The 56455-nt window shown below is 51.7% G+C and carries 57 protein-coding genes and 2 tRNA genes (1 of these 59 cut by a window edge); 28 read left to right on the top strand and 31 right to left on the bottom strand.

Annotated features, from left to right (window positions below; all coding sequences use genetic code 11):
* Positions 1-677 precede the first annotated feature (677 nt).
* Positions 678-752, bottom strand: a tRNA-Val gene (locus tag ACN0IC_RS07180).
* Positions 753-1001: 249 nt separating this feature from the next.
* Between ACN0IC_RS07180 and ACN0IC_RS07185 the strand changes: the two genes are divergently transcribed.
* The gene (locus tag ACN0IC_RS07185) at positions 1002-2918 is read left to right on the top strand and encodes a hypothetical protein (RefSeq protein WP_416878090.1); all 1917 of its coding nucleotides are present in this window, start codon (positions 1002-1004) and stop codon (positions 2916-2918) included.
* Entirely contained in the window at positions 2918-3988 is a 1071-nt protein-coding gene (locus ACN0IC_RS07190; RefSeq protein WP_416878091.1) for a P-loop NTPase, read from the top strand. The genes ACN0IC_RS07185 and ACN0IC_RS07190 overlap by 1 nt, the downstream gene beginning before the upstream one ends.
* Here the strand turns inward: ACN0IC_RS07190 and ACN0IC_RS07195 are convergent.
* The 5 genes from ACN0IC_RS07195 to ACN0IC_RS07215 form a co-directional block, all read right to left on the bottom strand.
* Entirely contained in the window at positions 3981-4328 is a 348-nt protein-coding gene (locus tag ACN0IC_RS07195) for an arsenate reductase family protein (protein ID WP_416878092.1), read from the bottom strand. The two genes, ACN0IC_RS07190 and ACN0IC_RS07195, sit on opposite strands and share 8 nt — an antisense overlap.
* Position 4329: 1 nt before the next feature.
* A complete protein-coding gene (locus tag ACN0IC_RS07200) occupies positions 4330-5169 on the bottom strand; it encodes a lysophospholipase (protein WP_416878093.1) in 840 nt (279 codons plus the stop codon).
* On the bottom strand, positions 5162-5617 hold the full coding sequence (locus tag ACN0IC_RS07205; RefSeq protein ID WP_416878094.1) for a YbjQ family protein: 456 nt from the start codon (positions 5615-5617) through the stop codon (positions 5162-5164). The genes ACN0IC_RS07200 and ACN0IC_RS07205 overlap by 8 nt, the downstream gene beginning before the upstream one ends.
* Complete coding sequence (locus tag ACN0IC_RS07210) at positions 5617-5931, bottom strand: YbjQ family protein (RefSeq protein WP_416878095.1); 315 nt, start codon at positions 5929-5931, stop codon at positions 5617-5619. Before ACN0IC_RS07210 ends, ACN0IC_RS07205 begins: the two co-directional genes overlap by 1 nt.
* Before the next feature lie 119 nt (positions 5932-6050).
* Positions 6051-6725 (bottom strand): fasciclin domain-containing protein, encoded by a 675-nt coding sequence (locus ACN0IC_RS07215; RefSeq protein ID WP_416878096.1) that lies wholly within the window; start codon positions 6723-6725, stop codon positions 6051-6053.
* Between the two features lie 150 nt (positions 6726-6875).
* On the opposite strand from ACN0IC_RS07215, the gene gshB reads away from it, so the two are divergent.
* The 3 genes from gshB to ACN0IC_RS07230 are packed head-to-tail and all read left to right on the top strand — an operon-like array spanning position 6876 to position 10240.
* Positions 6876-7835 (top strand): glutathione synthase, encoded by a 960-nt coding sequence (gshB, locus tag ACN0IC_RS07220; protein WP_416878097.1) that lies wholly within the window; start codon positions 6876-6878, stop codon positions 7833-7835.
* Positions 7802-9538 carry a class I adenylate-forming enzyme family protein gene (locus ACN0IC_RS07225; RefSeq protein ID WP_416878098.1) on the top strand — a complete coding sequence of 579 codons (1737 nt, stop codon included), beginning with the start codon at positions 7802-7804 and terminating at the stop codon, positions 9536-9538. Before gshB ends, ACN0IC_RS07225 begins: the two co-directional genes overlap by 34 nt.
* 39 nt (positions 9539-9577) lie before the next feature.
* Complete coding sequence (locus ACN0IC_RS07230) at positions 9578-10240, top strand: nitroreductase (protein ID WP_416878099.1); 663 nt, start codon at positions 9578-9580, stop codon at positions 10238-10240.
* 69 nt (positions 10241-10309) lie between these two features.
* Here ACN0IC_RS07230 and msrA read toward each other — a convergent pair whose 3' ends face one another.
* Complete coding sequence (gene msrA, locus ACN0IC_RS07235; RefSeq protein WP_416878100.1) at positions 10310-10885, bottom strand: peptide-methionine (S)-S-oxide reductase MsrA; 576 nt, start codon at positions 10883-10885, stop codon at positions 10310-10312.
* 38 nt (positions 10886-10923) lie between these two features.
* Positions 10924-11682: an N-formylglutamate amidohydrolase gene (locus ACN0IC_RS07240; RefSeq protein WP_416878101.1), complete on the bottom strand. Its 759-nt coding sequence runs from the start codon at positions 11680-11682 to the stop codon at positions 10924-10926.
* A 207-nt stretch (positions 11683-11889) separates the two neighbouring features.
* Between ACN0IC_RS07240 and ACN0IC_RS07245 the strand changes: the two genes are divergently transcribed.
* The 3 genes from ACN0IC_RS07245 to ACN0IC_RS07255 all read left to right on the top strand — a co-directional run bounded on the left by ACN0IC_RS07245 (position 11890) and on the right by ACN0IC_RS07255 (position 13778).
* Positions 11890-11980 (top strand) — tRNA-Ser (locus tag ACN0IC_RS07245).
* A 52-nt stretch (positions 11981-12032) separates the two neighbouring features.
* Positions 12033-12605: an NUDIX domain-containing protein gene (locus ACN0IC_RS07250; protein WP_416878102.1), complete on the top strand. Its 573-nt coding sequence runs from the start codon at positions 12033-12035 to the stop codon at positions 12603-12605.
* 21 nt (positions 12606-12626) lie between these two features.
* The gene (locus ACN0IC_RS07255; protein WP_416878270.1) at positions 12627-13778 is read left to right on the top strand and encodes a GNAT family N-acetyltransferase; all 1152 of its coding nucleotides are present in this window, start codon (positions 12627-12629) and stop codon (positions 13776-13778) included.
* On the opposite strand, the gene ACN0IC_RS07260 is transcribed toward ACN0IC_RS07255, so the two are convergent.
* Entirely contained in the window at positions 13775-14338 is a 564-nt protein-coding gene (locus ACN0IC_RS07260) for a hypothetical protein (protein ID WP_416878103.1), read from the bottom strand. The genes ACN0IC_RS07255 and ACN0IC_RS07260 overlap by 4 nt on opposite strands.
* A 101-nt stretch (positions 14339-14439) precedes the next feature.
* Between ACN0IC_RS07260 and ACN0IC_RS07265 the strand changes: the two genes are divergently transcribed.
* From ACN0IC_RS07265 to ACN0IC_RS07275, 3 genes are all read left to right on the top strand, one after another.
* Positions 14440-15000, top strand: a complete 561-nt coding sequence (locus tag ACN0IC_RS07265; RefSeq protein ID WP_416878104.1) for a hypothetical protein — start codon at positions 14440-14442, stop codon at positions 14998-15000.
* Between the two features lie 100 nt (positions 15001-15100).
* Positions 15101-17059: a cation:proton antiporter gene (locus ACN0IC_RS07270; RefSeq protein WP_416878105.1), complete on the top strand. Its 1959-nt coding sequence runs from the start codon at positions 15101-15103 to the stop codon at positions 17057-17059.
* A gap of 103 nt (positions 17060-17162) precedes the next feature.
* Positions 17163-19103 carry a transglycosylase domain-containing protein gene (locus tag ACN0IC_RS07275; RefSeq protein ID WP_416878106.1) on the top strand — a complete coding sequence of 647 codons (1941 nt, stop codon included), beginning with the start codon at positions 17163-17165 and terminating at the stop codon, positions 19101-19103.
* Here ACN0IC_RS07275 and purU read toward each other — a convergent pair.
* From purU to ACN0IC_RS07300, 5 genes are all read right to left on the bottom strand, one after another.
* Entirely contained in the window at positions 19100-19945 is an 846-nt protein-coding gene (gene purU / locus ACN0IC_RS07280; RefSeq protein WP_416878107.1) for a formyltetrahydrofolate deformylase, read from the bottom strand. The genes ACN0IC_RS07275 and purU overlap by 4 nt on opposite strands.
* Positions 19946-19953: 8 nt before the next feature.
* Positions 19954-21621 carry a dipeptidyl-peptidase 3 family protein gene (locus tag ACN0IC_RS07285; protein WP_416878108.1) on the bottom strand — a complete coding sequence of 556 codons (1668 nt, stop codon included), beginning with the start codon at positions 21619-21621 and terminating at the stop codon, positions 19954-19956.
* A 128-nt stretch (positions 21622-21749) separates the two neighbouring features.
* Positions 21750-22181 (bottom strand): HIT family protein, encoded by a 432-nt coding sequence (locus ACN0IC_RS07290; protein WP_416878109.1) that lies wholly within the window; start codon positions 22179-22181, stop codon positions 21750-21752.
* Positions 22178-22672 carry a hypothetical protein gene (locus ACN0IC_RS07295; protein WP_416878110.1) on the bottom strand — a complete coding sequence of 165 codons (495 nt, stop codon included), beginning with the start codon at positions 22670-22672 and terminating at the stop codon, positions 22178-22180. Before ACN0IC_RS07295 ends, ACN0IC_RS07290 begins: the two co-directional genes overlap by 4 nt.
* Positions 22673-22682: 10 nt before the next feature.
* On the bottom strand, positions 22683-23585 hold the full coding sequence (locus ACN0IC_RS07300) for an SDR family oxidoreductase (protein WP_416878111.1): 903 nt from the start codon (positions 23583-23585) through the stop codon (positions 22683-22685).
* Positions 23586-23621: 36 nt separating this feature from the next.
* On the opposite strand from ACN0IC_RS07300, the gene ACN0IC_RS07305 reads away from it, so the two are divergent.
* Entirely contained in the window at positions 23622-24344 is a 723-nt protein-coding gene (locus ACN0IC_RS07305; RefSeq protein WP_416878112.1) for a hypothetical protein, read from the top strand.
* 86 nt (positions 24345-24430) lie between these two features.
* On the top strand, positions 24431-24823 hold the full coding sequence (locus ACN0IC_RS07310) for a VOC family protein (RefSeq protein WP_416878113.1): 393 nt from the start codon (positions 24431-24433) through the stop codon (positions 24821-24823).
* 65 nt (positions 24824-24888) lie between these two features.
* Here the strand turns inward: ACN0IC_RS07310 and ACN0IC_RS07315 are convergent, their stop codons facing one another.
* The gene (locus ACN0IC_RS07315) at positions 24889-27399 is read right to left on the bottom strand and encodes a DPP IV N-terminal domain-containing protein (protein WP_416878114.1); all 2511 of its coding nucleotides are present in this window, start codon (positions 27397-27399) and stop codon (positions 24889-24891) included.
* Positions 27400-27568: 169 nt separating this feature from the next.
* Here ACN0IC_RS07315 and ACN0IC_RS07320 point away from each other — a divergent pair, with 169 nt between their 5' ends.
* Entirely contained in the window at positions 27569-29035 is a 1467-nt protein-coding gene (locus tag ACN0IC_RS07320; RefSeq protein WP_416878115.1) for a TrkH family potassium uptake protein, read from the top strand.
* 8 nt (positions 29036-29043) lie between these two features.
* On the opposite strand, the gene ACN0IC_RS07325 is transcribed toward ACN0IC_RS07320, so the two are convergent.
* Entirely contained in the window at positions 29044-29985 is a 942-nt protein-coding gene (locus tag ACN0IC_RS07325; RefSeq protein WP_416878116.1) for an Hsp33 family molecular chaperone HslO, read from the bottom strand.
* Positions 29986-30132: 147 nt separating this feature from the next.
* Positions 30133-30828, bottom strand: a complete 696-nt coding sequence (gene ctrA / locus ACN0IC_RS07330; protein ID WP_416878117.1) for a response regulator transcription factor CtrA — start codon at positions 30826-30828, stop codon at positions 30133-30135.
* 359 nt (positions 30829-31187) lie between these two features.
* Between ctrA and ACN0IC_RS07335 the strand changes: the two genes are divergently transcribed.
* Positions 31188-31562, top strand: coding sequence for a flagellar export protein FliJ (locus ACN0IC_RS07335; RefSeq protein ID WP_416878118.1), 375 nt, complete (start codon positions 31188-31190; stop codon positions 31560-31562).
* Positions 31563-31960: 398 nt separating this feature from the next.
* Here ACN0IC_RS07335 and ACN0IC_RS07340 read toward each other — a convergent pair whose 3' ends face one another.
* The 4 genes from ACN0IC_RS07340 to arsC all read right to left on the bottom strand — a co-directional run bounded on the left by ACN0IC_RS07340 (position 31961) and on the right by arsC (position 36256).
* Positions 31961-32806, bottom strand: a complete 846-nt coding sequence (locus tag ACN0IC_RS07340) for a hypothetical protein (protein WP_416878119.1) — start codon at positions 32804-32806, stop codon at positions 31961-31963.
* 187 nt (positions 32807-32993) lie between these two features.
* Complete coding sequence (locus ACN0IC_RS07345; RefSeq protein ID WP_416878120.1) at positions 32994-34325, bottom strand: hypothetical protein; 1332 nt, start codon at positions 34323-34325, stop codon at positions 32994-32996.
* A 143-nt stretch (positions 34326-34468) separates the two neighbouring features.
* Positions 34469-35779: a hypothetical protein gene (locus ACN0IC_RS07350; protein WP_416878121.1), complete on the bottom strand. Its 1311-nt coding sequence runs from the start codon at positions 35777-35779 to the stop codon at positions 34469-34471.
* A gap of 129 nt (positions 35780-35908) precedes the next feature.
* Positions 35909-36256: an arsenate reductase (glutaredoxin) gene (gene arsC, locus ACN0IC_RS07355; RefSeq protein ID WP_416878122.1), complete on the bottom strand. Its 348-nt coding sequence runs from the start codon at positions 36254-36256 to the stop codon at positions 35909-35911.
* A 62-nt stretch (positions 36257-36318) separates the two neighbouring features.
* Between arsC and ACN0IC_RS07360 the strand changes: the two genes are divergently transcribed.
* From ACN0IC_RS07360 to ACN0IC_RS07375, 4 genes are read left to right on the top strand one after another with little or no spacing between them, the layout of a single operon-like run.
* A complete protein-coding gene (locus tag ACN0IC_RS07360) occupies positions 36319-37140 on the top strand; it encodes a bifunctional hydroxymethylpyrimidine kinase/phosphomethylpyrimidine kinase (RefSeq protein WP_416878123.1) in 822 nt (273 codons plus the stop codon).
* Complete coding sequence (locus tag ACN0IC_RS07365; protein WP_416878124.1) at positions 37137-38285, top strand: serine hydrolase domain-containing protein; 1149 nt, start codon at positions 37137-37139, stop codon at positions 38283-38285. Before ACN0IC_RS07360 ends, ACN0IC_RS07365 begins: the two co-directional genes overlap by 4 nt.
* The gene (locus ACN0IC_RS07370; protein ID WP_416878125.1) at positions 38282-38740 is read left to right on the top strand and encodes a PaaI family thioesterase; all 459 of its coding nucleotides are present in this window, start codon (positions 38282-38284) and stop codon (positions 38738-38740) included. The genes ACN0IC_RS07365 and ACN0IC_RS07370 overlap by 4 nt, the downstream gene beginning before the upstream one ends.
* Positions 38737-39189, top strand: coding sequence for a PaaI family thioesterase (locus tag ACN0IC_RS07375; protein WP_416878126.1), 453 nt, complete (start codon positions 38737-38739; stop codon positions 39187-39189). The genes ACN0IC_RS07370 and ACN0IC_RS07375 overlap by 4 nt, the downstream gene beginning before the upstream one ends.
* A 44-nt stretch (positions 39190-39233) precedes the next feature.
* Here ACN0IC_RS07375 and ACN0IC_RS07380 read toward each other — a convergent pair whose 3' ends face one another.
* Entirely contained in the window at positions 39234-40664 is a 1431-nt protein-coding gene (locus ACN0IC_RS07380) for a PAS domain S-box protein (RefSeq protein ID WP_416878127.1), read from the bottom strand.
* A gap of 206 nt (positions 40665-40870) precedes the next feature.
* Between ACN0IC_RS07380 and ACN0IC_RS07385 the strand changes: the two genes are divergently transcribed.
* The 5 genes from ACN0IC_RS07385 (at position 40871) to ACN0IC_RS07405 (ending at position 44507) form a co-directional block, all read left to right on the top strand.
* Complete coding sequence (locus ACN0IC_RS07385; RefSeq protein ID WP_416878128.1) at positions 40871-41500, top strand: ribonuclease D; 630 nt, start codon at positions 40871-40873, stop codon at positions 41498-41500.
* Between the two features lie 84 nt (positions 41501-41584).
* Positions 41585-42757 carry an LPS export ABC transporter periplasmic protein LptC gene (gene lptC / locus ACN0IC_RS07390; protein WP_416878129.1) on the top strand — a complete coding sequence of 391 codons (1173 nt, stop codon included), beginning with the start codon at positions 41585-41587 and terminating at the stop codon, positions 42755-42757.
* 30 nt (positions 42758-42787) lie between these two features.
* The gene (locus ACN0IC_RS07395; protein WP_416878130.1) at positions 42788-43324 is read left to right on the top strand and encodes an LptA/OstA family protein; all 537 of its coding nucleotides are present in this window, start codon (positions 42788-42790) and stop codon (positions 43322-43324) included.
* Between the two features lie 39 nt (positions 43325-43363).
* Positions 43364-44122 carry an LPS export ABC transporter ATP-binding protein gene (gene lptB / locus ACN0IC_RS07400; protein ID WP_416878131.1) on the top strand — a complete coding sequence of 253 codons (759 nt, stop codon included), beginning with the start codon at positions 43364-43366 and terminating at the stop codon, positions 44120-44122.
* Positions 44123-44138: 16 nt separating this feature from the next.
* Entirely contained in the window at positions 44139-44507 is a 369-nt protein-coding gene (locus ACN0IC_RS07405) for a response regulator (RefSeq protein ID WP_416878132.1), read from the top strand.
* Between the two features lie 76 nt (positions 44508-44583).
* On the opposite strand, the gene mscL is transcribed toward ACN0IC_RS07405, so the two are convergent.
* From mscL to ACN0IC_RS07425, 4 genes are all read right to left on the bottom strand, one after another.
* Positions 44584-45006: a large conductance mechanosensitive channel protein MscL gene (gene mscL, locus ACN0IC_RS07410; RefSeq protein WP_416878133.1), complete on the bottom strand. Its 423-nt coding sequence runs from the start codon at positions 45004-45006 to the stop codon at positions 44584-44586.
* 117 nt (positions 45007-45123) lie between these two features.
* The gene (locus ACN0IC_RS07415) at positions 45124-45414 is read right to left on the bottom strand and encodes an integration host factor subunit beta (protein ID WP_416878134.1); all 291 of its coding nucleotides are present in this window, start codon (positions 45412-45414) and stop codon (positions 45124-45126) included.
* A gap of 129 nt (positions 45415-45543) precedes the next feature.
* Positions 45544-47247 carry a 30S ribosomal protein S1 gene (gene rpsA, locus ACN0IC_RS07420; RefSeq protein WP_416878135.1) on the bottom strand — a complete coding sequence of 568 codons (1704 nt, stop codon included), beginning with the start codon at positions 47245-47247 and terminating at the stop codon, positions 45544-45546.
* Between the two features lie 217 nt (positions 47248-47464).
* A complete protein-coding gene (locus ACN0IC_RS07425) occupies positions 47465-47887 on the bottom strand; it encodes an iron-sulfur cluster assembly scaffold protein (protein WP_416878136.1) in 423 nt (140 codons plus the stop codon).
* Positions 47888-47988: 101 nt separating this feature from the next.
* Here ACN0IC_RS07425 and cysK point away from each other — a divergent pair, with 101 nt between their 5' ends.
* Both cysK and ACN0IC_RS07435 read left to right on the top strand, forming a co-directional pair.
* Positions 47989-48969, top strand: a complete 981-nt coding sequence (gene cysK, locus ACN0IC_RS07430; RefSeq protein ID WP_416878137.1) for a cysteine synthase A — start codon at positions 47989-47991, stop codon at positions 48967-48969.
* Positions 48970-48972: 3 nt separating this feature from the next.
* Positions 48973-49719: a HesA/MoeB/ThiF family protein gene (locus ACN0IC_RS07435; protein ID WP_416878138.1), complete on the top strand. Its 747-nt coding sequence runs from the start codon at positions 48973-48975 to the stop codon at positions 49717-49719.
* 14 nt (positions 49720-49733) lie between these two features.
* On the opposite strand, the gene ACN0IC_RS07440 is transcribed toward ACN0IC_RS07435, so the two are convergent.
* From ACN0IC_RS07440 to ACN0IC_RS07460, 5 genes are all read right to left on the bottom strand, one after another.
* The gene (locus ACN0IC_RS07440) at positions 49734-50153 is read right to left on the bottom strand and encodes a hypothetical protein (protein ID WP_416878139.1); all 420 of its coding nucleotides are present in this window, start codon (positions 50151-50153) and stop codon (positions 49734-49736) included.
* 95 nt (positions 50154-50248) lie between these two features.
* Complete coding sequence (locus ACN0IC_RS07445) at positions 50249-50974, bottom strand: HAD family hydrolase (protein WP_416878140.1); 726 nt, start codon at positions 50972-50974, stop codon at positions 50249-50251.
* Positions 50971-51888, bottom strand: coding sequence for an aminotransferase class IV (locus ACN0IC_RS07450; RefSeq protein ID WP_416878141.1), 918 nt, complete (start codon positions 51886-51888; stop codon positions 50971-50973). Before ACN0IC_RS07450 ends, ACN0IC_RS07445 begins: the two co-directional genes overlap by 4 nt.
* A gap of 8 nt (positions 51889-51896) precedes the next feature.
* On the bottom strand, positions 51897-52832 hold the full coding sequence (locus ACN0IC_RS07455) for an MBL fold metallo-hydrolase (RefSeq protein WP_416878142.1): 936 nt from the start codon (positions 52830-52832) through the stop codon (positions 51897-51899).
* Between the two features lie 11 nt (positions 52833-52843).
* Complete coding sequence (locus ACN0IC_RS07460) at positions 52844-53845, bottom strand: 2-hydroxyacid dehydrogenase (RefSeq protein WP_416878143.1); 1002 nt, start codon at positions 53843-53845, stop codon at positions 52844-52846.
* A 124-nt stretch (positions 53846-53969) separates the two neighbouring features.
* Here ACN0IC_RS07460 and ACN0IC_RS07465 point away from each other — a divergent pair, with 124 nt between their 5' ends.
* Together ACN0IC_RS07465 and ACN0IC_RS07470 are read left to right on the top strand one after the other, a co-directional pair.
* Positions 53970-54590, top strand: coding sequence for an SH3 domain-containing protein (locus tag ACN0IC_RS07465; protein ID WP_416878144.1), 621 nt, complete (start codon positions 53970-53972; stop codon positions 54588-54590).
* Between the two features lie 291 nt (positions 54591-54881).
* Positions 54882-56455: the 5' portion of a TonB-dependent receptor gene (locus tag ACN0IC_RS07470; protein ID WP_416878145.1), read on the top strand. 595 nt of this gene lie beyond the right edge of the window; 1574 of the gene's 2169 nt are visible here — the first part of the coding sequence; the start codon lies at positions 54882-54884; its stop codon lies off the right edge, out of view.

Consider the following 56455-nt stretch of genomic DNA (forward strand, 5'->3'; position numbering starts at 1 on the left):
GTGACGTCTTCCTGTCCATGAGCAAAAGAACAAGTTTGAATATAAGGGCAAATCGGGAAGTGGGGATCTATCTCTTCAATTTCTTATAAGAGACTGGGAGGTATGGGGTTTTTGGAAGCATAAGTGCGGACGGAGTTTTAAAAGAGTGAATTTATCCTCCCCCGTTCACGGGGGAGGTGTCGCCGAAGGTGACGGAGGGGGGAGCCGCATGTAACAAAGGGCAGCGTATTACGCTCCCCCCACCCCCTCGCATTCGCGAGGTCATTCGCGTCACGACATTTCATGTCGCTTTGGCTCAAACCCCGTAAACGGGGGAAGGAGGGACCATCGTGCCTCCACCGCGAAAGCGGGGGAGGTGTCCGGCAGGACGGAGGGGGCGCAGCGCGTCTGCGCTGCCTAAAGACTCTTTCCACTTTAACGCTTCGCCTACCCCCTCCGACCTGCATTCGCAGGCCACCTCCCCCGCCCCGGCGGGGGAGGAGTAATATGTCGCCACGCTTTAATCTTTTGGCTTATTATGCGCTATCTGAAGGCTTGCGCCACCACTTCATAACTCCCCCGAAACCGCTCTACAGTAGCCCCAGCGGCGTCCCAGCACTTTAACTTGAAAGAAAATACAGTTCCTCTAAAGAGACTATATTCACCGTCAAGCTATTGTTTTTGTTAGAAATTAAGAATGGTGGGCGATACTGGGATTGAACCAGTGACCCCTACAATGTCAATGTAGTGCTCTCCCGCTGAGCTAATCGCCCGTCCCATTCGACGTCAATGACACACAAGGTATGTCATCGGGAAGCGGGTCTATAGGCGAGGCCGCAAAGCTAATCAAGGGTGAAAACGCCTCCTTTGCAGATACGCGCCGCAGGCGGTTTCAACATCGCCCGCTTGCGATGATCGGGCCAAGAGCCTAAGCGATACTCATGTTGAGAAACGGCATAATATGTTTGGGTTTTGGGTGTGTGGCCCTCGGCTTTATATCTGAAACCAGCTCAGCCCGCCCTTTGACTTCGGCCGAAGAGACCGTCTGTAAAAATATTCGTCACTGTCTGGATATTCTAAAGCGCCACAACCCTAATGAGTTTGATTATCAAGTTTTGAAAAACGAATTCAGTGGGTTTGGTAAAACGGGAAAAAACCGACTGCTGAAAGCTATGGCGGAAAACGACTCTGATCTTTCAAAGAACGCGGCCATCCTGTTATCCCTCTCCAGCTATGAGCTTAGCGCCGCTGACCTTAAACGCCTGACGGATAAATGGCCAAACGGGGATATTGACTCTTTGGCGAATTTAATGATCCACGAATATTCACCCCCGATCCGGCAAGCGGCGATTGCGACCCTCGGGAGTCCAGATCAGGACATAGCGTTCTGGTCACGCAAAATTTTGAAATTCGGGGAAATGAAGTCTCGATTAGGCGAGTCCAAAATCACTGACTTCAAACCCTCACCTGAGCTGTTTGATCTTTTGTCTGAAGCCGCCCGTGCAAATCCCACAAAAGAGATAACTCAGTTTCTTGCTCAATTTCCGTCAGAACAATCTCAACCCATATTGAAGGATTTACTTTCCTCTCAATCTTCGGAAGTCGTTCACGCGGCCTTAAACGGTCTTTATGTTTCTGACAGAGAAAGCAGCATTGGGTTCCTGCAAGAGACTGTCTCCCAGTTGAAAACGGGGGAAGAGAATATAGCTCTGGCGATCGCGGACGCCGTACGAACGCAGCATGGCGACACGCAAGACGAAACATTTATTGCCTTCGCAAAGCAAATTCTTACTGACAGTACGTCTAGCCAACTCGAGACTATGGTCGGCGCGGACATCCTCATGGGACAAGGCCCGGATATTAAATTACCTGAAACGCAAATGACCCTAATCGGCTTGAAAGGCGCTTTGGCAGCCCACGGCACGGTCCCATTATTTTATATGAGCGGCCTGAGCCAAAAACTAGGATCAAATATTGAAACGGGACTGGACCTCTTATGGAGCGCTTTCGAGCAACAGGTTTCGCCGAATAGATCAGATTTCGTGAAGGCGCTTTCGTCAATTCCGACAAATGAAACCCTGCTGAAAATTATACAAGCGGCTTTGGAAAATGAGGCCGACTGGCAGGTCGTTGCCCACGCCGCCGAAGTGGCCAGTACAAAAAAATTATCTGCACTTGAGCCCTTCTTGAATCAGGTTGCAGAGGCGCATCCGGTTCTCATGGCCAGAGCGGCGGCCCTAGCTGCCTTGGACAGCCTTTCTGACGATAAGACAAATTATTCAGAGTCAAGACACGTTTGGGAACAGAAACTGGCGGGAGACGCGAAATGGTGTTCGGTTAAAGCTCATAATTTCAAGACCGAGTCTTCACAGCTACCCTACTTTAATTCCGTTCCAATGGCTTATGCGAGACAGACGACTCGCACCTTTTTGACGTCTGCGCTCTCCACCGGCACTGGCTGGCTCGCAGGGTATGATCTCGGCGAATTTTCGGGCGGATTAATTTACTATGACAACCGCACCGGAACGGGCAAGCTGATCTACGGTCAAGCTCATCCCGATGACACTGGCAAAGAATATTACGCCCCAAATATTGTCGGTATAACGCCAAAAATTCAACGCCCCCTTGGACAATATGGTGAGGAGTATTGGGCGTTTTCCGGTCTCAACCATTTCGGAAGTGACGGCGCTATTTTATCCGTCTCGGTCCGAAGTGAGGAGGTTGACGTTAAGAGACATTTCCAACTTCCGAAAGCGCCAAAAGCCATAAAACGCCTTGAAGACGATTCCTTCTTAATTGGGTTTGGGAAAAAGCCCGAAGGAAACGCTTCCGACTACGCACCAAGCATTTCTCATCCGCCCCTGCGCCTTATGCCCGACGGCGAAGTCGTTCCCGGATGCACAAAGCCCCCTAATTATACAATAAAGGCCACACCGTAATGCCCTATTCCGAAAGCGCCGCCCTACGGGCTTTGCAAACTCTAAACGACCCGGTGGGCGGAAAAGATCTGGTCACGGCGGGACTTCTTGGGGGATTGAATTTTGAAAAAGGAACGCTCCGGGCGGTTTTGCAGATAGACCCGGCTCAAGCTGATAAATATGAGAAAATTCAGGCAGAGGCTCAGTCGCTTTTGGAGGCCTTAGACGGCGTTGAAAAAGCCAGCGTTATTTTGTCGGCGCATAAGGCCGCACCTTCTGTCGGCGGGCGGAAACGCCCTGCCCCGCATCAGGCCCGCCGCCCGGAAGGGTATCAGGGCGACGCTAAAATCAAACGTATGGTCGCCGTCAGCTCCGCCAAAGGCGGCGTTGGCAAATCGACCATGGCCGTTAATCTGGCCGTCGCTCTCGCCAAATCCGGCAAATCTGTTGGCTTGCTCGACGCCGACATTCACGGACCCAGCGCGCCTATGCTGCTCGGCCTTTCGGGGCAGCGCGCAAAAACCGAAACTGTAGAAGAGCGCCGCCTCATTAAACCGATGCAAGCCCACGGCATCAAAACCATGTCTATCGGTTTTCTCACCGAAGATGATGGTCCCATCGTCTGGCGCGGCCCGATGGTGCAAGGCGCGATCTCTCGCATGGTCTGGGATGTGAACTGGGGTGAGCTGGACGTTCTGATTATCGACATGCCGCCGGGCACAGGAGACGCGCAATTGGGCCTCGCACAGGACATCAAACCCGCAGGTGCTATCATAGTCTCAACACCTCAGGACCTCGCCCTTTTGGACGCGCGAAAAGGCGTTCGTATGTTTGAAAAAGTCGGAATTCCCGTCTTGGGTTTAATAGAAAATATGGCTGTGTTCACCTGTCCGGATTGCGGGTCACACCATCATATATTCGGTGAAGGCGGCGCGAAACGGGACGCCGAAAAACTCGGTATTCCCTATTTGGGCGCGGCGCCTCTGGCGATGTCTATCCGGGAAAGCGGCGATGCGGGAAAACCTGTGGCTGCGGGCGACACAGCTGAGTCGAAACTGTTTTCCGGTCTAGCAGACGCCGCTTTTAATTAAGCCAAGTCTCTTTTGCGTCGTCTTTCCATCCGACGGTGATGGTCTCTCCGTCTGTGATAACCGGGCGTTTGATAAGGGTTGGGTGCTTACTTAAAAGCGCCAAAGCCTTGTCATCGTCCATTTCGGATTTTGCGCTGTCATCCAGCGCGCGCCAGGTGGTGGAACGCGTATTTAATATTTTTTCATAACCGATGGTTTTTATCCATGTGTGGAGTGTTTCCTCGGCGACACCGTCGGCGCGGACGTCTGTTAGTTCGAGTTCCGCCTGGGAGTCCTTCAATTCCTTTATCGCTTTGCGGCAAGTGTCGCAGGTTTTAAGGTGGTAAATGCGGAGTGTCATATCAGGCCCTGAATTTTATAAAGTCTATCATTTCGCCGAAAACTTTTGCCTTCGGGGTGTCGTGATGCATTTCATGCTCGGAGTTCTCATAGCTGCGGAACGTCACATTTTGCGCCGCCTTCGCAAACGCCTCGCTCGCCTCGCAAGAGGTAAGCTGGTCGCCCTTGGCATGCATCAGGAGCAAGGGCGTATTCCATTGTGAGGCGTGAGCCGCAACCCGCTCACCCGCGCGTATCGCATCAACGGCCAGACCGAAACTAATTCGGCTATGGTTGAGAGGATCGTTCTCATAAATTTTCTGTTCTTCGGGAAGTGTTGAGATTTTATCGCCGGTTAAAGGCTGCCCGAGAGTCGCGGCAGGAAAGACACGGCGAAGAAAATTTGCAATATATCCAATTATCGCCGGCGTAGGTGTCGGAAGAGCAATAAAAGGCGCTGAGGCAATAATGCCTTTAATATCTGGCGCCGGAGCCCGGCCATAATCCAGGACAAGCCCGCCGCCTAGTGAATGGCCATAAAGAAAATGCGGTAAATCCGGATAGAGGCCCCGTGACTTTTCCAATAAAGTCTCCAAATCCCCATGGAGTAATTTATACTCTGTACAGACGCCGCGCTTACCCGCGCTGTTTCCATGTCCGCGCAAGTCCAGAGCGACGACCGCTATACCTGCGCTGTTCATAGCCTCTGCCAGTTCCGCATATCGCCCTGAATGCTCTCCGAGTCCGTGAACCAGGCTCATGACGGCTATTGGCTTCGCCGGAGCCCAGTATTGACCTTGGAGGGCAAGACCATCCGCAAGGCTTTTAATCTCAAAAGGCTGACCGGATGAAGGATCAGGCATTGCGCGCTTTCACAGCCGTGCCAAAAGCCAGAATTTCGGAGCCGCCGGGATGTTGAGGGTTTTGTCCGCCAATCGTCGAAAATTCGATTCGAATATTATGCACAGCCGTTGCGCCGACGGCGTCCGCTTCTTTTAACATGCGCACAATCGCTTCGCGGCGGGCGCGCTCCAAGACCGACTCATAAGAGCGGAGCGACCCGCCAATAATTGACTTTAGCCGCGCCACAATGATTTTAAAAAAATCGAGCGCCACTACGACGTTGCCGCTAACCATAATCGCGCCCTCTTGGAGATCACTATGTGGCTCCGGAATGCGTTTTAAATTGGTTTGCAATATGTGTGACAATGCCGCTTCGTCATCTCTCAGTCTCTGGAAATGGCGGCGTTCATTTAGCGTGCCGAAAATAACGCCAATACAAAGCAACCCTATAAAAAAGAGAAATTCCATTAATCAAGTACCACCGCCGTGCCATAGGCATAAAGCTCTGACGCTCCAGCCGTGACAGAACTTGTCGAAAACCGGACATTGACCACTGCATTCGCCCCTAATGATCGGGCCTGCTCAACCATACGTTCAATGCTTTTATTTCGGGCGTCATCCAGCAATTCGGTATAGCCGCGCAGCTCTCCGCCAACGATGTTTTTGAGTCCGGCCATAATATCGCGCCCGACATGTTTGGATTGTACGGTATTGCCTTGCACAAGGCCTTTCCAGGACACGATTTCACGTCCGGGTATGGTTTCCATTGTGGATAAAATCATTTCGCGTCTTCCCGCCTTCAAAGTCTCTTTTGAAAAACATAGCCAATCACATATCAATAAGCGAATAAAAAAGCCCCACTCCGGAAAGAGTGAGGCTGAAATAGTTTATCTCTATAGATTTACTGGGGAACGAGCACGCTATTTACAACATGAACAACACCATTAGATTGCATGACGTCTGCATTTTCGATCATGGCGAGTGTGCCGTTTTCATCTGCGACGCGAATTCCGCCGTCCATATTATAAAAAGTAAGTGTATCGCCACTAACTGTTGTTGCGGAGTAGCTAGCATTACCTTCCAGGGCGGCCGCTAAATCTGCGGAGGTTACTTTCCCGGCAATGACATGGGCCGTCAGGACTTTTGTCAACATGTCCTTGTTAGCCGGATCAGTTAGAGCTGCCACAGTGTCCGCCGGTACCATTTCAAAAGCGGAATCCGTTGGCGCAAAAACTGTAAAAGGCCCCGGACTGGAAAGAGTTTCAACCAAATCGGCCATCTTTACGAGAGATACGAGCGTGGTCAGATTGTCGGCTTTGGAAGCATTTTCAACAATCGTTTTGCTCGGATACATGGCGGCTCCACCGACCATTGGTGCATCCATCATTTTCTTCTCTTTCATCATGGCTTTTTCTTCAGCCATCATTTTATCTTCTTTCATTTCGGCTTTCTCAGCCATCATGGCGTCTTCTTCCATCATCGCTTCGTCTGACGCCGTATCATCATAAGTGGACGCGCAGGCCGCAAGGGTGAGGGCAATGGCGGTAGCGGAAGCAGTTTTAATAAAATGAGTCATTCAGGTATCTCCTTAAAATAGATTATAATTAAGCTACGACTCGTTTTGAGCTGCGGTTCCTATTCTTTCCTATTCTAACTAATTCGTAATGTTCAAATTTGCCGCGCTCCCAGACTTGCGCGGTTTCTCACGCTCTGGCACGAAACAAGTATGACTCATTCTCCTTCCTTGCGCGTTGCTTTTCAGATGGATCCCATGGAGACCGTCAATATAGACGCGGATACGACCTTTGCACTGGCAGAGGTGGCCTCAAATCGAGGGATGACCTTATTTGAATATGGCCCCCAACATTTGTCTTATAATACAGGACGCGTCACCGCGAGAGCGCGCCCCATGACCGTTCGGCGGGAAAAAGGAAGCCATGTCCGGTTTGAAGAGCGCGTGACGCTTGATTTGGCGAAGGATGTCGATGTCATCTGGATGCGTCAGGATCCGCCTTTTGATATGTCCTATATTACGGCAGCGCATATCCTTGAGCGGCTCAAAGGCGATACATTGGTCGTCAACGATCCGGAATGGGTGCGCTCCGGCCCTGAAAAAATTCTGCCGCTGGATTATCCTCATCTCATGCCCGAAACGCTCATTACGCGGGATCTTCCCACGATTGATGCCTTCCGCGCAAAACACAGCGATATTATCATCAAACCGCTATTCGGAAATGGCGGGGCCGGCGTATTCAGAATTAAAGACGGTGACAGCAATTATGCTTCGCTGCTTGAGATGTTCTTCCTGTCATCGCGTGAGCCTGTTATTGTCCAGGCCTTCCTGAAAGATGTCTCCAAAGGCGATAAACGGATTATCATAATCGATGGAGAGCCCGTGGGTGCCATTAATCGCATCCCCCTGCCCGGGCAGACGCGGTCGAACATGCATGTCGGCGGTAAGGCCGTGAAATCCGATCTGACGGAAAGCGATAAAATCATTTGTGACGCCATTGGCCCCATGCTGAAGGAACGCGGACAAATTCTCGTCGGGATAGATGTCATTGGCGATAAAATGACGGAAATAAATATTACCAGTCCAACAGGCGTTCAGGAGCTCAAGCGATTCTCGGGGATTGATGCCGCGGCTTTGTCATGGGACGCAATCGAACGACGTCTAAAAACATAATGCTCCGCAAAACCGGAGACTATATCGGGAAAAATACTATGCAGGCTGAAATAGCGAAACCATGGATCGCTTTTTACGAGGAATTGGGCATAGAGACGCCCGACTTCGAAGATCTACCCGTCGGCAGCTATGTTCAGACCCATGCCAGGGTGAGACCGAACGCTCCGGCCCTGGCCTATTTTGACAAAGTCATTTCTTATTCCGAGCTCAATACAGCCGCCAACCAGCTTGCCAATGCCTTGACCGCTCTTGGGATTAAACGCGGCGATGTCATTGGCCTTCACATGCCGAATATCCCCCAATACGCCATTGCCATTATCGCGATCAGCAAGATGGGGGCTATCGGAACAGGACTTTCTCCACTGCTTGCCCCGCCAGAATTGGCGCACCAAATAAAAGACGGAAAGGTCAAGATCGTAATTTCTTTGAGCGATTTGGCCGGAGCGTTGGCGAAAATGCCGGAGGTTCCGCCCTCTCTTAAGTCGGTTATTGTCACAGGGTCGGCAGATTTTCTAACGCGCGCCCCATTTGAGTGCCCCGACATCAAGGGCGTAGACGTGCTGACCTATTTGGGCCTCACCGATCCTGCCAAAGAAACGTTTGAACAAAAAGACGTGCATTGGAACGACACGTTCATGATTCAATATACGGGCGGGACAACGGGAAAGCCAAAAGGCGCTATGTTATCCCATCGAAACGTTCTTCATAACACGGCTCAAACGACATCAATAAATGAATGGGTAGAGGGCAAAGAAACAATCATCAGCGCGTTTCCCATGTTTCACATCGCCGGTCTTTCTAATGCACTCTCCACAGCCCGCTTCGGCGGTTTATTTGTTCTCATTCCAAATCCGAGAGACACGGATTTTATCTGCCAGCAGATAAAGGCCTTCCCGCCGACGATTATGGCAGGCGTGCCAGCGCTATATGACATGATGTCTGCCAATCCCAATTTTGCAAAATCCGAATTTTCCCAGCTTAAGACGGCCTTGACCGGCGCGGCGCCTTTGACCCGAACGAGTTACGACGCGCTTTCCGAAATAATCGGCAAAGGCAAAATCTCCGATGTTTTCGGAATGACCGAGACGAGTCCCTGTTATACAGGGCATCCGCCGAAACGCTACAAACTCGGTTCTGTCGGCATCCCCATGCCGGGGGTTACCGTTCGAATCCGCGATATTGAAACAGGCGAACGGGATATGCCGATCGGGGAACCCGGCGAAATCGTCTGTTCCGGCCCGCAAGTCATGAAAGGCTACCTCAATCTGCCGGAACAAACGGCGCATGCCCTGCGCGAGATAGACGGAGAGCGATATATGTTTTCGGGTGATGTCGGATATATGGATGAGGACGGGTATATTTTCCTGTGTGACCGCGCCAAGGACATGCTGATTGTCGGCGGATATAAGGTTTTCTCGGTCGAGGTTGAGGAAAAACTCTGCGCGTTGCCTGAAATCGCAAGCTGTGCGGTTGTGGGTGCAGAAGATGCTGAACGCCCCGGAAATGACATTGTCCATCTCTTCGTCGAGCTCTCTGCAAAGCACAAGAATGACAATCCCGACTCAGTGACAGAAAAAATCATTCAGTTCTGTAGAGAGGCTATGGCGCCTTATAAGGTTCCGAAACACGTTCATATCATTGACTCTATTCCTCTGACGCCAGTCGGAAAGATCGACAAGAAGGCGCTGCGCCAGACTGTCTAAGGGCCGAATAGTTTGAACACTGAAAAACCAGGATAAAATATGACCGTGAAAACCCTTCTCGATAACCGCTACTCTGTTCGGGGGTTCAAACCTGACCCGGTTGATCCAGAGCTATTGAAATCTATTTTCACGCAGGCCCAAATGTCGCCGTCAAATTGCAATGTGCAGCCCTGGGAGCCGCTCGTTGTGAGCGGTGAGATGCGTGACAAAGTCTCCAACGCCATGCTGAAATCCGTCATGTCCGGCAATCCCCCCAATCCGAAGTTTGATTGGGTCACGCGCTATCAGGATGAACATCGGCAACGGCAATTCGGCTCCGCCAATGCACTTTATTCCGCCATGGATATCAAACGTGAGGATAAACAGGCAAGGAACATGGCCATGCTCCGCAACTGGCAGTTTTTTGACGCGCCCCATGCCGTCTTTTTCACCATGGAAACCTATATGGGAATTATGGGCGCGGTGGATGTCGGCATTTACGCGCAAACGCTGAACCTGCTCTTTGCCGAAAACGGTATTCAAAGCTGTATGCAGGGCGCGCTGGGGCAATTTCCCGATGAAGTCGAAAAGCTTCTGGATATCCCGGACTCCAAAGGCATCTTATTTGGCATGTCTTTTGGATATGAAGACCCTGACCATCCCGCCAATGCTGCCCGTACAGACCGGATCGAGCTGGGCGAAGCCGTCAAATTCTTTGACTAGACAAATTTTAGATTTGGAAAATAAAAAAGGCGCCCAGGGGCGCCTTTAATTTTGCGTGGTCACAGCCGATTAAGCCGGCGCGCGCTCCGGTATCGGACAGGTCACCCCTGTGGGGCCGTGCATGCAATAGCCTTGCGGGTTCTTGGCAAGATATTGCTGATGATAATCCTCTGCCGGATAGTATTTCGGCGCTTCGCGAATTTCAGTTGTCACAGAGCGGCCATACGCCTCTTCGTAACGTTTGGCGGCTTCTTTTGCGGCGCTCATCTGGGCGTCCGTATAAGTATAAATCGCGCTGCGATATTGGGTGCCGCGGTCATTACCTTGGCGATTGCCTTGTGTCGGATCGTGATTTTCGAAAAAGACCTTTAACAGCTCTTCGAATGAAATGACTTTCGGATCATAGACAACATGTACCATTTCGGCATGTCCGGTCGAACCGGAGCAGACAAGTCTATAATCGGGCGACGGATGCGTCCCGCCCGCATAGCCGACAGAAGTGACGTAAACGCCGTCCAGCTTCCACAAAATACGTTCTGCGCCCCAGAAACAGCCCATGCCGAACTGAACCTGCTGCATTCCGTCCGGAATGTCGCCGAACATGGAATTGCCATTTACGTGATGTTTATCGATAGTGGCGAGCATTGTAATCTCCTTAAGCCAAATATGATAAGAAAGCTTGGTTATTCAGACAGGTTCAGAACAGGTTCAAGCCGGTTCGCGAGCACTGCCCCAATATCTTTGGCCTTCTCTTCACTATCAATATGGTCCTGCCTAATCTCTATTGCAAGATGCCGCAAACCCCTCGGCCCGACATGGCGGTCCACTGTATAGTTCAGATCATAGGCGGAATAAGGTTCATTTATACCAACGGCGAAATTCCGGTCGCCTTTTCTTTTGTTCAAACGCGAAAAACTCTGAACAAGCTGATCGGCGCTTTTCTCGTCGTCTTTCACCAATAGACCGATCTCTGTGGGCCGGTAGGGGCCGTTATAGGGTTTGGGCGTAAAGCTATGTATCGATATCACAAAGGGCGTGTCCAAACTCTCGATCTTTTGTCCCAGTGCCTGATGATAGGGCTCGTAATAGCGTTCAATTCTTCGTGATTTCTCTGCATTGGACACGTTCTGATTGCCGGGCACGACAGTTGTGTCCGTCACTGCGGGAATAGCGGAGCTTGAGGCGCTGTCCCGATTAAAGTCAATGACAAGGCGCGACACGGCCGCAATATGGCCCGCACACCCGAAATGGCAGCAAAGCTCCCGAATGACCGTTTCCGTCCCGATATCCCAGGCAATATGACGGGTCAAATTTTCATTTTCGAGACCCAAATTTTTGTATTCCGCCGGAATGTGTTTTGACGCATGGTCGCCAAAGAAGAGAAGATTGTTTCGATGCGTCGCCGCAACAGATATATAGGGCTGAAAATCCGTAGAAGTCATTTGCAAAGGTTTATCAAACTGACGACGATTGGCTAGGGCGTGTGAACATGGCGTGGTTCACACACGTAAAATTCAAGCTTATTGCCACAGCTGACGAAATAAGGGGTGCGAATATCTCGCTTACGGGCTTGAGAAATCAATTTGTTCGGGATATAGGCGCGCCTTCGTCACGCTACACTCAGTGTTGACGCGTATTTTGCCTGAAAAGGTGAGGTGGCCGAGTGGTTTAAGGCGCACGCTTGGAAAGCGTGTTTAGGTTTGTAGCCTAACGTGGGTTCGAATCCCATCCTCACCTCCAGGGGGCGCACGCGGCCCCTTTACCCGCGCCGTGCATTCGCTAAACCCTCTTCATGACCCAGCCGCTTCCCCCTTCCCCGCCTAATCCTTGGGTGACAAAATCTTCCGAGACCGTTTATGAAAATCCGTGGATGCGGGTGGAGGCGAATCCCGTTGAACTGCCGGATGGATCGGAGGGCGTTTACGGGGTCGTCCGGTTCAAAAACTGCGCGGTTGGAATTATCCCCTATCAGGACGGAAAGATCTGGATGGTCGGTCAGACCCGCTACGCTCTTGACCAATATAGCTGGGAGATTCCCGAAGGCGGCGTCCCTGAAGGCGAAGACATGATCGAGGCGGCGCGGCGGGAACTGAAAGAAGAAACCGGTTTGACGGCCGATACCCTCACCCACCTTTTCGATGTGCACACGTCTAATTCCATCACGGATGAGTGGGGACAGATCTATCTCGCCACCGGCCTGAGAGAAGGAGAGACCGAACCGGAAGGATCAGAAGATATTTCGCAGCTCAAACTGACACTCGAAGATGCGATTGCCCATATCGAGGCCGGACGAATTACAGACTGTATGACGATTGCGGCTGTATACAAACTCCGTCTTCTACAGATTTCAGGTGAACTTGATTAGGGTCTGGCCGTAAGAATTATGATGGAGCCGTCTTCCAAAACATTCAACGCCCGTATTCTCACCCAAATCAATGAGGTGAATGAGGCCGAGTGGGACGCCCATCTGCCAGAAGGTTCTCATCCGTTTCTGAGTTGGCGGTTTCTGCACGCGCTAGAAGAGAGCGGATGCGCGGCAGAGGAAACGGGCTGGAGTCCGCGTCACATCTGGCTCGAGGGTGAACACGGCAAGTCACTCGGCGCGGCCCCGCTTTATGCCAAGCTCCATAGTCAGGGCGAATATGTCTTTGATCATGGCTGGGCAGACGCCCTGGCCCGCGCCGGCGGGCATTATTATCCGAAACTGCAATGTTCCGTCCCCTTTACCCCGGCGGCTGGCCCGCGGCTGCTCGCAAAATCCGCCGCCCATAAACAGGCTTTGGTCACGGCCATGGTCTCAGCCTGTCAACAATGGGAGATGTCGGGCATTCACCTGACATTCTTACAGGAAAATGACCGCAAGATTTTAAATGATATGGGCTTTTCCGCACGTGAGGACAGGCAATTTCATTTCATCAATCGCGACTATAAGGATTTTGACGACTTCCTCGCGAGCCTGACCAGTCGCAAACGAAAGAACATACGCAAAGAGCGAAAGGCCGCGCAGGACGGGGTCGTCATAAAGCGGCTGACGGGCGATAATCTGAAAGACGAGCATTGGGACGTGTTTTACCAGTGCTATTTGGATACCGGACAGCGTAAATGGGGCAGGCCCTATTTGAACCGCGAATTTTTCGCCCGGATGCAAGAGACGATGCGCGACGATATTTGTCTCGTCATGGCCTGGATGGACGGCGACCCCGTTGCGGCGGCCCTGAATTTCATTGGATCCGACGCGCTATTTGGACGCAATTGGGGGACGCTCATCGACAAACCCTTCCTGCATTTCGAACTGTGCTATTATCAAGCCATAGAAGCCGGGCTTGAAAGAGGTTTGCCGCGCGTCGAAGCCGGCGCGCAAGGCGAGCACAAGCTATCGCGGGGGTACGAACCTGTGGCAACGCATAGCGCGCATTATCTGGCCCATCCGGGTTTGCGAGCCGCAGTAGAAGATTATCTGGTTCGAGAGCGTCAAGCCGTCGAGCACGAAATCGAGATTTTAGGGGAGCATACCCCGTTCAAGAAAAGCGAGAGCTAGAGCGCGCTGTTCTCCTCTGCAATTTCGCTCTCCAGCGCATAATCCATACCGCGCATACAGCTTTCAAAGGTCGGGTCGAGCGCGTAGCCTTTGCCGTCTTCCCAATACAGATAGCCACCCGCTTTTTCTTCACAGGACAGCCAGTCCTGCATGTTCGATCCGCCTCCGACCTTGGCAAAGGAAATATCGGGAATTTTCGGAAGGGGTTCGGATTGATAATATCCCGTGCCTGTTATTTCAGCATTTTGCGCTGCTGTTCCTGCGTAAGATGGTTCAGTCGTCTCCAGATTATAGTCCTGCACCGCAATATGGCTCTGACGTGTCCATCCTTGATCCGCGACGGGTTGTTCATACATCACAACGTCATAGGCCTGCGTGTTATCAAAAACATATGTCTGTTCGGGAGTCGGGCGAAGCAGGGAGGCCACCGGCTTATAGAAGAAATTGGCGGTATTTTCCGTCGCATTCCAGGCGAAATCCCCGACAGCGCCCAATTGCGCGCAGCCTGTCATGGCCAGACCCATTACGCTTAAAACAGCAATTTTCGCAGACTGTCTCATTATTTTCTCCACAAGTGAATATAGGTGAAGACATACAATTTTTATGCCAATCCCGTAAAAATGAGTTAGGCCTACAGATTAATGCGAATGAAGGACGTGACATGACAAAAAAGACGGCACACTCCAAAGAGGCGGCGAAGGCTCCCGCAAATCCAAGCCGTCTGGAGAAACTGGCCGAGGCCGCCCAGACTTATGGAAACCGCAGCTTTCACAATTATTCACAAATTCGCAATGTGGCCGAGACCCTTCGCGATGAATTCTGCCTGTTTCTGGATGAAGACCGTATATGCGTTTTTTTGGTCCCTCCAACCGGCCCATTTGCGGCAGTAAATGCGGGATCTGCCGCTTTTTCTGTCTCAGGCAAAGGGTTTTTGCCGCTAGAGCCCATTAGCTTTGGTCTCGCCGTCGCAATCACAAAGTTCGGCGATTACATGCGTTTGGTTATTACGTGCCGAAAAGAGGGGGGTAAAATGTATATCAGCGCAGGAAAAGGCCGGGAACATACACTCAACTTACCGATTAATGATATTGAAATGGGCGCTTTGATTGAAGGGTTATATGAACATTTAATGGATTATTTCCAGGACGGCGTCGATTCCTATGACAATGGGGATTACGGAAATACGGATATCGGGTTTGATATTTTGAGAATGGGCGCGTAGTTTAGTAGCGGGCTGTTGCGTGAATCGCCGGAGTTCCGGTGGCAATGTAGGCCATGCCCGACTTGTAAATCGATACTTTCGAGTTTGATAAAGGATTAGCATGGCGGTTGATATTGCCCATCACGCGATAAGCGCGCTCCCTCTTAAAATTGCCTTGATCGGCGGTTTAGGCATAGGGGCTCAGTGGCTTGCCTGGCGTTTGCAGCGCCCGGCGATTGTCCTCATGGCGATTGCCGGACTGATTTTCGGTCCTTTGCTTGGATATTTGCTGGGCTTTAACCTGCCCGGACCTATAGAACATTTTTTCGAGCAATTGAGACTCGATCCGGTCAATGACTTTGGCGACCTCTACCGTCCCATGATTGGACTGGCGGTGGCCATCATCCTTTTTGAAGGGGGCATGAATCTCCGGTTCAAGGATTTGAGTGACGCCCGCCAAGCTGTAGGACGCATGGTTTTTGTGGCCGCCCCGATTGCCTGGGTTCTGGGGACGTTCGCCGCCCACTATATTGTCGGTTTGGCCTGGGATATCTCGATAATGGTCGGCGGATTGTTCATCGTGACAGGCCCAACGGTTATCATGCCCCTCCTTCGTCAGGCGCATCTGAAGTCCCGTCCTGCCAATGTTCTCAAATGGGAAGGGATTGTGAACGACCCGCTCGGCGCACTATTCGCCGTGGGCGGATATGAATTTATTCGCTTCTCTCTCACCGAAGCCTCCATGTTCTTCGTCTTTGGCAAGCTTGCTTTTGCCGCAATTTTCGGAACGCTCGTGGGTATCGTGTCCGGATATGGTTTGGCCTGGGCCTTCCGCCGCGGTCATATTCCCGAATATCTCAAAGCGCCTGTGGTTCTGGCCTGGGTGCTTCTTATTTATGTTATTGCCAACCGCTTGGCGGACGAAACCGGACTGCTGGCTGTGACGGCCCTCGGTATGACCATGGCCAATACCAAATTCGCCTCCATGGTTGAAATGCGCCGGTTCAAGGAGAACATCGCCATTATCCTCGTCTCCGGTGTGTTTGTGATACTGACGGCCACTTTGACGCCGGCCATTCTGACAGAGTTCGTGACAAACTGGCGCGTCCTGGCCTTTGTCTTTGCCATGATGTTCTTCGTGCGTCCGATTGCCGTGATGATCTCGACGATTTTTTCCGGCTTGAGCTGGAAAGAAAGCCTTCTCATCAGTTTCATCGCTCCGAGGGGTATTGTCGCCGTGGCCGTTGCGGGTCTTTTTGCGGCAGAATTGAACGCGCTTGGACGCGCAGATGGTACGCTTTTCGTTCCTCTCGCCTTCGCGCTTGTTTTTGCCACGGTTCTCTTTGCCGGATTTCTCATTAGTCCCATCGCGAAAATACTCGGACTGGCCGCTGGCGGCGGCCAGGGGGTCATGATCGTCGGGGCCAACCCCTGGTCTTTAGGGCTTGCCAAAGCGATCAAGGATTTGGGCGTAAATGTCACCGTTGCGGATACAAATTGGCGGCGGTTGAGAGGAGCCCGACTTGAGGGTCACCAGACATTTTACGGGGAAGTCCTGTCGGAAAATGCTGACTACTCCCTGGATCACTCTGCCTTTAACGTTCTCATCGCGGCGACTCCCAATGACGCCTATAACTCTCTTGTCTGCGTCGAGTTTGCGCCGGAGCTTGGGCGGCACCGCGTCTTTCAGGTCCCGGCACAGGAAAATGATGAAGATGATGGAGACTCCATCGCTTTCACCTCTCGCGGGCGAACCCTGACGTCTCGCGGGCGCAGTTTCGATGCTTTGACCCGGGATTGGTGGGGAGGCTGGCGTTTCCGGTCTACAAATCTGTCCGAGACCTACACGTTGGAAGACCTGTACAATGACCGCGGAAATGATGTGGACCTTATCTTGATGAGGCGTCCAGACGGGACGATTGACTTCATTCAACCCGGACAGGAATCTCGGGCCGAAGGCACTACCGTGCTCAGCTTCTCGCCGCCTCCCAAGGAAAAACAGGAAAAAGGCGCCATCCGGGGTGAAGGCGCCAAGAAATCCGGCGGGCTCGCAGGGCCGTCCAAGCCTTTGCCGTCCTAGAACCGTATAAATTTCGGCAATGGCAGACAGCGTTAAACCCGTCTTAAAGGGTTAGAGCGCAAAACAGGGCTAACGCCTTATTAACCCTGTTTCCAAGTGTGCCATGCGCAAGTTTTTAACATCATTGCGATTGCCGGACTGGCGCCCCCCGCCTTTGCCGCCCAAGGTAAAGTCCGCTTTAAAGGTAATCGCGGCAGGCTCCCTCCTGACGGGGTATCTCTGCGGTATGGCCGGACTGGGCGCTTTTGCGATCGCGGCCCATGACCTGCCCGATCCCAAACGTCTCTGGGAAAACCAAAGACCTGTCAGCGTTCAGGTCGTGGATCGGCAGGGCCGGGACATACTGGTTCGCGGCGCGACGGTTGCGCCGCGCGTCGAGGTTGAGCAGCTCCCCTTTCATATCCCGCTGGTCATGCTCGCCGTCGAAGACAAGCGTTACTTCAATCATATTGGCGTGGATCCCGAAGCCCTGATCCGCGCCGTCTTCGCCAATATAAAAGCCGGAGCCTATGTGCAGGGCGGCTCGACCCTGACGCAACAGCTTTCCAAAAATGTCTTTCTGTCGCCGGATAAAACCCTCCGCCGCAAGGCGCAGGAAATGATGATGGCGGTTTGGTTGGAACGAAGCTTCACCAAGAATGAAATTCTGGAGCTTTATCTGTCCAAAGTTTATTTTGGGAGCGGGGCCTGGGGGCTGGAAGCCGCCTCCAAACGCTATTTCGACAAGCCGGCGGCTAAACTGAACCTCCCCGAAACGGCCATGCTGGCGGGCCTTCTCAAGGCCCCTTCCGCCTATAATCCCGTGAATAATCCGAAAATTGCCTCGACCCGAACAAAAGTGGTGCTCGATATTCTGAAAGAACAGAATATTATTGACGCCCAAATGCACGGGGAAGCCCTACATCACCCTATCCGCATCCATCGGCCTCAGTCGGATAATTCCGCGCAATATTTCGTGGACTGGATTTGGCCGGAGATTGAACGCGTTTTAGGGGGACCGCCCGGTCAGGACATTATCGTTCAGACGACATTGGATCTGGAAGCGCAAAATTACGCTCAAAAGGCTGTCTCCGACCATCTTGACGCCGACCGGAAAGCCGAACAGGCTGCGCTTGTCAGTCTGGACGGCACCGGCGCGGTGATTGCCATGATCGGCGGAGCGTCCTATTCCCAAAATCAATTCAACAGGGCCGTTAAAGCCGAACGGCAGCCCGGGTCGGCTTTCAAACCGTTTGTCTACCTTACCGCGATGGAAGCCGGCATTAGTCCCTGGGATATCCGGGTCGACGCGCCGATTACGCTGAAAAGTCGTGTCGATAGCTGGTCGCCGAAAAACTTCAAAAAGGAATATGCCGGAGAGATTTTAATCGAAGACGCCTTTGCCAAATCCATTAACACGGTCGCGGTCGCCCTCGCCGAAGAAGTCGGACGGGAGAATGTCATCGCAACAGCAGAGCGGTTCGGGCTTGGTCCGTTAAAGCCTCTTCGAAGTGTCTCCCTCGGCGCGCAAACCACCACCCCGCTGCAACTGACGCGGGCTTATCTGCCCTTTTCCAATTGGGGGAAAATGGCCGAGCCTTACGGCATTCTCTCTGTCTCGACCGCCGAAGGTACGCCTCTTTATGACGCTCCCCCGGCCAGTCTGACATCAATTATGGACTTGAGCCATATGGCGCAGATGAACCGTCTGATGCTTCACACCGTCGAGGCCGGAACAGGCGGAAGAGCGCGAATTCCGGGCCGGGATATTGCAGGCAAGACAGGAACCACAAATGACTTCCGGGATGCCTGGTTTGTCGGCTACCATCCTGATCTGGTGACGGGCGTCTGGGTCGGCAATGATGAAAACGCCCCGATGAAACGCGTCACAGGCGGTACGATACCGGCTGAAATCTTCCATGACTATATGCAGGGCACGTTGCAATATTGGCCGAAAGCCGAGTTAATGGCGGCCTCTCAGCCGAGCTGGCCTTCGAGACAGCTCGACAGAAAAAACCAGTCCCTCGACACGCTGCTGTCAAATATCGAAAACACTTTGCCCTAGGGCAGGATCACAGTTTTACCGCCATTGATAAAAGATCTATGCTCTGCATGGTGTTTCACGGCTTTCGCGAGGACGCGGGATTCGACGTCCCGTCCCATAGCAATGAGTTTATCCGGGGTCATGGTATGGTTCACCCTGACGACATCCTGCTCGATAATAGGCCCTTCGTCCAAATCCGCCGTCACATAGTGAGCGGTCGCGCCGATCAGCTTGACCCCTCTTTCATAGGCGCGGTGATAAGGCCTTGCGCCTTTGAAACTCGGCAGAAAAGAGTGGTGGATATTGATAATCCGGCCGGAAAAGTCCTGACAGAATTTATCCGACAGAATTTGCATATAGCGGGCGAGAACGATGAGCTCCGTTTGTGTTTCCTTGATGAAATCTCTCAAGCGGGCTTCCGCTTCATCCTTCGTCGATGCCGTCACGGGAATATAATGATAGTCTAATCCAAGCGCTTCAATAAAATCCCGGGACTTTTCATGATTGGAAACAATTCCGGTAATATCGATAGGCAAGCTATTATTTCGCCAGCGGTAAATGAGATCGTTCAGACAATGATCGAATTTGGACACCATGATTAAAGTCGGCACTTTATAACTGGCGGGAATAATCTCAGTTGTCAGGGAAAGGCTCTGGCTCACCGCCTGAATAGCTTCTTTGAATTTTTGCAATTCGGAATCGCCTATTCGAAAGGAAATACGCGAATAAAAACGTTCGGAGGACGGCGTCCCGAATTGCGCGAGTTCTGTAATGAACCCGTCATGGTCTGATAGGCAGCGCGTGAGAGCGGCGACGATACCTGTTCGATCCTCGCTCTGCGTTGTTAAGATATAGTCCGACACATCAGAGCCTAGATTTCAGACGGATAGACCGGGCGAATATCATAAGGAATATCCTCGAGCTCTCCGAGAACAATCTTGGCGGGTTCGTCAAGTTTCACATAAGTTTGCAAGAACGTTTCTGTCGCCTCGTAACTGCCGTCGCCCTGAAGGCGCACAACCTCTCCGGTCAGATCGGAAATAGATTGCTCCAGCACGTCAAAATCAAGACGGTAGCGTTCCTGATCGGGGAGCCATTCTGCCGCGCCGGTCTGCATGTAATAATTATACTGAAACGCTGCGCCCTTGGCGTGGGCTTCGGTAATCCCGAAGCGCATGGACCGGAACAGGCCTGTGAAATAGGTCGCCAAAAACGCTTCTTTTTCAGACGCCGGTAATTCGCCGCGCTCCATCATATAAAGGATATTATAGGCGCCCATAACGTCGGCTTTGCCTTCCTCAACACCGGAATAGAGCTCTTTCAGCTGCGCGCTGACGGTTGTGTCTTCGCCGTCGACGGTAATGTTGCCGGGGCCGAGGGAGTGCGACAATTCGTGGAAGAGCGTATTATAGCTCATATATTTTTTGGTCGTCAGCTGGGCCTGGTCCCGCACCAGAACGCGCTTGCCAATCGGAGCAAGAATACGGTCATATTTCGCGCCGAGGACGTTATTCAGAATAACCTTTTTTGCGCCCTTGGCTTCGCGTACCCGCTCATCATTCGGCAGGTTGAACGCAATGGTTTGGACGCCGTTTTCATTGTCTCCGCCGCCATGGACCTGGTAAGTCACGGCAATCGGAGAGGCAAAACCACGAGAAAAATTCTTATAGCTTTCGTCCACCGGTAGGTTGGCCTCCATATCGCGGAGATAGTTTTTATATTTTGCGAGAGCGGCTGATTCTTCGGGGTTTTTGATGGTCACAAAACTCTCATAAGCTGTTTTGTAACCGAACAGACCATCATCATAGACTTCATAAGGGCCAATCGCGACTTCGATATCCCCGTCGAGATCCATCCAGGCCATTTCTGATTCAAAATAATCATCGGTCAGGAAAGCCTCCGCGCGAAGATTCAGAAACCGGGTAAGGTTTTCATTTTCCGAAAGGTCTGCGGCTTCGCGCATTAATTGTGCGGCCGGTTTCAGATATTCGGCGTATTCGACGTGGTAAGGCACAGCTTTCAGGCCGCCGTCCTCTGTGCGGCGGATGACGGTGTAGCCAGACGTAAAAGCCTCTTCGTCTTCGGGATGGGCCGCAATCCAGTCCTCGAATTCCTGGCGGGTCATGTCTCTGGGGTAGAAGCCTGCGCCTTCAGGACACTCCGCCTCGCCGTAGAATACAAAGTCGCTCTCAAGGCTGTCACAGGGCCCATAATGTAGATCGAACATGGCGAGTTGGGCATCAGAGCCATTTCGCGCAATTTCCTGTCTCAGCTCAGGGTAATTCGTTCCGCGCTGTAGAAGGTAGATTTGAGAGAGGTAATCACTGGCGTCAATGAGTTTATTGACGACCGCTTTTTGAGACGTACTCAGAAAGCTTGTATCCGGATTCATCTCGACTTCGGCAAATTTTTCATATTGCGCGGCGACGTCATATTCCGTGCCGTCTTCCATCATCATTTTCGGAGCCGTCGCGCAGGACGCAATCAAAGCGGCTGTCGAGAGGGTCAGGAGGGATGATTTGAGAAGTGAAGAGCGCATGAATTTATCCTTTATCTTACTATCCGAGACCGCCTATGGCGCAAAAATGGGGAGTTATTGGGTTTAAAACCGCCCATCCCGCCTCTTATTAAAGGCATAGTAATCACAGACAGGGAGGAGGCCAAGCTTTAAAGCTGAGCGGCAATTTCTCCGGCCAGTAACTTCAGCGCATCCATATCCCCGGATTTGGCGTCGCCATGCCCCGCAAAAGCTTCGCCTTCAAATTTCGGAATGACATGGACGTGAAGATGGAAAACCGACTGCCCGGCCGGGGCGCCGTTAAACTGCGTCACGACAATACCGTCCGGATTAAAAGCTTTGTCCACGGCCTGAGCGACGCGCTGAACCGTACCAAAAAGACGCCCAATGTCTTTTGGCGCCAGCTCCAGCAGGTTTCGGACCGGGCGCTTTGGAATAATGAGGCAGTGGCCCCGCGATTGCGGGAACGCATCCATAATTATGAGTGTGTCTTTATCTTCGTGGACTTTTGCCGACGGCACTTCACCGTCAATGATTTTAGCAAAGACATTGGTCGGATCATATTCGGCGTGGAGTGTCATAGTAAATCTGTCTGTCTAAGTTTAGGGAGGGCAACAAATTTCGCGTGAAGCAATATCAAAACGATAAATGTATGAAATGAAATGGCAACGATTGAAACAGGGCCAAACATAAAAAACAAAATTACATGCAACACAATAGTTACAAAGAGTAATATGTCTGGTTTCAAAAAGTAAATTGGAAGGAATATTGCAGGATTGCCTAATCCAAAGAAAACAGTGGCCCGTCCCCAAAGTCCAAACCGCCTAATCCTCACCGGCGGATCAGCCGGTAAAGGATGACGTTTCATCTCTTTTAAGAATAGTTGGGCCTCAGCATATTCTTGCTCTGGTATCGTCAGCAACATTCCACCAAACGCCAAAAGTGAAAGATAATCATTTATACCGTGAAAATAATTATGAAACTCAACCGAGAACCCTCCAGCCTTGAGGCAGGACTGGTCAGCCAAAGCTTCTCCAATATTATTATATCTGGCAAAAATAACTGCTCTCAAAAAGATTCTCTTAAATTTTTTCCACCGTAATAATGGCCCTTAAGCCCTCTTTATAATCTCTATACTCGGGTGCCCAATCCAATTCCTGCATGGCCCGACTGTTATCCACGCGCTTGGTTTCACGATAAAAGCTGCGGGCCATTTTAGACACGCTTTCATCGTCCAATCCGACACGCGGCGGCGTTTCAACATTGATAAGTTTCGCGGCAAAATCCAGAACATCTTGCGGCGGGGCCGGATGACCATCGGCGAGATTATAAATTCTTTGCGGGTTTGGCGCATTGATCGAGGCGATTACCGCCGAGACAATATCCTCTACATGGATACGGTTTACGATATGTCCGTCTTTGATAACGGCTCGCGCCTTGCCCTGCCGGAGCTTTTCAAAAGGCGAGCGTCCAGGGCCGTAAATCCCGGCGAGCCGGAAAATATGGACGGGCCAGAGCGACTCTATCCATTCAATTTCGGCTTCGGCCCGGGCCATACCCCGTTTCAATTGCGGCGTCGGCGACTCGCCTTCAAAAACCCATTGGCCATCCCGGTCCCCATAAACACTGGTCGCAGAAAGATAGCCCACCCATTTCGCGGCGATCCGGGAGGAGTTTAAAGCGGACAATACAGGATCATAATACCCGTTCTCATCGGTAGATTTCTTGGGCGGAATAGATGAGATTATAACGTCTGCGCTTTGAAAAACCTCTTTTAACCGGGTCTGAGATAAATCTTCAGTGACCAAAGGCAGAATCCCCAGAGTTTTGAGCGTTTCCGCCTCCTCTGGGGATCGCGTGGTCCCTATGACCTTATACCCGCTCGCGGTCAAAGCAGGCGCAAGATGACGCGCGACATAGCCTGCTCCCAATAAGAGAGCCATTTTACCCTTTTTAGCTGTCTGCGAATTAATGTGCGTCGGCATTGCTGCGCCGCCCCTCCCTTTGATAAAGGCGGTCTTATGTTTCGACGCCCTTTTATTTCTATCCCATTAGTCTTATCGGCTGTGTCCGTTGTGGCAATGACCTTTGTGACGCCTTCCGCATTCGCAGGTGACCTGACGGACGCTTTTGACAAAAAACACAAAGAATGTCTGGAGCGCATCGCCGAGGATTCCGATCTTGCTTTTGAAGAAGCGATGATCTGGCGATCAGAAGGCGGCGGGCGGCGGGCCAAACATTGCGAGGCTATGGCGCTATTCGCGCTAGGTCACGAAGATGAAGCCGCAAACCGTCTGGACGAACTTGCCAAGGCCTCTGATGGCGGCACACCGGCTATGCGAGCAGATTTTTATGCCGAAGCCGCCAATTTCTGGCTTATCGCCAATGACCCGAACAAAGCTTACGCCTCGGCGAGCGCCGGTTTAAAGCTCAAGGAAAACCATACCGATTTACGGATTGCCCGCGCCCGGGCTTACAGTTTGGAAGAGCGATATGATTACGCGGAAACAGACCTGACGTCTGCGCTCGTTTTTGATCCGGAAAGCGCCGCCGCGCTGCGATACAGAGCCGATGCGCGTATGAGGCAGGACAAGCTGAAAGGCGCGCTGGAAGATATCGAAGCTTCCCTGGAGATAAACCCTGAAAGCGTGGAAACCGCCGTTCTGCGCGGACGTATCCGGGAAGCCATTCGTAAGCAGGAAGTGTCAGAGACGAAATCCGAGTCCGTTATAAAAGCTGAATAGTTTCCATATTGATTTGGTTCTTTAAGGCCGACAAAAATATTGTCACAATCAGGTCTTAAAGTGACAGGTTCAAACAGGAGACCAGAATGTTAGCTTATACAACCGTCGGCACGAATGATTATGACGCCGCCAATGAATTTTATGCTGAATTGCTCAAGCCTCTCGGGGCCAAGCAATTATGGGCCACAGATCGATTTGCCGGATATGGCCGTAAGTCCGGAGATCCCATGTTTGCTGTCTGCAAACCCTATGATGAGAACCCCGCAACGGCCGGAAACGGCACGATGATTACGCTGGGATGTCAAAATCAGGAACAAGTCAAGGAATTGCACGACAAAGCCGTTGAGCTGGGCGGAAAAAGCGAAGGTGAACCTGGGCCGCGCGGCGAAACAGGGCAATTCTACATGGCCTATATCCGCGATCTGGACGGAAATAAAATCGCGTTTTTCGCGCCCGGAAAAGTGCAGGCAGAAGCCTAGAACACCCTTATCTTTCAAATAAACAAAGGGGGCTCTCAGCCCCCTTTGTTCTAATATTTTGGAGTCTATTGGGTTTGCTGCAAATCCAGAGTCTCCAGGAAAAATTCGAGAATTTGGCGATCCCGGTGGATACGGTTTTCGGTTTTTCGAAAACCGTGTTTTTCACCCGGATACGTCATAAGACGCAGGTTCTGTTTCCCGGCCATTTGCATCGCCTCCATGAACTTGATGGAATGGCGGAAAACAACATTATCATCGGCCATACCGTGGATCAGCAAAACCGGTTCTGTCAGGCCGTCAATATGGGCGAAAACGCTGCCATCTTCATAGGCCCCTTCCGTATAGTTTTCCGACTCCGGGTCAGGACTTCCGAGATAGCGTTCTGTGTAGGCCGTGTCATAGAGTGACCAGTCTGTGACAGGCGCGCCTGCCACGCCGCTGGCATAGATATCGGTTTGGCCAAGCATATGAAGGGTCATATATCCACCGTAAGACCATCCATACACGCCCATACGATCTTCATCGATAAAGCTCTGAGCCCTAAGAAAATCTGCCCCGGCAATTTGATCTGTGACTTCTACGGTTCCCATGGCTCTGTAAAGATCATCTTCAAATTCTTTGCCGCGATTCGTGGCTCCGCGCCCGTCAATTTGAAACACGACAAAGCCGTGATGGGCTAGCATTTGAGCAAACTGGTTACGAAAATTACGTTTGACCCGCTGAACGCCCGGCCCGCCATAAACAATGGTGATACTGGCGCGTTGTTGCCCCGGTTTGAGATCAAGTGGCTTGAAAAGCATATAATCAAGCGGCGTGCCGTCTATTCCGGTTATCTGGCCAAACTCAGGTGTAATGTGGTTTTCAAGATAAGGCGCGTAAGGGTGATCTGAATCGAGCGAATTTTCATTCAGCCAAGCCAAGGGCGTTCCGTCCGCTTCAAAAGCTCGTGTCTGAGACGGTGTGTTCACGCCTGAAAATGTCCCGATAAATCGGGAGCAATCAGAATTAAATCGGGCGGAGTGCTGTCCGGGCCGGGTCGTGATCTGAGTGACAGTTCCAGAAAAAGGGGCGGCTTGGTCTTCGTTTTCGCCGTTTTCAGTGCTCTCGTTCTCACTCGCCTCGCTTTCCGGCGTCTCGTCCTCTTCCATGTCCTTTGACGTTTCAGATCCGTCAGATTGGGAAATCCTGAAAATATGTTGCTCCAGAGGTGTGTCTTGCCAACCGGAGACATAGAGATCTCCGGTGTCGCCCGCCTTGCAGAGAAGGTTGTGAACATTCATCGTCTCCGGCGTCAGGGCTTTTATTTCGCCCTCTGTGCCGATCCGGAAAATTTGACGTAAATTATTCCGCTCGGCAGACCAGAGAAGGCTGCCGTCTTTTTCGGCTCTCAGATCCGTTCCAATGTTCAACCATGTCGGCGAAGTTTCTGTATAAATTTCCTCACTCCGACCGGTCTTGATATTATAGCGGCGGAAAGTGTGGGTTTTATTGTCACGAGATAAAATGCCCGCGACGAGGGAGTCGCCGTCTTTGTCCCAGATGACACGGGTCAGATAAATATCTTCCTCCGGTCCCAAGTCGAGCCAACGTGTCTTGCCGCCTTCGGCGCTCACGACGCCCAGTTTCACTGTCGCATTGGCTGTGCCCGCAAAAGGATAACGCTGCGAAATGTTTTCTACACCGTCCGCTCCGAAATCCAGACGGTTTTCAATGGCGATTTCAGACTCATCGATCTGTGTATAGGCAACATTTTTTGCCTGAGGCGACAGCCAGAAACCGGTATTGCGATCCAGTTCTTCCTGTACGACAAAACTCGCTGTCGCATTCCGAATGGTTTCTGTTGCCCCATCTGAAAGCTGACGCTCCAGACCGCTTTTGATATCCTTGATGTAAAGCTCATTGTCCCGGACGTAAGCGACTTTCTGGCCATTCGCGCTGACCTTCGGATCCGTCTCAAACCCTTTGGTGGCCGTGACCTGCTGGCTTTCCTGCGTTTCCAGATTATAGAGATAGATGTCTCCGCCGAGTGGGAACAACAATAAATTATCTCCGACCCAGGAATAGGTGACGATCCCTTTGCCATATTCGCGGGCGCGCTCTCGGCGATTTTTTTCCTCCTCGGACAGAACTTCCGGCTCTCCCAGAATATCCGTTGAACTCACCAGAAGACGGCCTTCGCCGGTGCTCAGATCATACGCCCAAAGGTCCTGCTGTCGGGCATCGTCTTCACGCCCTTGAAGCACTGTAATAAATTCCCCATCCGGAGAAATTTTCGGGCTGGACAAGGTTTTGCCGCTCAAGGACTCGGACGCGTTGATAATTTCTGGCGTTAAATAGCCCTCCCCTGGCTCGCGCGTAATATATCGCGTTGGTCTTTGCTGGGTTTGAGCCTGTCTTGCGGCCGCTTGAAGGCTATCCTGTGTGGCTGAGGACGGGGTCGTGTCCGGCGTCTTGGGAGCGTCAGAACTGCAAGCCGTCAAGGATAAACCTGCGGCGAGGGCAACCATCAATGTCGTTCTATGTCTTGAATTGGAATTAAACGGAAAACGTCTGGATTTTGGTCGGAAAGACGACATTACAAAGCCTTGTATCAAACGGCCCCGATGGACGCGTCATAAGTGAATTATCTCCGTTAAATATCATGCAGCGGGGTCATTCAAGTTTTTCTCGCAATCATAGCCTCTCTTTTACGCAAAATTTTGCTTACTGCTTTGCATGTCTTTCGCTTTTGGATAGGGTTTCCCAATGCCGGATTTACGACCAGTCTTTTTTGTCATTGGCCTGATGATCGCCATATTGGGTTTGACAATGTTCATTCCAATGGGCGTGGATCTCGCTTTTGAAGGCCGTTCCTGGCGCGCCTTCGCTGTTTCTGGTATTTTGACCTCTTTGTTCGGCGCGGCATTATCTCTGGCAAATTACACACCCAAGCCGGATCTTCGGGCCAGAGGTGCCTTCCTGCTGACTGTGGCAAGCTGGGTGGCCCTCTCTGCCTTCTCGTCCATCCCCTTCATTATGGAGCCGGTGGGTCTATCTGTGACGGATGCGTTTTTCGAAGCCACGTCCGGCATCACAACGACAGGGGCTACAATATTGACAGGGCTGGATGACTTACCGAAGGGCGTGTTGTTGTGGCGGGCGATTTTGCAGTGGATAGGCGGCATCGGTATCGTCGTAACGGCCATGGCGGTTCTCCCCATGCTCAAAGTCGGCGGCATGCAGCTTTTCCGTCTGGAAAGCTCTGATATGGGCGAAAAAATCCTGCCCCGTGCGGCCTCAATCGCCGCGGCAATTTCTTTGATCTACCTGACTTTGACTATAACCTGCGCGATTTTTTACATGCTTGCCGGAATGAGCGGATTTGATGCTTTTGCCCATGCCATGACGACAGTGGCGACGGGCGGATATTCGACATCAGATGCGTCCATGGGCGGATTTATGGATCAAGGCGCGGATCTGGTCGGAATAGTCTTCATGATGGCAGGCGGCATCCCCTTCGGCGTCTACCTGCTCATGACGCGGGGAGATTTCAAAGCGCCGTTCAAGGATCCTCAGGTCAGAGCGTTTATAACAGTTCTTCTCAGCCTCAGCTTGATGATCACTTTTTTTCTGTGGGCCGGAACAGAGTTCGGCTCAGCCGAGAACGAAGATTTTTGGCATGCTTTAAGGCTATCCACCTTCAATACGGTCTCGATCATCACCGGGACCGGCTATGCGACGGCGAATTATTATCTTTGGGGGCCTTTTGCCGTGGCGGCGTTTTTCTGTTTCATGTTTATTGGCGGCTGTGCGGGCTCGACGGCCTGCTCCATCAAAATCTTCAGATATCAGGTCGCTTTCGAAGGGTTGCGGGCCTATCTCTTCAAAATGCCCCGTAATCACGCTGTGGCGCCGTTGCGATATGGCGGGCGGGTATTACCGGAAGCCGTCGTCTATTCCGTTCTCGGTTATTTTTTCCTCTTCTTCCTGACTTTTACTGTCACCGCGATTTTATTGTCTCTTATCGGACTTGATCCACTAACGGCATGGTCCGGCGCCGGAAGTGCTGTTGCAAATGTCGGGCCAGGTCTCGGCGAAATTATTGGCCCGGCCGGCACTTACCAACCCCTCCCCAGCAGCGCAAAATGGGTCTTAATGACCGCCATGATTATCGGGCGCCTAGAAATCGTGACAGCTCTCGTCGTGCTCAGCCCAGGATTTTGGAGAACCTGAAAAAGCCCTCAAAGTTCGCTGAGCTTGAAAACGTAATCCGTTGCGCAAAACTCGCAATTGGCTTTTATGGTCTGGTCATCTTCGGCCATATCTTCCAGCGCGTCGCGCTCAAAGCTCTTCAAGGTGTTTTCCAGACGCTCGCGAGAGCAGCGGCAGTCCCCGGAAATTTTATGCGTTTCAACAATGCGCACGCCGTCTTCGTGAAACAAACGGAAGAGCAATCTGTTCTGGGATAAATCCGGGTCAATTAATTCAGCGTCGCTTAACGTGCCAAATAAGGAGCGCGCCGTATCCCAGGCATCCTGTGTATCGCCGCGTGCCGTATCATCGGCAATCTTCTGGATCATCATGCCGCCGCCGCGCCAGTGAGGCTTTCCGCCGCTTTCCTGCACCTGACCGACGGCCAGACGGATTTCCGTCGGGATTTGTTCGGACTGTTCGAAATAATGCTGCGCGCAGTCGGAGAGGCGCTCGCCCTGAATGGCGGCCAGTCCCTGATATTGATCCATATCCGGGCCTTGGTCGATCGTCATGGAGAACGTACCGCCGCCCAACAGCGTTTCTGCGCCGGGGTTACGGTTGTCGAGCTTGGTTTCCTTCAATTTGTCCTCGTCCCAGCGGGCATAACCGCGAATGGCTCCATTGGTTGTGCAATCCGCCATTAACAGGCTCACAGCCCCGTCATTCGTGCCGTGACACTGAACGACCAAGCGCCCCTCAAATTTCAGAGCCTGAGTCACCAAGGCGCCGAGCAACATCGCTTCGCCCAATAGGCGTGCAATTTCATCCGGGTAACGGGCCTCGCCCTTTGGCCCCGTCAAGGCGTCATCAAGGGCTTTACCCAAATGGACGGCGCGGCCCCTGACAGGCTGACCGTCCAGTTGAAAAACGGTGACTTCATTGTCGGTCAACTTATCGAGTTCGGCAGTAGGTTGGTTTGTATCGGTCATGGCGCTCATGTGGGGTTTGCGCTTCCGGCTTGCAAGGGAGACTTGCGCACAGGAACGGTCAATGGATACAAAAAAGCCCCGCTGGCAAAGCGAGGCAAAAAAGGAGGGTGGGAGGTCCCTCTATCATCTTTTTCGATGGAAACGTGTTTAAGCGCTCATCTTATCCTTGGACGGGTCCCGCAAAACATAGCCGCGGCCCCAGACAGTTTCGATATAGTGATCGCCTTGCGTGGCAGAAGCCAGTTTCTTGCGAAGCTTGCAGATAAACACGTCAATGATTTTCAGTTCAGGCTCGTCCATGCCGCCATAAAGGTGGTTCAGGAACATTTCCTTGGTCAAGGTTGTGCCCTTACGCAAGGAAAGCAGTTCGAGCATTTGGTATTCTTTGCCGGTCAAGTGAACGCGGTGATCGCCGACTTCGACTGTTTTGGCATCGAGGTTCACTTTGATGTCGCCTGTTGTGATGACAGACTGGCTGTGACCTTTGGAGCGGCGAACAACGGCGTGGATACGGGCCACCAATTCATCCTTGTGGAAAGGCTTGGTCATGTAATCGTCAGCGCCAGTTCCCAGGCCGCGGACTTTCGTATCAATGTCGGATGTACCGGACAGGATAAAGATGGGTGTATTAACTTTCGCCAGACGCAACGTCTTAAGCACGTCGAAGCCCGGCATGTCGGGCAGGTTGAGATCAAGAAGGATAATATCATAGTCATAGAGTTTGCCGAGATCGACGCCCTCTTCTCCTAGGTCCGTTGTGTAAACATTGAACCCTTCTGTCTTGAGCATCAGTTCGATGCCCTGTGCCGTTGCACTGTCATCCTCAATTAAAAGTACTCGCATATTACCCTCCCAGGCGAATCATTGTCTCTTAGCCGTCGAGACATGGTTAATGGAACTCAATCGGTAAGGGAATCCCGTAAACCAAATGTTAACAGCATTAACCAATCTGTCTGAAATGTCAGAAAAGCCCCCTTTTTATGGGCGTATGGCCGTTAATAGGTCTAAATAGACGGTAAGACCTCCTAATGTTTTTTAACCCTATCCCTTCACTGAATCGCAATTCTGTTGACTTACAACACTCCTAAAGACGGTCAGGACGACAAATCACTTGATAAGTTTTGCGGATCTGACGTCACCTTCGACGTCGAAGGGTGGTGAAGATCGGTTGCGATCAAAGAGAAATATGTTGGGAGAATAAAATGGCACATTCTATGGACAAGTCTGTCCAGAAAACGCGATTTGCAATTTCGGAGCTACAGAAACGTATTAGCGTTTTAGAAGCTACTCGAGAAGACCTGGAACGTCAGATCCGCAAGCTAAATGATAGCGTCCCGGAAGACAGTGTGGATCCAAACGCGCAAAAGGAAGGGTATGTCGCGTATGGCTCTTATGCCAGTTCAGTCATCGCCCGGAAAGAAAACCTCCGTCGTTCTCTGGATGATATCCTCGACCAGACCAGCGACCTGTCTGAAGATCTTCGCATTGCCATGGACTCGCTGGACAGCTTTGAGCGCGTGCGCGCCCGCCGCCTCGCTGAAAAAGCAGAGAAAGCGATGAAGCGCCGCGCCGGATAATGAAAATTCAACGTATCTAAGAAATAAATCACGCATTGATTTTAAACCCGCCATTTATGTGGCGGGTTTTTTTATGGGATAAAGAGACATAAGCAGGAAGTAAGAAAGCAAGTCTTCCTCTAAAATTATTAACTCTCAACTCTGTCTCCGTCTCCGTCTCCCCCAATCATTTATTTTGAGATGTTTTTATTCCTCACAACCAAGGGGCGGTTGGATAAGAAGGCCCTCTTTAGTTAGAGGTAACCACAAGAGATAGTTTTTCTCTCTTTACCGCATATGAAAAAGCCTTGGCGAAGACATCTCGTCCTCGTCAAGGCTTTAGCCCCATCATCGTCTCACCTCGTGAGATCAGCCCTTTGCCCCAAAAGGAGTGTGGGGGTTCGGTTCAAACCGCTTTCTTAGAAGCGGTAGCGGCCGCGTAGCATAACCGGGATAGTGGTCCGTCCCCGGCTGTTATTCGTGCCCGCGATCGGCGAGCTGCCAGAAAGTGCTTCGGAGCTGTCGAGCGCCTGCGTATACCGGACACCTGTTTCGATACCGATTGTTGAATAACGCGTCAGAGGCGTTTCTACACCGATGAGACCGGCGGCAGAGCCAACCCAGCCGCTGTCGTAAAAACGTGTATTATATGTCGGCGCGGCGGCGCCGTTCACTGTCGCATTCTCTACAGAGATATCATCAATGTAAGTTGCGCCGAGACGTCCCTCTACATAAGGACGGACGCTGTTGAGGATGAGACCCGGGCGCGGTTTGAAATATTGGCGCAGACCAATTTCTCCGCCATAGGATTCATAGTCAGACAATGAGGCGCGAAGATTCTGACCTGTTGAAACCTGTCCCCAATCCTGGACGCCGGCGCTGTCTGCTTTTTCAACAAAAGCCGTCGCCGTCACTTTCCGGTTTGGATTTACGGCATAAGATCCGCCCAGTTCAGCGCGGTAGCCAGTGTCGTACATATCGTTCCAGGACAGATTATTTATGTCTTTGCCGGCAATCTGATGCGCTTTACTACCTGTCACAGCGTCGCCGTCGACAGGGAATGCAGGGCCAATACCACCTTCGATATTCCAGCGGGCCAGACATTGATGGCTCTGGCAGGCTTTAGGCTGAGGTGCATAGTGGGTATTATGTCCGTAATATCCATTATGTGCCTGATAATTCGCGTGAGGGTTGTGGCCGCCAAAGCCAAGAAAGGAACAGCCTGAAAGGGCTATTGTTGCTGCGCCGAGAAGTAATATCCGCATCGTTTTCATCCCTGTGTTTCAATCTGGCACAATTGCCGGACACATCCGTGTGTTGCGTTCTGGTATTGCAACTACAATACCAGTCTGAATATTCTGCTTGGAAACATGGTTTATCAGACGTTAAGATCGGTCCCCAAAAAAAAGCCCGGTGAAAAACCGGGCTTTTAGCATTCCTGTAAAGTGTTTTTTAGAAGCTGACGCGTCCGCGCAATTTGACCGGAACCTGCCAACGATCATCAGACGGGACATTCGTGTCCAGATCATCTGTCCAGCGTATGCCGGTCTCGACACCAATCGCAGTGCGCGCGCCGACCTGATATTCTGCCCCAATCACGCCTGCCGCCGTTGGAGCCCAGCCGCCTTCGATATATTGTTGTGTTTCAGTTCCGCCGGCTCCGCCGTTAAATGCCTGAGACGTTTGCGTTAAGGTTATATCATTTGTGTGTGTAAACCCACCGCTCACGCCGAGATAAGGACGTAGTCCCGTAAGACCATTATTGAAGCCGCCGACATATTTTCGAATGCCGCCTTCAACCGTATATTGCTCCATATCCGACAGACGACCTGTTATCGGCGCTGTCACGCCGTTCTCTGTCGCGTCTCCAAGTGAGAAATCTTTTCCATCTGCTTCTGAATAACCGACCCGCGCCAGAACGGTTGTGGAGGGATTAAGGTCATATGTGGCGGCCACATCATAACTTACGCCATTTTCAAAGGCGTCTTTATAGCTGATGGCCGGAGTTGCGGAAACCATACGGTTTGGATCGGGCTGACCATTTTCGTCCAGAGCCGGTCCCGGGCCTTTTCCTCTGAAAAGGTCTCCATCAATATCGAAACGCGTCCCTATCCCGGCTTCGAGACCGAAAGGTAGGGCCGCACTGCCATGAAATTGCTCCTGATATCCACAGCAGGCGCTTTCAACGCGAACGGGCGGTTGATAGTCACAACACACGCCATTGGCTGCATAAGGCTGCGGTACATAGATTGGCGCGCCCTGAATATTCTGAACATAGGCCCCATTTACATATTGACCGTCAGATAGCTGGGTTCCGACAACGTTTTGGCCATAAGCACTGCCCTGACCATATGCCCCTTGCACCTGGGCGCCTTGTCCATAAGTCCCTTGTCCGTAGGAGCCTTGCCCGTATGCGGCTTGCCCTTGAGCGTATCCACTTTGGCCATAGCCCTGTTGAGCATATCCCCCAATGGAAGCCCCATATCCAGCTTGGGCATATTGGGTCTGGCCATAGCCTGCCTGGGCATATTGCCCTTGTCCGTAACCGGCCTGGCTATAGTTTGCTTGTCCGTATTGAGTTTGGCCATAACCCGCATACCCATTTGTGGGGACACATCCCTGCGCGGCGTAGCTGGCAGTATAGCCATATCCTTGTGATATGGGCGCGCAGTCAACGCCGTAAGCGCCGCCAGCATATCCGTAATCTACTTGATGACCGCCTGAGCCGAGCCATGAACAGCCTGATAATACTACAGCAGATAATGCGCAAATTGTGAGCCGCATGTCGGTCTCCCTCTTCCCAAAACTGGTTTTGTTCTGTCCCACTTTAAAACAGCTTATGCTTAAGAAAGGGTTTTCAAATCGGAAACAAAGTCTTAATTTTTCAATTATTTACAAGGTTAATTGCGGCCAATGACCGTATTTGGTTAGAAGTTGTAGCTGCCGCGAATTGTCAGCGGAACGGCAATATTTGTATCGCCCTTTTCATCATTTGTGTATTTCCGCGCACCTTCAAACCGAAGTCCGGTTTCAAAAGCCAGTCCGACTTTCGGGGTTACTTGCCACTCAACGCCAGCATTAAGCTGACCCGACGGCACCCACTGACTGTCATACAGTTCGACCCGCGTTTCATTGCCGTCAATGTTGTAAAACTGCGTGTCTTCTCCGTCAGGATTATTAAAGGCCTGTTCGTATGATCTCTGACGCTGATCTGTAGTGTAGGATACCGCATTGTAATGCGACGCCCCTACGGAGGCTCCCACAAAAGGTGTGACAGTATTCAGCCCGCCTGACTTGTTTAATGAGTTGAAATAATGACGCCCGCCGACTTCTAAGTCGTAACGCTTCATGTCGGAAAAATCTGCCGAGAAACGAGCAATCTCTTCGTCAGGCACGAAGGCCGCACTTCCGACAGGCGCTCCAAGAGGGGTGCCGTCATCTTCAAATTCCTGCGTCACGGTATCCTCGTAAATCGTTGCATTTACGGTTCCGACTGTTCCGGTTTTACCTTCCGAGCTGGTGTAACCAGCGCTGGCAAAAAGAGTGTTTCTCTTTGACACGATAAATTCGCCGCCGATTGCGACGCGCGTGGGGGTTGACCAAGCATCATCGAAAGAGACTGTCGGTTCATGCACGCTATCGAAAAGTGCTCCGCTACTTCTATCTCTTGGTCCTGCGGTATAGGTTGTGGTCGTGACAGATCCACCAGAGACGGAGCCCTCTATCCGGCCTTCGTTAAACTCATTCGGGTCATAACCGAAAGTCGGGTTTGTCGGATTGCCGGTTTCCGGGTTTGTCGGAAAGGTGGCATAATCCAGCACATCCCCCTGAAAGCTTTTCTCCGCGCCAAGGCTTAAAGAGCCGCGAAATTTAGGCTTGCGGAGCTGCGGAGCGCGAGCCTGATAGTTTGCGCCTTGGTGGGCCGCAGATCCGACATGGGAACCATATCCGCCCGTCGTATAACTGGGCTGTCCGAATTGCGGCTCTTGCGGAAATCCGTTTGTCGCCCCGTATTGAGAGGTCGCAACAGTCACGGCGGCCGGATCACATCCTTGGGGAACAGCTGAACGTGCCGTGTAAACCTGGCAGGGATCATAAGCGCTTTGCGCCTGATAGGCTCCATAATGACCCTTTTGGCCATATGAGCTCTGTTTATGATGAGAGCTTCCTGTCAGCCCTCCCAACCAAGAACAGCCTGACAAAGCAAGCGCTGACACTGCACATATAACAAGACGCATGAAACATCCCCCTCAAATACAGGCTCCCGAAAAAAGACGGAATCCTGACTATGGTTAATGAAGCAATGCCCTGTTTTGCTTAACAAGCCGTTTAAGAGATGGATTTTTTAGCGGTTATTTAATCAAACCTTACAGCAGGTCTTTCACATTTTCCGGTGGCCGGCCCATGATCGCTTTCTTTCCGCGGACAACGATAGGGCGTTCCAGAAGTTTGGGATTATCAACAATGGCCTGAAGCAGGGTTGCCGGGTCCGTCTCGTTTTTGAGGCCCATTTCTTTATAAACGGCTTCGCCTTTACGCATGATATCCTGTGGATCGCCAACGCCTAGCCGAGTCATGAGGGTCTGAATATCTGACGCGCTCAGCGGATCTTCGAGATATTTCACAACAGTGGGTTCATAACCGGCCTCTTCAATCAGGGCCAATGTCTGCCGAGATTTGGAACAACGCGGATTGTGGTAGATGGTAATTTCCATGGAGAGCCTCGTGATGTCAGATGCGTGTTGATTTCACCCCCTCATAACGTCATGACGGGATAATGAAAACGGTTTTGGTAATATCCTCTTTTGTGGCGAGCAGTCGAGTCGGCGCCACCGCCAGCGCCTTCTGCTTGCGGCGGCTAGGCATTGAGACCGTGGTTTTGCCAACCACGCTGATGGGGCGGCACCCCGGATGGGGGCCGCCCGGCGGCGGTCCGACACAGCTTGCCCAACTCGAAGACATGTGGGACGCCATCAAGAAACAGGGCATTAAATTCGACGGCGTCCTCTCAGGATATATGGGGCATATTGATCATGTCGGATTGAGCGCGCGTATCATCGGCGATATCAAAGCGGATAATCCAGACGCCAGAATTCTGATTGACCCGGTTCTCGGCGATAACGGCGCGCTTTATATACCCCAAGACCGCGCGCAATCAATCCGAACGAAGCTCCTCCCCCTGGCCGACATTTTGACGCCAAATGTCTGGGAATTATCTTATCTGACAGGAGAAAACCCTGACAGCGTCAAAGCGATTGCAAAGTCCGCGAAAGCCTGGACCGCCGATGTCCTTGTCACCTCTGTCCCCATCCAGGCCGAGATTGGCGCCCTATTGGTCACACCCGAAGAGATCTCACTCGTCCAGCACAGAAAGTTTGATAAAGTTCCTCATGGCGGCGGAGACGCCTTGGCTGCAACTTATCTGGCACATAATCTTCTGGGTTTATCGCCCTGCCAAGCCTTGGAACTTTCTGTTTCCTCGATATTTGATGTCATGTCTGCCGCTATTAAGCTGGAGACAGGCGAGCTTCCGCTCGTACGTAAACAAGACGCGCTCATTGAGGCGTCGCCCCTTAAGAGTAAAAAGATAGACTTATGAGCGAAACGCCTTTTGATATATTTTCCATTGAGGGTCTGCAGCCTGCAGTCGACGCTTTTAAAACCAATTTCAAGGAAACAGATGAAATTGGCGCCCAATTCTGTCTGATGAAAAACGGGGAAACCTTACTTGACCTGAAAGGCGGTTGGAGTGACCGTCAGAAAACCCTGCCGGTTCAGGACGATACTCTGTTCAGTGTTTTCTCTTCCGGGAAAGCCGTTGCCGCTCTGGTCATCGCCTGGCTCGCCGAGGAAGACCGGCTCGGATATGAACAACCTGTTTCCACGCTCTGGCCTGACTTTGCCCAACACGGCAAAGGAGACCTGACGATTGCGCAGATGATGTCCCATCAGTCCGGACTGCCAGGGATTTCCGATATGGGCTGGAGTCCGGAGGATTGGTTTGACTGGGAGAAAACGGTCAAAACACTTGCGGCGCAAAAACCGATTTTTGAGCCCGGAACGCAAACCGGATACCACCCGGTGACTTATGGTTTTCTCGCCGGAGAGATCGCCCGACTTGCAGATGAACCTCAGCGCCACCTTGGCCGGATTTTACGCGAAGAACTGGCAGAGCCTTGCGGCGCGGATGTCTGGATTGGTTTGCCCGCGAGCGAGCATGAACGGTGCGCTCAGATTGCCAAGCCGAAAGCGATGGCTGACCTCGGCGAAATGAACGCGGCAACAAAAGCCGCCTTTATGAGCAAAGCCGCCTCTCCGGGCGGCAAAGGAGCCGCCGCCTGGCGCGAGGCACAGCTGGCCGGGTCGAACTGTCATGCAACCGCCAAAGGTCTTGCCACTTTAATGCAGATCGCCGTCAATGGCCGCTGCGGAGACACAGCTGTACTCAGCGAAGATATTCTGTCCGCCTTTCGACAAAAACGTATAGGCGGAGACGATCTTGTCCTTCCGTTTGAGATTAATTTCGCCGCCGGGGTCATGCTTAATACGCCCAATTATTTTTACGGCCCCAGTGACGAGACTGTCGGGCATAGCGGCTGGGGAGGATCCTGTCTGTTTGCGGACCCCAAAACCGGACTTCACGGCGCTTATGTCATGAACCGCCAGCATAACACATTGCTCGGAGACGAGCGCCCCCGCCGTCTTATCGACGCTGCCTATGATGCTTTAGGATTATCAAAATGAGTGACAAGATATTAGAGCGCCTCTGGGAAATGGGGCCTACATTTATTTCCGGAACGCCTCACGCTGAAAAACTCGGAATGAAATTCGTTGCGGTCGATAAGGGACGGGCCACCATGTCTCTGCCCTATAATAAAGACCTGATCGGCGATACAAACACAGGCGTCCTGCATGGCGGCGCAGTTACGACTTTGTTGGACCAGGCGTCCGGACTAGCGGCGCTGGCGGGATTCGAAACCCTTGGCGCGACCGCCACTTTATCGCTTCGGATTGATTATATGCGCGCGGCCACGCCGGAAAAAACCATCATCGCCCAAGCCCATTGCTATAAAGCCACAAAACATGTCGCCTTTATTCGGGCCGTCGCCCATGACGGTGATGAAGATGACCCGGTCGCAACAGCGCAAGCCTGTTTCATGGCGACCGGCCCGCGCATCAAAGCGGAGGATATCAAATGAGCCGCCCTCAAAACGCCCCAAAGAACTCAGCTGACCCGTCCAAGTCCCACCCGGATGTTCGAGAGCTTCTGGAGTCCATTCCCTACGCCCAGACCCTGGGGGTGAGGCCTTTCTTCATGGGCGAGGAATTCACGCTAATTCTGCCTTATAAACTGGATAACATTGGCAATCCGACCCTGCCCGCCCTTCATGGGGGCGGGATTGGAGGCTTTATGGAAGTTTGCGCGATTGCGCAGCTCATAATGGGGAGTCAGGCTGAAACTTTTCCAAAACCGATAGGGATCAGTATTGATTATTTGCGCCGCGGCAAACCGATCGAAACCTATGCCCGCGCGGATATATTTAAACAGGGCAGCCGTGTTGCAAATGTCCGCGTCCGGGCCTGGCAGGAAAGCTATGATGCGCCTATTGCAACCCTCCATGGCCATTTCCTGACGGCAGCCGGATAGAATTTAAAGTCTTTACGCCAAGCTGCTCATTTACTTTAGGACTATCAATTATCTGCTTTGGACAAAGGAATCGTAAGGGTCGCCACCAGTCCCGTCTTGGACCAGTCATAGGTCATTTCACCGGACAGTTTCTTGGTCATGGTATCGATCAGCCTGCTACCGAAACCGTTCTTTTCGGGAGGGTTTGATCCTTTTTCAGACTGCTCTTTCCAGATTATCTTGAGCCTATCGTCTGGCTCAACGGACCATGACACGGACACACTGGAATGTTCGCTGGATAAGCCCCCATATTTGACAGCATTTGTCGATAATTCGTGGAATATAAGACCCAGGGCGGACATATAGGTTGAATCCAGAGCCACGGAGTCGCCAGAAAATTTAATACGGTCATCAGCAGAATAGGTCGCGAAAATGACTTCAAAAAATTTGTGCAGTGAGGTTTCCACATGCAGACCCAGACCATTGGTGAGTTCATGCGCTTTTGCCAAAGACATAATGCGTTCGCGTGTTATTTTTGCCGCTTCCTGAGCGGACTCCGTTTCGCGTCCGCCCATAGAAACCAAAGCGGAAATCACAGCAAATAGATTACCAATTCTGTGATTCAGTTCACGGGCTGTCAATTCGATCTGTTCTTTGGCCTTTACCAGACCTTCTTCATGATTTTTCTCTGTGGTGATGTCATAATTCACCCCGATGAGATGTTTCTCCCCCTTACCTTCGAACCCATCGGATGATCTTGCAATGCCAAGAAGCCATCGCACATTGCCAGAGGTTTCAATCACTCTAAATTTCTCTTTAAACTCGTAATTTGAGTCTGAAAGGGCCTGCGACATGCTTTTGGAAACGCGCTTGGCATCATCCGGATGTATACGGTTCATTATGACTTCCAGGTCTACTTCCTCCCCTGACGTCGTCTCTAGGTCGAACAGATTATTGACCTGCTCATCAATCTTGCTTTTCTGGCTTTCCGGATAATATTCCCAGACGCCTATATTGGCGAAGGCCAGGGCTTGTTTCCGGCGCATTTCATTAAAGGCGGTTTTTTCGGTAATATCCCATTGAGATCCAAAAAAGAATCTTAGCGTTCCGTCTTTGTCGAAAATAGGCCCTAGATGAAGGGCGTTTACAAACGATGATCCATCTTTGCGATAATTCAGAAGTTCAACAACAGTATTGCTTCGGTTCTTAATGGCATCTCGAATTTTTTCGACGGCCATGGTTTCAGATTTGGCGCCTTGCAGAAAACGGCAATTTCGTCCCAAAATCTCGCTTTCACTATAACCCGTTAACGCAACAAAAGCGTCATTGGCGAAAACGATGGGATTGTCCTCTTGTGCAGGATCCGTCAGGCAAACCGCAAGACGGCCTTGTGACATCGCCAAATTGAAAAGGGTTTCAGATTCGGCGTCGAATTCATATGCTGGGGCATTTCTCTGAAAGTTTTCAAAACTTTCATTCTCTATTTTTTTATCCATAGCAGGAGCGTCATATTTGTTATTAAATGCTTTGTTTTATTTTAAATGAAGCCTTCCCCGGGCATGTCAACTCTTGAATAACTCTCTGTCATTGTAAAAACAAGTGATGAGCCTCAAATTTAGAATTTCCCATTGTTTTTACATCTGCGATTGAATAGGCCCGCCCATAGACGGGTTATCGCAAATGTATGACAGGGAAAAGATGTATGAGCGTTCATTTTCATAAAGGGGATATCCCTTCTAATATTGAGTTCGGCAAGACCATTGCCGTGGATACCGAAACGCAAGGACTTTCCCTTGTGCGGGACAAACTCTGTCTTGTGCAACTCTCCAGCGGAGACGGCGAGGCCCATATCGTTCAAATGAATCGCGACACTTATGATGCACCGAATTTAAAAGCTCTGCTCTCCAACCCCGAAGTTGAAACACTTTATCACTTTGCCCGATTTGACGTCGCTATATTGAAGCGCGATCTGGGGGTAGATGTTGGCCCTGTATTTTGCACCAAAATTGCCTCTGGCTTGGTGCGGACCTATACAGATCGGCATGGCCTCAAGGACATCTGCAAAGAACTTTTAAATGTCGATTTATCAAAACAGCAACAAAGTTCCGACTGGGCCTCTGACGAGCTGTCTGAAGCTCAGCTAAGCTATGCCGCGTCTGATGTATTGTACCTGCACCAGTTAAAGACCATTTTATCAGCCAGACTCATGCGCGAAAACCGATATGATATGGCCAAAGCCTGTTTTGACTTCTTGCCCACGCGGGCTGCTCTGGATCTGGGCGGATGGCATGACGTGGATATTTTCTCCCATAGAATGCGCCGGGCCGATTAAGACCTGAGAAACTGCCTTAACAAGTCGTCATTTGCAGGATTTCCTCCTACACTTTGCATTTGCTCTGCCCTATAGCGTTAAACCATGAATGCTGTCAGTTCATCTCCGTCTTCTTCCACTCGCGATAACAGCGTCGCGGATGCGCTTGGCTTGTGGGAGCCTAAACGCACTTTAACGCTGGAGGCGGCCCGCCGTCATACGCAGCGCATTCAGACCCTTCGCAAGGTTCTTATTGGCCTGGCCGGACTTTTAGTTCTTTTTCTGATTTTTCAATTTGTCGGTAGCGGCACAAAAACCTTTGATGACCCCAATCCAACCGAATCCGTGAAAATGGTCAATCCACGTTACAGCGGACGAACCTCTGATGGCCTTCCATTTTATCTGACCGCAGACACGGCCACACGTAAAATGGCAAACCGCACGGAAGTGGCGCTTGTCAAACCCGTGCTTGAATTTATTCGCGCTGATGAGGCAGCTTCGTCTTTCGTATTGGCTGATACGGGAACTTATGACGACGTTAAAAAGATCCTGAACCTTCGCACGGATGTGAATCTGGAAACAGATGACGGTTATATTTGCGACACGACCCATGCCCGAATTTTCGCGCGTGACAAAAGACTGGAAGGCGACGAACCGATTGCCTGCGCCGGAAATTTCGGAACGGTCAATGGCCGGGCTTTCGAAATCAATGACAATTACAAGGAATTTGTTTTTAAGGACGGTATGGACGCCGTCATTAGCCAAGATCCGGCCAAAAGCCAGTCAATAAGCCAAGAGGGAAGCTCACCTGACAGTCAATCCAGTTTTGCTTTTGGCGGAGACGGCCCCATTGATATCACCGCTGATCGCGCGGTCTATATCGGCGGACAAACCGACCTGTTTGGGGATGTGGTGGTCACTCAGGATGGAGCGACGATTTATTCCGATACGATGAATATATTCAGGAGCGAGGCGACGTCCGAAGCCGATGGATCTTTGCAATTGGGTGAGGTCAATAAAATCATTGCGACGGATAACTTCAGATATAAAACTGCTGAAAATGATGTGACTGGCAATCGGGGTGTTTACGAACGGGATAAAAACCTTATCACGGTGACAGGGGACGTTCTGGTCAAACAACCCGGCGGCAATACGGCGAAAACCGATAAGCTGACCTACAACACAATAACGGAGACCATACGTTTCTCCGGGAATTGTCAGGGTCGGGACTGCGGACCGGGCGGTCGTACACGTGTCGTGATACAGAACGGGAATTAGAAAAGGCAAAAAGTGAGGATGATTATGCGAATGATGAAATCAATATCTGTCATAGCAATCGCGGTAGCGGGACTTTTTGCATTGCCCGCTCAAGCACAGTTCGCTGGAAATTCCGGAGCGCCCATCACAATCGATGCAGATGACAGTCGTCTGGAGGGCGGACTTGCTATTTTCACAGGTCAGGTTGATGCCCGTCAAGGTGACGTGCGTATACTCACTGACAAGATGACAATTACCGGACGCCAAAACGGAGGGTCTGGTATTGAGTCCGCAATGGGCGATATCGAGAAAATCGTCGCTGTCGGAAATTTTTATTATATTACCCCGACCCAAGAAGTCCGCGGAGAACAAGGCATTTACACCCAGTCAGATAATAATTTCACCGTGACGGGGGATGTTATCCTTTTGCAGGATGACAGCGTTGTGACGGGCGACAAGCTTATCTATAATCTGGATACGGAAGAAGCCCGCGTTGTCAGCGAATGCCAAGGCCGACAATGCGGACAGAAAAAGCGCGTCCGCGTTTTAATCAAAAGCTCGGGTAATGCCGAAGAGCCGGCCAGCTAGGCCGCGCAACAGGCAAATAGAGCAGATAAAAGATTTTTCATGGCTGACGAGACACCCACTTCGACGATAACGCCGCCTGCCACAGGATTGGCCGCAAATAATATCGGAAAGGCCTATCGCGGACGCGTTGTGGTCAAAGATATTACCCTGACCGTCCAGCGCGGCGAGGTCGTGGCCCTCATGGGGCCGAACGGCGCCGGGAAGACGACAAGCTTTTACATGATTATGGGCCTGATCGAGGCCGACCGCGGTATGATTACACTGGACGGTCAGGATATTACGTCCCTCCCCATGTATCAACGCGCCAGACTCGGCGTAGGCTATCTGCCGCAGGAGCAGAGCATTTTCCGCGGTCTGACGGTGGAAGAGAATATCCGCGCCGTTGTTCAGCTCACCGAAAAAGATAAATCCAAATGGGCCGACACCGTTGACGCCCTTTTGGATGAGCTCAATATCGGCCATATCAAAAACAGCCCGGCCTTAGCCCTGTCCGGCGGAGAGCGTCGCCGCGTCGAAATTGCCCGTGCTCTTGCCTCTCGCCCAAGCTTTATGCTCTTGGATGAGCCCTTTACCGGCATTGATCCTATCGCCATTGCCGATATTTCAGAATTGGTTTTGTATCTTAAAAAGCGCGGCATAGGTATTTTAATTACCGATCACCGCGTGCGCGAAACTCTGGATATCGTGGACCGCGCTTCCATTCTCTTCCAGGGAGAAGCTCTGTTCGAAGGCACGCCGGACGAGATCCGCGCGAACAAAGATGTGCGGCGCGTCTATCTCGGTGAAAAATACGCCTAGCCCCCCGTTAAGCCTTATGCCTCTGAATATCTCTCACTCTCTCCTGGTCGAAGACAATGCCATTATCGCGATGGACTGCGAAGATATGCTACGGGATCTCGGCGCCGAAACGGTAGGAGTTTGCGCGACAGTTGAAGAGGCTCTGTCCTACATATCAAACAATGCCGTGGATTTCGCTTTACTGGATTTGAATATCGGCTCGGAAACAAGTCTTCCCGTGGCCGCCCTTCTTGGTAAAAAACAGACGCCGTTTCTCTTTGCAACTGGAGAGGAGGGAGAGCAGGATATTGATTCCCTTGAGCTAAAAACGGTTATTTTGCAAAAGCCCTACACCGCAAATGGACTTCAAGAGGCCTTGGGTACTCTTGAGAAAGTCGTTCAGTAACACTTTAATATCAGTCCCTGAATTCAAAAAACCCGCCTTCTGAAAGCGGGTTTTCTTATATTCAATTTCAGGTCTTTTAGGACTTGGAGTTCTGACGCGCCAGCAGGTCACGGATTTCGGCCAATAGAACTTCATTGGCAGGCGGGGCAGCCGGAGCGGCCTCTTCCTTTTTCTTCGCGCTATTCATCGCCTTGATAATGAGAAACATCACAAAAGCGACAATGATAAAGGTGATAAGAGACGTCAGAAAGACGCCCACATTAATAACCCATCCCGGATCAGTGACCGTGCCGTCCGCTGCCACGACTGGAGCTTCAATTTCCCATCTCCATTCAGACAGGTCGATGCCGCCCATAATGGGCTGCAATAAAGGCATGAAAACGCCGTCGATAAAGTCTTTGGTCACGGTCGCAAAAGCGGTTCCCATGACAAAACCTACCGCCATATCGACGAGATTACCTTTCATGGCGAAAGCTTTAAATTCAGAAATCATTCCCATGGATGTCCCCTTTTTCGGATCAAGTTTGGCGCAACAACTGCCCAGTTATTACTGCACAAACCCTGAAAGTGGGTCAATAAGGTAATTTTAAAGGAATGGCCAAATGACCTGAGAGACTTATTTGTCTTTCGACGCATCAATACTTTCGCGCAGGTCTTTACCTGTGCGGAAGAACGGAACGTGTTTTTCCGGAACAAAAACATCCTCGCCGGTCCGGGGATTACGGCCTGCGCGGGCTTTACGGTGGCGAACGGAAAAGGCGCCAAAACCACGAAGCTCAACCCTGGCGCCGCGTTCCAAAGTCTGGGTCACGGACTCTAGGACAACGGCGACAACCCGCTCCATATCATTACGGGTCAGGTGCGGATTTTCATCGTGGAGTTTATCAATGAGTTCAGAACGAAGCATGAAAAGCTTATAGCCCGTTCGCCCCGCCTCCCGTCAAGGAGATTCACAAGAACCGTGAATTTTGAATTAAAAAAAACCCGCCCTCCGGAAGGAGAGCGGGTTTAAAGTTTTAAGTCTAGCCGAAAAGGCCTAGTTGTCGCCTTTCAAGGCCGCGCCGAGGATATCCCCGAGAGATGCGCCTGAGTCAGCGGAACCGTATTGCTGCACAGCTTCTTTCTCTTCAGCGATTTCGAGCGCTTTGATGGAAAGTGTGTAGCTACGTGTCTTACGGTCAACGCGGGTAATCAGAGCGTCAACCTTGTCACCAACAGCGAAACGCTCTGGACGTTGCTCGGAACGCTCACGGGACAAATCACCCTTACGGATAAAGGCGGTTGTTTCCGCATCGTCTTCGCCAAAGGTCACTTCGATACCACCGGAGTTCACTTCTTTTACGGTACAGGTCACAACTGCGCCGCGGTTTGCGCCGCTTGCGCCGGCTGGCATTGTGTCTTTGAGGACTTGCTTTACACCCAAAGAGATACGCTCTTTCTCAATATCGACTTCGAGGATTTTGGCTTCAACCATGTCGCCTTTTTTGTAATCCTGAAGGGCTTCTTCGCCTGACTTCTCCCAGGAGAGGTCTGACAAGTGGGCCATCCCGTCAATGTCGCCGTCGAGACCGATAAACAGGCCAAACTCTGTGACCGAGCGAACTTCGCCCTTGATCGTAGAGCCAACGGGGAAGCGGTCTGTGAAGCTGTCCCAAGGATTTTCCTGAACCTGCTTGATACCCAAGGAGATACGGCGTTTCTCTTGATCCACTTCAAGGACTTCGACTTCGATTTCCTGAGATGTAGACACAATTTTGCCCGGGTGGACGTTTTTCTTTGTCCAGGACATTTCAGAGACATGGACGAGGCCTTCAACGCCTTCTTCCAATTCAATGAATGCACCGTAGTCAGCGATATTCGTGACAGTCCCTGTATGACGGGTCCCGACGACGTATTTCGCAGACGCGGCGTTCCACGGATCTTCCTGCAATTGTTTCATGCCGAGAGAAATGCGTTGCGTCTCTGGGTTAATACGGATGATTTTGACTTTGACTGTGTCGCCCACATTCAGAACCTGGGAGGGGTGGCTGACGCGGCGCCAGCTCATGTCTGTAACATGAAGCAAACCGTCAATTCCGCCGAGATCAACGAACGCACCGTAATCGGTGATATTCTTGACAACGCCTTCACGTGTTTCGCCTTCAGCCAGCTGGCCGACAAGCTCCGCGCGTTGCTCTGCACGGCTTTCCTCGAGAATAGCGCGACGTGACACAACGATGTTTCCACGGGAGCGATCCATTTTCAGGATCATGAAAGGCTGGTCTTCATTCATCAGAGGACCCACATCGCGTACGGGGCGGATATCGACTTGGGAACCCGGCAAGAAGGCATTGATGCCGCCGAGATCAACGGTGAAGCCGCCTTTAACGCGGCCAACAATAGCGCCTTTGACAGGCTCTTCAGCCTCAAAGAATTTCGCCATTTTGATCCAGCTTTCTTCGCGGCGCGCTTTGTCGCGCGACAGAACAGCCTGGCCAAGAGCATTTTCAATACGTTCTAGATAGATGTCGACTTCGTCGCCAACAGCAAGTTTTTTATCATCGCCCGGCGTGTAAAATTCACGGAGGTCAACGCGGCCTTCAGTTTTAAGGCCGATGTCGATAATGGCCGCATCTTTTTCGATGGCGGTTACGACACCTTTGACAACTGTGCCTTCTTCCATTGAATTCGTCTCGAAAGACGCTTCAAACATAGAGGCAAAATCATCGGTGGATGGATTCATGGATTGAGCTTCGCTCATGAGTGGAACTCCAAAATAAGGTCCTGCCTACGGATCAAGCCCGCGGTCTAGCCCGGCCAATCCGGGCGTCAATGAAAACGTGAAAGGGAGGGAAAACCGCCAGTTTCGCGCTGATGTCTGTCGGCCTTTGGAAAAGCCAGAGAAATCGAGGGGCGTATAGGCGTGTGTTCTGGGAATAGCAAGGGGGTTGGTCAGGGTTGTTGTTCCGAATGCGCGGTCAGCGCGCCATAGCCATCTCCACTGCCTCGACCGCCGCTTCAAACGCCAGCAGGGTCGACGTATGACGGGCCGGATAGGCGGAGACGCCTTTGAGCAATTCTAGCCGGACAAAACGTCCTTCAGGCGTGGGACCGCCTGACTTTAAAATGGCTTTCAAGGCATCCCGCGCCTCTCTCAATTCTGGCAAGGTTGCGCCGACAATCTGCTCTTTCAGAATTGCCGCGCTGGCTTGCCCGAGAGCGCAAGCTTGCACGCGCAGAGCCGCCTCATCCACGGCGTCGCCGTTCATATTGACGTCAATTTCCAGCCAGGATCCGCAGAGTTTTGAAACTTTCCGCGAGGTGCCATCAGGCGCTTCCAAACGCTCGTTTCGAAGGGCCGAAGACAAAGTCAGAATATCACTGTTATAGAGGTCATCCATCACGTCCCCTATATAGGCAGGTCTTTCAATTTATCCATATACCTTTCACTTTGCGGCAGCTTTCCCATATAGTTGTTATAATTCAAGCAGGAGAAACTCTTATGCCTTCAGCCGCCCGTGGAAAAATTTACGACAACATTCTGGAAACGATGGGCGGAACGCCGCTCGTCCGTTTGCCGCGCATCACCGAAGGCGTGCCGGCCGATCTTGTTTTCAAACTTGAGTTTTTCAATCCGGTTGCGTCTGTCAAAGACCGTATCAGTATTGCCATGATTGAGGATTTGGAAAAATCCGGCAAGCTCAAACCCGGCGGAACGATTATCGAACCTACTTCCGGCAATACAGGTATCGCGATTGCCTTTGCCGCCGCCGCCAAGGGTTATAAAGCCATTCTTGTCATGCCCGAAAGCATGTCGATTGAGCGCCGCAAGATGATGAAACTGCTCGGCGCCGAGCTCGTCCTGACCGACGCCGCAGGCGGCATCCCCGGCGCGATAGAAAAAGCGGAGGAGCTGGTCAAGAACACGCCCGGCGCGGTGCAGGCCGGACAATTTACGAATCCCGCCAACCCGGCCATTCATTACGCCACGACTGGCCCGGAAATCTGGACGGATTGCGACGGTAAAGTTGATGTGTTTATCGCCGGGGTCGGCACAGGCGGGACGCTCACGGGCGCAGGGCGTTATCTGAAAGAGAAAAATCCTGATTGCCAAATCATTGCCATTGAACCGACGGGATCGCCTGTCCTCTCCAAGGGCGAAAAAGGGCCGCATAAAATTCAAGGGATTGGCGCCGGCTTTGTCCCGGATGTATTAGATAAAAGCCTGATTGATGATGTCGTGCTGATCGAAAATGAGACAGCGTTCGGGACGGCAAAACATGTCGCCGCAGAAGACGGCGTTCCAGTCGGCATTTCGTCCGGCGCGGCCATAGCCGCAGCGCTGAAAGTCGGGGCTCGCCCCGAAATGAAAGGCAAACGGATTGTTACGATTATTCCAAGCTTTGCCGAGCGCTATCTGTCTACACCGTTATTCGAAGAAGATGTTCCGCCGGCAGAAGGTCAGAAATCCAACGCGCCTTGATCCATGACTCCGAGTCAAATTGAGCGGTATGCCCGGCATCTGGTTTTGAAAGAAATCGGAGGCCCGGGTCAGGCCGCCTTATTGGATGCCAAAATCGCTATTGTCGGCGCGGGCGGCCTCGGGGGACCTGCAGGGCTTTATCTGGCCGCAGCAGGCATAGGGCACATTACGCTCATTGATGATGATGAAGTCGATTTGTCAAACCTGCAAAGACAGATTCAATTTTCAGAAAGTGATATTGAGAGCTCTAAGGTTGGTAGTCTGGCCAAAAGGCTTTTAGGGCTTAATCAAGATGTTTTTATTCGGCCTCTTTGCCAAAAACTGACAAAAGAAAACGCTGCAGACCTTCTTCAGGGTCACGACCTTATTCTGGACGGCGTCGACGACTTTGAAACGCGTTATGCCATTAACGAGGCCAGCCTCGCCTTGAAAATTCCTCTTATCTCGGGCGCGCTGGGTCGTTTCAATGGACAGATCAGCCTGTTTAATTCCGCCCCTGACGCGCCTTGTTATCGCTGCTTGGTCCCGGACATTCCGCCTGATGCAGAGACCTGCGCTCAAGTCGGTATCATTGGCGCTCTCGCCGGCGTGATGGGGTCTCAAATGGCTTTGGAAGCCATCAAATTCATAACGCAGTCAGGACAGTCTCTGTCAGGGCGTCTTTATGTGTTTGACGGTTTGCAAAGCGAAAGCCGGACCCTCGCCCTCCGCAAGGATCCGGCCTGTTCTGCCTGCAAGACTACCCCCTGACGTTTACAAGCAGATTAGTCTCTAATGTAACGGCGTTTTGCCTGAGCGCGCAATTCTGTGCGGTTATAACCATATCCGAAACGATTAAATCCATAGCCTCTAAAGGCTGAAAAACGCGACCCAACCAAAGTCCGGGTGCGGCGGCGGATTAGATCGCGTTCCAGGGCTAACTGCTCGCGTTCTTCAATATCGATCCGCCGGGATTCCAGCTGCGTATTGATCAGGGCCTGCTGGCGAGAGGCTTCTAATGCCTCACGTTGATTAAAATCAGACCGACTCGTGCGCGGAGTTACAGATTTGGTGTTATGGCGATAAATCTGAACGCCCTGTTCGCAACTGACCGAATAGGGGCCGCTAACTGTGCCGCAAGCGGCCATGGCCTGCACTGGAAATAGCAAGGCAGAGGCGGCGAGAATCAAAATAGTGCTTTTCATACAAAACTCCTGACAGGAGATTGTTTTCACACTTTGTTAACACTTTCCACGCTTTACAAGTGTCAGGCGAGAGAGGTAGCCGTTTTACATCCACTTTAGACAGTCAGTTTATACTGGCTTAAATAATCGAAATCCTCCCGACACGCCGCTCTCAATTCATGGTGTATTGGATCTAGTTCAACAGGTGCCAAGTCTGGAGGTGTAAAAGTTGTCGAGTTTTGAACGGATTTATACCAATAGGGCGCCCAAGCTCCGTCTTCCGCTCGCCCGCCGCTTTCCCATTGCAGCATCGCCACATCAAAGGGAATCCCGAGAGCTTTACACAGCGCGGAGAGAGCGGTTTCCGGCGTCCGGAGAATATCCAAACTGTCGATCACCGGCGGAACATGTCCCGTAAGTTTTGTAAGTTCGTCAAATAGCCTTCTTTGCGCCCTAAAGCCAAGGTCCTCCAGATCAAATGCGTTTCGGCCTCTCGCATAGGAAGAAATAACGCGCTCTGGCTCACGAATTAAAAAGAAATGTTTCGCTTGGTCAGCCCACCCCATAGGAAAACCAGCTAGCATATGGTGCGGCATGTGCTTTTGAAAACAATAAGGTTTATCTGTTTCAGGAAACTGACAGAACTTAGCTACCTTTATCGGATCTGTTTCGTGACGCTTTAAAGTCTCCGCACGACCGGGATGGTCCTTTCCGGATTCCAACAGATACGGAGCAAAGAACGGCTCGTCCATGACGGCGCAGTCTGCCCTCGCCCCGAAACTTCTCATCATGGCCGTCGAGAGATTGCGTGGGCCAGACCACATCGCAATTATTTGGCTCATGCTTTTGCCGTGTCCTTATGAATTAGTTCGAGATATAACCTTTGAAGTTTTTCAACCATCGGGCCTCTTTTCCCAGAGCCGATCTGACGGCCATCGATCGACCCCACTGGCGCCAGGCCGGCAAATGTGCCCGTCGTAAAGGCTTCATCGGCGCTGTAGCATTTGGTCAAAGAGAAGTTTTTCTGAAAGACGGGAATGCCATTGGCGCGGCAAATATCGATTATCTTGCCGCGTGTGATACCGCCCAGACAATAGTCTCCGCTGGAAGTCCAGACTTCGCCTTTGCGCACAATAAAGAAGTGGGTTGAATTGCACGTCGAAACAAATCCTTGCGGGTCAAGCATCAATCCTTCATCCGCTCCGGCTTTGATGGCCTGGATACAGGCCGTAATGCAATTGATCTTGGAATGAGAATTCAGGGCGGGATCCTGAACATCTGCCCGACCGCGCCTGACCGAAACCGTATAAAGCGATAGCGCCTTCTCCGCTGTTTGCGGATCAGATTTCTTAAACTCCGGAGCAATAATAATTGTCGGCTCGCTAACAACGACTCGCGGGTCTTGATAAGGCGTGCTGCGCAAGCCCCGTGTCAGCATGAGGCGAATATGGACATCTTCCTGCATGTCATTTTTGGCTAATGTCTCGTAAATCCTTTCGGACAAAGTTTCTCGGCTCAGGCCAATATCAATATCCAGCGCTGCCGCGCCTTCCCAGAGACGGTCAAGATGGTCATCTAAAAACGCAATATGGCCATTGTGAACCCGCAGGCCCTCCCAGACCCCATCACCGAGCATAAAGCCGGAATCGAATACATTCACAACAGCTTCGGCCCGGCGGACAAGACGTCCGTTTACATTGAAATAAACCGTCTCATTACGGGAGTCGGGTATATAAGCATGTGACCCGTAGGACATTCAGGTCTTTACTCGTCCAGGGAACGATAGGCCTGGCGCACCATGTTTTTTTGGTCGATAAAGGAAGACAATTCCTTGTACTCGTCCAGGGTTACAGTTTCCACCGCCTCATCTATGGACATTCCGCTGTTTTTAACGGCTCTTACCTGGCTTAAAATATCCACCAGAATGTCGCGGGTTTCCTGTAAATCGGATTTGGTCGCCATTAGGCCGTGACCGGGAATGATTTTTGTCTTCTCATCCACCATTGCCAGGACTTTATCCTGCGCGGCAATCATGCCTTCCAGATTTCCGCCTGAATCGATATCGACGAAGGGAAACAGACCATTGAAATAGTTATCCCCCATATGGATGATGTTGGCCGGCATAAAGGTGACCATGGAATCGCCGTCCGTATGGGCATGCGGCACGTGATGCGCTGTGGCGGTCTGTCCGTTGAAATGAAGCGTTGCTGTGTCTGAGAAAGTCAGGGTTGGCCAGACCTCTTCGCCCGGCGCGGGGCGTTCTGTCTCAGCCGTATTTTTTTCGAAATTGGACACCATGCGCGCGCGGACATTGTCATGGGCGAGGATTGTCGCCCCGGTTTCCTTCATTTCCGCATTTGCCCCGGTGTGGTCGCCGTGAAGGTGCGTATTCAGAACAAACCGAACCGGTTCGTCCGTAATTTCCCCAATTCGAAACAGGATTTGATCTGCAAAGCGCGAAAATTTGTCATCAATGATATACACGCCATCTTCGCCGACACTCACGCCAACATTCCCGCCTGGTCCTTTCAGGATATAAAAGTTCTCGGCGATCATTTCTGATGAGATATCAGGGGCTGTCAGGGTCTCGGTCATGTCATCCTGATTTTTATTCTGAGCATGATTATGTGCACTCGCAATTGTCGAAAGGCCAAGCGCAAGCGTGAGAGTGAGCAAGCTGGAAGTCATAAATTTCGTCATAATCATTTTCCTTATGAAGCGAGTGAAAGACGTGTGCCCGGGGGCAGAACGCGGTCGGGACAGGCATGGTGGTCCATCATCGCCCGAATATTGATGAGGACTTTTTCGCCCATTTCCTGACGGCTCTCAAATGTAGCAGAGCCGATATGCGGGGCGAGAATGGCATTGGGCAGATCCATCAAGGACGGGTCTGGCTGTGGTTCGTTTTCGTAAACATCAAGACCTGCCCCTGCAATCTTGCCTTTGGCCAGCGCGTTCGCCAAAGCAGCCTCGTCAATTATCTCCCCGCGTGACGTATTGACGATATAACTGTCCGGCCTCATCAAGTCCAAACGGGAGGCATTGATTAAATGATGTGTGGCAGGCGTCGAGGGGCAATTGACCGAGACAATATCCACGGCGGTCAACATACTGTCGAGGTCTTCCCAATATTTCGCGCAAAGGCTGTCTTCTATACCTTTGGGGACTCGGTGGCGGTTATGATAATGTACGGATAAGCCAAATGCATGGGCGCGGCGCGCCACCGCCTGTCCAATTCGGCCCATTCCAATAATGCCAAGGGCCTTGCCGCGGACGCGGTGGCCAAGCATATGGGTCGGCGTCCAGCCCTTGAACTCTCCGGCCCGCATCCGGCGGTCGCCTTCGACCAGACGGCGGGGCACAGCCAGAATGAGCGCCATGGTCAAGTCCGCTGTGTCTTCCGTCAAAACGCCCGGCGTATTGGTAACGGTAATGCCTTTTTCATAAGCCGCCGCAACATCAATATGATTGGTTCCAGCGCCGAAATTCGCGATAAGCCTGAGTTTGGAAGACGCCGCCTCAATCACCTCTTTTGTGATGTTATCCGTTACGGTTGGGACAAAGACATCGCAATTGGAAATAGCGGACTTTAACTCGGCCTCGGTCATCGGCGTGTCATCTTTGCGTAAACGCGCTTCAAAGAGATCCCGCATGCGGGCCTCGATAGTGTCCGGCAGCCGGCGCGTGACATGAACGATGGGGCGTTTTTGCATAGACTATCCTTTATGAGCTAATTAAGCGCTTTTACAACGCAAAACTCAAGTCCGATACTGGCCGAATAACGCGAATCTTTTGCGTTTTAACGACCGATTAACCCAAATCAGGTCAGGTCGCCCTATGGGCAAATTTTTACGAGGCCGCCCCTCTCTGGCGGTATTCATTGCAGTTTTTCTAGTAACGGGAACGGCCGCGGCGCAAATTAATGCGGCCTCTCCAGCGGTCACGACCGAAGTGAAGGTTTCAACAGAAACGCCAAAACGTCAGGTCAAGATCGAGCCTGTTCCTGCCACGCCTTCAGACGGATTTTTTCGGAAAGCCGCCAATCGGACCCCCTCCGGATTTGAAGTTCCGAGATATGTGAGTCTGAAGTTCGGCAAGGTAAATGGCAGAACCGGGCCGAGCCGTAATCATTCTATTGCCTGGCAATATCGACGTCGGGACTTACCCTTAATCGTCGTGGCCGAAACGGAAATGTGGCGCAAGGTTCGCGATATTAACGGCGACGAAGCCTGGGTCAGAAAACCTGCCTTGTCCGGCGAACGGTTTGTTATGGCCATGAAAGATATAGTTTTGATGTCAAAACCCGAAACAGGCGCCGACGCTGTCGCTCGCAGTGAAACCGGCGTCCTCTTCAGATTGGAGGAGTGCAACACGGAAGGCTGGTGCCGCATTAAAGCCCGTAACGGCCTCAAGGGGTGGGTGGTAAATCATCAGCTTTGGGGCGCGCAAAATTTGTAATTCGTCTATTGAATTAAAACGGAGGTTATTATGTTAAGTGCTGTTTTCCTCGGAATTATTCTACTCCTCATAGCTTCCATTTTTGTAGGGGCTCTAATTTAACTGTTCCAAGCTCTAGCTCTGCTATTTAAAAAAAACCCCGGTTTTTTGATATTTTTACGGCGTGAACCTAACCCTAATTATGGCTTTCAATCTTTGCAGCTGGACAGTTTTCTAGCCATGTGATGATTTTCCTTGTTCCTAAGAATGACTTGCATTAACGGTCGTTCAAATTTTGAAACAGGAATTATCATGCCATTCAATCGACTGGGAATACTTGTCACAACTGTCGCTCTGAGCGCCCTAAGCCAAGCGGCTTTTGCGCAAACCTCTTCGGGCGGGGAAATGGACGAGATTATTGTCACGGGACAAGCCTCTCAAGTAGAGCTGACAAAAGAATATGCGGGCGATCAGGTCGCGCGCGGCGGACGAGCGGGTCTTCTCGGAAATCTGGATTATCTCGACGCGCCTTTTTCCGGGACGGCCTACACATCCGATCTAGTGCTCGCCCAGCAATCCGAGAGCGTTGGTGATGTTCTGCAAAATGACCCGGTTGTCCGCGTGGCCAAGGGCTTCGGTAATTTTCAGGAAGTTTATATTCTGCGGGGCTTCCCGGTCTTTTCTGATGATATTACCTTAAACGGCGTTTACGGCATATTGCCCCGCCAATTTGTGGCGGCTGAATTACTGGAACGGGTCGAGGTCTTTCGCGGCGCGAACGCGTTTATCAACGGCGCGGCCCCGGGCGGGAGCGGCGCTGGCGGCACCATAAATCTGGTGTCTAAACGCGCGCCGGCAGACGGAATCCGCCGCGTCACGCTCGGGTTTGAAGGCGAGAGCCAGTTTTCCGGAGCGGTTGATCTGGGCCAGCGTTTTGGCGAGGGAGAAAATTGGGGCGTCCGGGCCAATGGCGTCTTGCGCGACGGCGAAGGGGCGATTGAAGGACAGGAAACGGACTTAAAGGTTCTCTCGCTGGGTACAGATTATGCCGGGCCGCAATTTCGCTTTTCGGCGGATATTGGATATCAGGATAATCATATTGATGCGCCGCGTCCGCAAGTCACGCCTTTGGGCGATATTCCAGAGCCGCCAGACGCCAGCGGCAATTTTGCGCAGCCTTTCACTTTCTCCGATGAAAAGCAGCTTTTTGCCGCCGCGCGCGGTGAATATGACCTCACAGAGTCTATCACGGCCTGGGTTGGGGGCGGTTTCCGCGAAGGCGAAGAAGACAATGACCTTTCTAATCCCAGGGTTGCCGCTGACGGCACGTTGACGTCATCTCGTTTCGTCAATACACGGGAAGATTCTATCCGCTCCATCGATGCGGGTCTTCGGGCAGAATTTGACACCGGGTTTATCGGGCACAGCGTCGTTGCCTCAGGGACTTTTGTTGATCTTGAATCCAAAAACGCCTTCGTCTTTGCGGACTTTGGCGGTTTTCCAGCCGGGACTTTAAGTAATCCGTTGGCTTTTGCGCCGCCTCCTACAGATGCTTTCATCGGCGGTGATTTAGCGAATCCGCTGGTGACAGAAGCCTCTCAAAATACGAGTTTCGCCATCGCTGATACCTTATCTTTTGCGGATGGACGCATTCTGGCGACCTTTGGGTTGCGCCAACAAAATATCGAAACCCAATCCTTTGACGCGACCACTGGCGATTTGTCTTCCGGCTATGATGAAAGCAAGGTGACCCCAGCTGTCGGTCTGGTCTGGAAAGCGACCTCTCAGCTGTCAGTTTACGGCAATTATGCCGAGAACCTGCAACCCGGCGCAACGGCGCCGAATGTGAGCGGCGGCCTTCCGGTTGAAAATGGCGGGGACGTTTT

Origin of the sequence: Litorimonas sp. (assembly GCA_029936425.1) — a bacterium.
Lineage (GTDB): Bacteria > Pseudomonadota > Alphaproteobacteria > Caulobacterales > Maricaulaceae > Litorimonas.

Coding starts and splice junctions, on each gene's coding strand:
- ACN0IC_RS07190 (WP_416878091.1), top strand. CDS start 2,918: ATGCCCTATTCCGAAAGCGCCGCCCTACGGGCTTTGCAAACTCTAAAC.
- ACN0IC_RS07195 (WP_416878092.1), bottom strand. CDS start 4,328: ATGACACTCCGCATTTACCACCTTAAAACCTGCGACACTTGCCGCAAA.
- ACN0IC_RS07200 (WP_416878093.1), bottom strand. CDS start 5,169: ATGCCTGATCCTTCATCCGGTCAGCCTTTTGAGATTAAAAGCCTTGCG.
- ACN0IC_RS07205 (WP_416878094.1), bottom strand. CDS start 5,617: ATGGAATTTCTCTTTTTTATAGGGTTGCTTTGTATTGGCGTTATTTTC.
- ACN0IC_RS07210 (WP_416878095.1), bottom strand. CDS start 5,931: ATGATTTTATCCACAATGGAAACCATACCCGGACGTGAAATCGTGTCC.
- ACN0IC_RS07215 (WP_416878096.1), bottom strand. CDS start 6,725: ATGACTCATTTTATTAAAACTGCTTCCGCTACCGCCATTGCCCTCACC.
- gshB (WP_416878097.1), top strand. CDS start 6,876: ATGACTCATTCTCCTTCCTTGCGCGTTGCTTTTCAGATGGATCCCATG.
- ACN0IC_RS07225 (WP_416878098.1), top strand. CDS start 7,802: ATGGGACGCAATCGAACGACGTCTAAAAACATAATGCTCCGCAAAACC.
- ACN0IC_RS07230 (WP_416878099.1), top strand. CDS start 9,578: ATGACCGTGAAAACCCTTCTCGATAACCGCTACTCTGTTCGGGGGTTC.
- msrA (WP_416878100.1), bottom strand. CDS start 10,885: ATGCTCGCCACTATCGATAAACATCACGTAAATGGCAATTCCATGTTC.
- ACN0IC_RS07240 (WP_416878101.1), bottom strand. CDS start 11,682: ATGACTTCTACGGATTTTCAGCCCTATATATCTGTTGCGGCGACGCAT.
- ACN0IC_RS07250 (WP_416878102.1), top strand. CDS start 12,033: ATGACCCAGCCGCTTCCCCCTTCCCCGCCTAATCCTTGGGTGACAAAA.
- ACN0IC_RS07255 (WP_416878270.1), top strand. CDS start 12,627: ATGGAGCCGTCTTCCAAAACATTCAACGCCCGTATTCTCACCCAAATC.
- ACN0IC_RS07260 (WP_416878103.1), bottom strand. CDS start 14,338: ATGAGACAGTCTGCGAAAATTGCTGTTTTAAGCGTAATGGGTCTGGCC.
- ACN0IC_RS07265 (WP_416878104.1), top strand. CDS start 14,440: ATGACAAAAAAGACGGCACACTCCAAAGAGGCGGCGAAGGCTCCCGCA.
- ACN0IC_RS07270 (WP_416878105.1), top strand. CDS start 15,101: ATGGCGGTTGATATTGCCCATCACGCGATAAGCGCGCTCCCTCTTAAA.
- ACN0IC_RS07275 (WP_416878106.1), top strand. CDS start 17,163: ATGCGCAAGTTTTTAACATCATTGCGATTGCCGGACTGGCGCCCCCCG.
- ACN0IC_RS07285 (WP_416878108.1), bottom strand. CDS start 21,621: ATGCGCTCTTCACTTCTCAAATCATCCCTCCTGACCCTCTCGACAGCC.
- ACN0IC_RS07290 (WP_416878109.1), bottom strand. CDS start 22,181: ATGACACTCCACGCCGAATATGATCCGACCAATGTCTTTGCTAAAATC.
- ACN0IC_RS07300 (WP_416878111.1), bottom strand. CDS start 23,585: ATGCCGACGCACATTAATTCGCAGACAGCTAAAAAGGGTAAAATGGCT.
- ACN0IC_RS07305 (WP_416878112.1), top strand. CDS start 23,622: ATGTTTCGACGCCCTTTTATTTCTATCCCATTAGTCTTATCGGCTGTG.
- ACN0IC_RS07310 (WP_416878113.1), top strand. CDS start 24,431: ATGTTAGCTTATACAACCGTCGGCACGAATGATTATGACGCCGCCAAT.
- ACN0IC_RS07315 (WP_416878114.1), bottom strand. CDS start 27,399: ATGTCGTCTTTCCGACCAAAATCCAGACGTTTTCCGTTTAATTCCAAT.
- ACN0IC_RS07320 (WP_416878115.1), top strand. CDS start 27,569: ATGCCGGATTTACGACCAGTCTTTTTTGTCATTGGCCTGATGATCGCC.
- ACN0IC_RS07325 (WP_416878116.1), bottom strand. CDS start 29,985: ATGACCGATACAAACCAACCTACTGCCGAACTCGATAAGTTGACCGAC.
- ctrA (WP_416878117.1), bottom strand. CDS start 30,828: ATGCGAGTACTTTTAATTGAGGATGACAGTGCAACGGCACAGGGCATC.
- ACN0IC_RS07335 (WP_416878118.1), top strand. CDS start 31,188: ATGGCACATTCTATGGACAAGTCTGTCCAGAAAACGCGATTTGCAATT.
- ACN0IC_RS07340 (WP_416878119.1), bottom strand. CDS start 32,806: ATGCGGATATTACTTCTCGGCGCAGCAACAATAGCCCTTTCAGGCTGT.
- ACN0IC_RS07345 (WP_416878120.1), bottom strand. CDS start 34,325: ATGCGGCTCACAATTTGCGCATTATCTGCTGTAGTATTATCAGGCTGT.
- ACN0IC_RS07350 (WP_416878121.1), bottom strand. CDS start 35,779: ATGCGTCTTGTTATATGTGCAGTGTCAGCGCTTGCTTTGTCAGGCTGT.
- arsC (WP_416878122.1), bottom strand. CDS start 36,256: ATGGAAATTACCATCTACCACAATCCGCGTTGTTCCAAATCTCGGCAG.
- ACN0IC_RS07360 (WP_416878123.1), top strand. CDS start 36,319: ATGAAAACGGTTTTGGTAATATCCTCTTTTGTGGCGAGCAGTCGAGTC.
- ACN0IC_RS07365 (WP_416878124.1), top strand. CDS start 37,137: ATGAGCGAAACGCCTTTTGATATATTTTCCATTGAGGGTCTGCAGCCT.
- ACN0IC_RS07370 (WP_416878125.1), top strand. CDS start 38,282: ATGAGTGACAAGATATTAGAGCGCCTCTGGGAAATGGGGCCTACATTT.
- ACN0IC_RS07375 (WP_416878126.1), top strand. CDS start 38,737: ATGAGCCGCCCTCAAAACGCCCCAAAGAACTCAGCTGACCCGTCCAAG.
- ACN0IC_RS07380 (WP_416878127.1), bottom strand. CDS start 40,664: ATGGATAAAAAAATAGAGAATGAAAGTTTTGAAAACTTTCAGAGAAAT.
- ACN0IC_RS07385 (WP_416878128.1), top strand. CDS start 40,871: ATGAGCGTTCATTTTCATAAAGGGGATATCCCTTCTAATATTGAGTTC.
- lptC (WP_416878129.1), top strand. CDS start 41,585: ATGAATGCTGTCAGTTCATCTCCGTCTTCTTCCACTCGCGATAACAGC.
- ACN0IC_RS07395 (WP_416878130.1), top strand. CDS start 42,788: ATGATGAAATCAATATCTGTCATAGCAATCGCGGTAGCGGGACTTTTT.
- lptB (WP_416878131.1), top strand. CDS start 43,364: ATGGCTGACGAGACACCCACTTCGACGATAACGCCGCCTGCCACAGGA.
- ACN0IC_RS07405 (WP_416878132.1), top strand. CDS start 44,139: ATGCCTCTGAATATCTCTCACTCTCTCCTGGTCGAAGACAATGCCATT.
- mscL (WP_416878133.1), bottom strand. CDS start 45,006: ATGGGAATGATTTCTGAATTTAAAGCTTTCGCCATGAAAGGTAATCTC.
- ACN0IC_RS07415 (WP_416878134.1), bottom strand. CDS start 45,414: ATGCTTCGTTCTGAACTCATTGATAAACTCCACGATGAAAATCCGCAC.
- rpsA (WP_416878135.1), bottom strand. CDS start 47,247: ATGAGCGAAGCTCAATCCATGAATCCATCCACCGATGATTTTGCCTCT.
- ACN0IC_RS07425 (WP_416878136.1), bottom strand. CDS start 47,887: ATGGATGACCTCTATAACAGTGATATTCTGACTTTGTCTTCGGCCCTT.
- cysK (WP_416878137.1), top strand. CDS start 47,989: ATGCCTTCAGCCGCCCGTGGAAAAATTTACGACAACATTCTGGAAACG.
- ACN0IC_RS07435 (WP_416878138.1), top strand. CDS start 48,973: ATGACTCCGAGTCAAATTGAGCGGTATGCCCGGCATCTGGTTTTGAAA.
- ACN0IC_RS07440 (WP_416878139.1), bottom strand. CDS start 50,153: ATGAAAAGCACTATTTTGATTCTCGCCGCCTCTGCCTTGCTATTTCCA.
- ACN0IC_RS07445 (WP_416878140.1), bottom strand. CDS start 50,974: ATGAGCCAAATAATTGCGATGTGGTCTGGCCCACGCAATCTCTCGACG.
- ACN0IC_RS07450 (WP_416878141.1), bottom strand. CDS start 51,888: ATGTCCTACGGGTCACATGCTTATATACCCGACTCCCGTAATGAGACG.
- ACN0IC_RS07455 (WP_416878142.1), bottom strand. CDS start 52,832: ATGACGAAATTTATGACTTCCAGCTTGCTCACTCTCACGCTTGCGCTT.
- ACN0IC_RS07460 (WP_416878143.1), bottom strand. CDS start 53,845: ATGCAAAAACGCCCCATCGTTCATGTCACGCGCCGGCTGCCGGACACT.
- ACN0IC_RS07465 (WP_416878144.1), top strand. CDS start 53,970: ATGGGCAAATTTTTACGAGGCCGCCCCTCTCTGGCGGTATTCATTGCA.